Origin of the sequence: Streptomyces sp. NPDC127114, assembly GCF_042677525.1 — a bacterium.
In the GTDB taxonomy this organism is placed as follows: Bacteria; Actinomycetota; Actinomycetes; order Streptomycetales; family Streptomycetaceae; genus Streptomyces.
Genome location: NZ_JBHXTJ010000001.1, coordinates 1 through 57129 on the forward strand (window position 1 = coordinate 1; position 57129 = coordinate 57129).

Annotated in this window: 49 protein-coding genes (1 of these 49 only partly in view); 24 read left to right on the top strand and 25 right to left on the bottom strand. The window is 71.4% G+C overall.

The genetic code is table 11. The features are described from left to right. Nucleotides 1–63: 63 nt before the first annotated feature. From ACFVGS_RS00005 to ACFVGS_RS00045, 9 genes are read right to left on the bottom strand one after another with little or no spacing between them, the layout of a single operon-like run. Entirely contained in the window at nucleotides 64–1539 is a 1476-nt protein-coding gene (locus ACFVGS_RS00005) for a non-reducing end alpha-L-arabinofuranosidase family hydrolase (protein WP_385688735.1), read from the bottom strand. Further along, nucleotides 1539–2282, bottom strand: a complete 744-nt coding sequence (locus ACFVGS_RS00010; protein WP_385689476.1) for a cupin domain-containing protein — start codon at nucleotides 2280–2282, stop codon at nucleotides 1539–1541. The genes ACFVGS_RS00005 and ACFVGS_RS00010 overlap by 1 nt, the downstream gene beginning before the upstream one ends. Then, entirely contained in the window at nucleotides 2279–3139 is an 861-nt protein-coding gene (locus ACFVGS_RS00015) for a PmoA family protein (protein WP_385688737.1), read from the bottom strand. Before ACFVGS_RS00015 ends, ACFVGS_RS00010 begins: the two co-directional genes overlap by 4 nt. Then, nucleotides 3136–4182: a Gfo/Idh/MocA family protein gene (locus ACFVGS_RS00020; protein WP_385688740.1), complete on the bottom strand. Its 1047-nt coding sequence runs from the start codon at nucleotides 4180–4182 to the stop codon at nucleotides 3136–3138. Before ACFVGS_RS00020 ends, ACFVGS_RS00015 begins: the two co-directional genes overlap by 4 nt. Continuing rightward, complete coding sequence (locus ACFVGS_RS00025; RefSeq protein ID WP_385688742.1) at nucleotides 4179–5219, bottom strand: endo-1,4-beta-xylanase; 1041 nt, start codon at nucleotides 5217–5219, stop codon at nucleotides 4179–4181. The genes ACFVGS_RS00020 and ACFVGS_RS00025 overlap by 4 nt, the downstream gene beginning before the upstream one ends. Nucleotides 5220–5245: 26 nt before the next feature. Next, nucleotides 5246–6682, bottom strand: a complete 1437-nt coding sequence (locus tag ACFVGS_RS00030) for a glycoside hydrolase (RefSeq protein ID WP_385688745.1) — start codon at nucleotides 6680–6682, stop codon at nucleotides 5246–5248. Between the two features lie 37 nt (nucleotides 6683–6719). Then, on the bottom strand, nucleotides 6720–7550 hold the full coding sequence (locus ACFVGS_RS00035; protein WP_384406990.1) for a carbohydrate ABC transporter permease: 831 nt from the start codon (nucleotides 7548–7550) through the stop codon (nucleotides 6720–6722). After that, nucleotides 7547–8572, bottom strand: a complete 1026-nt coding sequence (locus ACFVGS_RS00040) for a carbohydrate ABC transporter permease (protein ID WP_384406992.1) — start codon at nucleotides 8570–8572, stop codon at nucleotides 7547–7549. Before ACFVGS_RS00040 ends, ACFVGS_RS00035 begins: the two co-directional genes overlap by 4 nt. A gap of 4 nt (nucleotides 8573–8576) precedes the next feature. Further along, complete coding sequence (locus ACFVGS_RS00045) at nucleotides 8577–9869, bottom strand: extracellular solute-binding protein (RefSeq protein ID WP_384406994.1); 1293 nt, start codon at nucleotides 9867–9869, stop codon at nucleotides 8577–8579. Nucleotides 9870–10112: 243 nt separating this feature from the next. Here ACFVGS_RS00045 and ACFVGS_RS00050 point away from each other — a divergent pair, with 243 nt between their 5' ends. From ACFVGS_RS00050 to ACFVGS_RS00060, 3 genes are all read left to right on the top strand, one after another. Next, a complete protein-coding gene (locus ACFVGS_RS00050) occupies nucleotides 10113–11126 on the top strand; it encodes a LacI family DNA-binding transcriptional regulator (RefSeq protein WP_384406996.1) in 1014 nt (337 codons plus the stop codon). A 383-nt stretch (nucleotides 11127–11509) separates the two neighbouring features. After that, nucleotides 11510–12952: an endo-1,4-beta-xylanase gene (locus ACFVGS_RS00055; RefSeq protein ID WP_385688749.1), complete on the top strand. Its 1443-nt coding sequence runs from the start codon at nucleotides 11510–11512 to the stop codon at nucleotides 12950–12952. A gap of 190 nt (nucleotides 12953–13142) precedes the next feature. Next, the gene (locus ACFVGS_RS00060) at nucleotides 13143–15521 is read left to right on the top strand and encodes a beta-glucosidase (protein WP_385688751.1); all 2379 of its coding nucleotides are present in this window, start codon (nucleotides 13143–13145) and stop codon (nucleotides 15519–15521) included. Here ACFVGS_RS00060 and ACFVGS_RS00065 read toward each other — a convergent pair. From ACFVGS_RS00065 to ACFVGS_RS00085, 5 genes are all read right to left on the bottom strand, one after another. Further along, nucleotides 15518–16963: a GH1 family beta-glucosidase gene (locus ACFVGS_RS00065; RefSeq protein ID WP_385688754.1), complete on the bottom strand. Its 1446-nt coding sequence runs from the start codon at nucleotides 16961–16963 to the stop codon at nucleotides 15518–15520. The genes ACFVGS_RS00060 and ACFVGS_RS00065 overlap by 4 nt on opposite strands. Nucleotides 16964–17016: 53 nt before the next feature. Then, nucleotides 17017–17928, bottom strand: a complete 912-nt coding sequence (locus ACFVGS_RS00070; RefSeq protein ID WP_385688757.1) for a carbohydrate ABC transporter permease — start codon at nucleotides 17926–17928, stop codon at nucleotides 17017–17019. Between the two features lie 13 nt (nucleotides 17929–17941). Then, complete coding sequence (locus tag ACFVGS_RS00075; protein ID WP_385688760.1) at nucleotides 17942–18946, bottom strand: carbohydrate ABC transporter permease; 1005 nt, start codon at nucleotides 18944–18946, stop codon at nucleotides 17942–17944. Between the two features lie 131 nt (nucleotides 18947–19077). Then, nucleotides 19078–20394, bottom strand: coding sequence for an extracellular solute-binding protein (locus tag ACFVGS_RS00080; RefSeq protein WP_385688763.1), 1317 nt, complete (start codon nucleotides 20392–20394; stop codon nucleotides 19078–19080). 191 nt (nucleotides 20395–20585) lie between these two features. Continuing rightward, entirely contained in the window at nucleotides 20586–21599 is a 1014-nt protein-coding gene (locus tag ACFVGS_RS00085; protein WP_385688765.1) for a LacI family DNA-binding transcriptional regulator, read from the bottom strand. A 299-nt stretch (nucleotides 21600–21898) separates the two neighbouring features. On the opposite strand from ACFVGS_RS00085, the gene ACFVGS_RS00090 reads away from it, so the two are divergent. From ACFVGS_RS00090 to ACFVGS_RS00125, 8 genes are all read left to right on the top strand, one after another. Beyond that, nucleotides 21899–22864, top strand: a complete 966-nt coding sequence (locus ACFVGS_RS00090) for a glycoside hydrolase family 6 protein (protein WP_385688768.1) — start codon at nucleotides 21899–21901, stop codon at nucleotides 22862–22864. Nucleotides 22865–22962: 98 nt separating this feature from the next. Beyond that, a complete protein-coding gene (locus tag ACFVGS_RS00095) occupies nucleotides 22963–24243 on the top strand; it encodes a glycoside hydrolase family 6 protein (protein ID WP_385688771.1) in 1281 nt (426 codons plus the stop codon). A gap of 184 nt (nucleotides 24244–24427) precedes the next feature. Beyond that, entirely contained in the window at nucleotides 24428–25774 is a 1347-nt protein-coding gene (locus ACFVGS_RS00100; protein ID WP_385688774.1) for a jacalin-like lectin, read from the top strand. Nucleotides 25775–25964: 190 nt separating this feature from the next. Further along, nucleotides 25965–27653 carry a GMC oxidoreductase gene (locus tag ACFVGS_RS00105; RefSeq protein ID WP_385688776.1) on the top strand — a complete coding sequence of 563 codons (1689 nt, stop codon included), beginning with the start codon at nucleotides 25965–25967 and terminating at the stop codon, nucleotides 27651–27653. Beyond that, a complete protein-coding gene (locus ACFVGS_RS00110) occupies nucleotides 27650–29197 on the top strand; it encodes a patatin-like phospholipase family protein (RefSeq protein ID WP_384407019.1) in 1548 nt (515 codons plus the stop codon). The genes ACFVGS_RS00105 and ACFVGS_RS00110 overlap by 4 nt, the downstream gene beginning before the upstream one ends. A 16-nt stretch (nucleotides 29198–29213) precedes the next feature. Next, nucleotides 29214–31052, top strand: a complete 1839-nt coding sequence (locus ACFVGS_RS00115; RefSeq protein WP_385688779.1) for a hypothetical protein — start codon at nucleotides 29214–29216, stop codon at nucleotides 31050–31052. 179 nt (nucleotides 31053–31231) lie between these two features. After that, nucleotides 31232–32386: a mechanosensitive ion channel family protein gene (locus ACFVGS_RS00120; RefSeq protein WP_385688782.1), complete on the top strand. Its 1155-nt coding sequence runs from the start codon at nucleotides 31232–31234 to the stop codon at nucleotides 32384–32386. Nucleotides 32387–32485: 99 nt separating this feature from the next. Further along, entirely contained in the window at nucleotides 32486–32911 is a 426-nt protein-coding gene (locus ACFVGS_RS00125) for a VOC family protein (protein ID WP_384407026.1), read from the top strand. 27 nt (nucleotides 32912–32938) lie between these two features. Here the strand turns inward: ACFVGS_RS00125 and ACFVGS_RS00130 are convergent, their stop codons facing one another. Next, on the bottom strand, nucleotides 32939–33457 hold the full coding sequence (locus tag ACFVGS_RS00130; protein WP_385688785.1) for a hypothetical protein: 519 nt from the start codon (nucleotides 33455–33457) through the stop codon (nucleotides 32939–32941). Between the two features lie 191 nt (nucleotides 33458–33648). On the opposite strand from ACFVGS_RS00130, the gene ACFVGS_RS00135 reads away from it, so the two are divergent. Beyond that, entirely contained in the window at nucleotides 33649–34209 is a 561-nt protein-coding gene (locus ACFVGS_RS00135; protein WP_384407030.1) for a hemerythrin domain-containing protein, read from the top strand. Between the two features lie 83 nt (nucleotides 34210–34292). On the opposite strand, the gene ACFVGS_RS00140 is transcribed toward ACFVGS_RS00135, so the two are convergent. Then, on the bottom strand, nucleotides 34293–35204 hold the full coding sequence (locus tag ACFVGS_RS00140) for a UbiA family prenyltransferase (protein ID WP_385688788.1): 912 nt from the start codon (nucleotides 35202–35204) through the stop codon (nucleotides 34293–34295). A 78-nt stretch (nucleotides 35205–35282) separates the two neighbouring features. On the opposite strand from ACFVGS_RS00140, the gene ACFVGS_RS00145 reads away from it, so the two are divergent. From ACFVGS_RS00145 to ACFVGS_RS00155, 3 genes are read left to right on the top strand one after another with little or no spacing between them, the layout of a single operon-like run. Beyond that, complete coding sequence (locus tag ACFVGS_RS00145; RefSeq protein ID WP_385688790.1) at nucleotides 35283–36365, top strand: type III polyketide synthase; 1083 nt, start codon at nucleotides 35283–35285, stop codon at nucleotides 36363–36365. 13 nt (nucleotides 36366–36378) lie between these two features. Then, a complete protein-coding gene (locus tag ACFVGS_RS00150) occupies nucleotides 36379–36915 on the top strand; it encodes an isoprenylcysteine carboxyl methyltransferase family protein (RefSeq protein ID WP_384407284.1) in 537 nt (178 codons plus the stop codon). Next, nucleotides 36912–37943, top strand: a complete 1032-nt coding sequence (locus tag ACFVGS_RS00155) for an NAD(P)/FAD-dependent oxidoreductase (protein ID WP_385688793.1) — start codon at nucleotides 36912–36914, stop codon at nucleotides 37941–37943. Before ACFVGS_RS00150 ends, ACFVGS_RS00155 begins: the two co-directional genes overlap by 4 nt. Before the next feature lie 8 nt (nucleotides 37944–37951). Here the strand turns inward: ACFVGS_RS00155 and ACFVGS_RS00160 are convergent, their stop codons facing one another. Next, entirely contained in the window at nucleotides 37952–38710 is a 759-nt protein-coding gene (locus ACFVGS_RS00160; protein WP_384407038.1) for a YqjF family protein, read from the bottom strand. A gap of 95 nt (nucleotides 38711–38805) precedes the next feature. Beyond that, on the bottom strand, nucleotides 38806–39447 hold the full coding sequence (locus ACFVGS_RS00165) for a TetR/AcrR family transcriptional regulator (RefSeq protein ID WP_385688796.1): 642 nt from the start codon (nucleotides 39445–39447) through the stop codon (nucleotides 38806–38808). 81 nt (nucleotides 39448–39528) lie between these two features. Between ACFVGS_RS00165 and ACFVGS_RS00170 the strand changes: the two genes are divergently transcribed. Continuing rightward, nucleotides 39529–41124 (top strand): serine hydrolase domain-containing protein, encoded by a 1596-nt coding sequence (locus ACFVGS_RS00170; protein WP_384407041.1) that lies wholly within the window; start codon nucleotides 39529–39531, stop codon nucleotides 41122–41124. Here the strand turns inward: ACFVGS_RS00170 and ACFVGS_RS00175 are convergent. Beyond that, nucleotides 41027–41923 (bottom strand): AraC family transcriptional regulator N-terminal domain-containing protein, encoded by an 897-nt coding sequence (locus ACFVGS_RS00175; RefSeq protein ID WP_384407043.1) that lies wholly within the window; start codon nucleotides 41921–41923, stop codon nucleotides 41027–41029. The two genes, ACFVGS_RS00170 and ACFVGS_RS00175, sit on opposite strands and share 98 nt — an antisense overlap. Before the next feature lie 111 nt (nucleotides 41924–42034). After that, nucleotides 42035–42574 carry a YbhB/YbcL family Raf kinase inhibitor-like protein gene (locus tag ACFVGS_RS00180; RefSeq protein ID WP_384407045.1) on the bottom strand — a complete coding sequence of 180 codons (540 nt, stop codon included), beginning with the start codon at nucleotides 42572–42574 and terminating at the stop codon, nucleotides 42035–42037. Between the two features lie 216 nt (nucleotides 42575–42790). On the opposite strand from ACFVGS_RS00180, the gene ACFVGS_RS00185 reads away from it, so the two are divergent. From ACFVGS_RS00185 to ACFVGS_RS00205, 5 genes are all read left to right on the top strand, one after another. Beyond that, the gene (locus tag ACFVGS_RS00185; RefSeq protein WP_384407047.1) at nucleotides 42791–43195 is read left to right on the top strand and encodes an FKBP-type peptidyl-prolyl cis-trans isomerase; all 405 of its coding nucleotides are present in this window, start codon (nucleotides 42791–42793) and stop codon (nucleotides 43193–43195) included. A 154-nt stretch (nucleotides 43196–43349) separates the two neighbouring features. Further along, entirely contained in the window at nucleotides 43350–43739 is a 390-nt protein-coding gene (locus ACFVGS_RS00190; protein ID WP_384407050.1) for a VOC family protein, read from the top strand. A gap of 147 nt (nucleotides 43740–43886) precedes the next feature. After that, nucleotides 43887–44561, top strand: coding sequence for a hypothetical protein (locus ACFVGS_RS00195; RefSeq protein ID WP_385688801.1), 675 nt, complete (start codon nucleotides 43887–43889; stop codon nucleotides 44559–44561). Nucleotides 44562–44695: 134 nt separating this feature from the next. Continuing rightward, a complete protein-coding gene (locus ACFVGS_RS00200) occupies nucleotides 44696–46204 on the top strand; it encodes a DUF4246 domain-containing protein (RefSeq protein ID WP_385688804.1) in 1509 nt (502 codons plus the stop codon). 173 nt (nucleotides 46205–46377) lie between these two features. Continuing rightward, a complete protein-coding gene (locus ACFVGS_RS00205; RefSeq protein ID WP_385689479.1) occupies nucleotides 46378–47145 on the top strand; it encodes an alpha/beta hydrolase family protein in 768 nt (255 codons plus the stop codon). A 92-nt stretch (nucleotides 47146–47237) separates the two neighbouring features. On the opposite strand, the gene ACFVGS_RS00210 is transcribed toward ACFVGS_RS00205, so the two are convergent. Both ACFVGS_RS00210 and ACFVGS_RS00215 read right to left on the bottom strand, forming a co-directional pair. Next, nucleotides 47238–49160 (bottom strand): FHA domain-containing protein, encoded by a 1923-nt coding sequence (locus ACFVGS_RS00210; protein ID WP_384407056.1) that lies wholly within the window; start codon nucleotides 49158–49160, stop codon nucleotides 47238–47240. Nucleotides 49161–49438: 278 nt separating this feature from the next. Then, a complete protein-coding gene (locus tag ACFVGS_RS00215; RefSeq protein ID WP_385689482.1) occupies nucleotides 49439–51250 on the bottom strand; it encodes an FAD-dependent oxidoreductase in 1812 nt (603 codons plus the stop codon). A 265-nt stretch (nucleotides 51251–51515) separates the two neighbouring features. Between ACFVGS_RS00215 and ACFVGS_RS00220 the strand changes: the two genes are divergently transcribed. Both ACFVGS_RS00220 and ACFVGS_RS00225 read left to right on the top strand, forming a co-directional pair. Next, nucleotides 51516–51911: a hypothetical protein gene (locus tag ACFVGS_RS00220; RefSeq protein WP_384407060.1), complete on the top strand. Its 396-nt coding sequence runs from the start codon at nucleotides 51516–51518 to the stop codon at nucleotides 51909–51911. Between the two features lie 93 nt (nucleotides 51912–52004). Further along, nucleotides 52005–52439 carry a VOC family protein gene (locus ACFVGS_RS00225; protein WP_384407061.1) on the top strand — a complete coding sequence of 145 codons (435 nt, stop codon included), beginning with the start codon at nucleotides 52005–52007 and terminating at the stop codon, nucleotides 52437–52439. A gap of 43 nt (nucleotides 52440–52482) precedes the next feature. Here ACFVGS_RS00225 and ACFVGS_RS00230 read toward each other — a convergent pair whose 3' ends face one another. Continuing rightward, nucleotides 52483–53247 (bottom strand): maleylpyruvate isomerase family mycothiol-dependent enzyme, encoded by a 765-nt coding sequence (locus ACFVGS_RS00230; RefSeq protein ID WP_384407063.1) that lies wholly within the window; start codon nucleotides 53245–53247, stop codon nucleotides 52483–52485. A 301-nt stretch (nucleotides 53248–53548) separates the two neighbouring features. On the opposite strand from ACFVGS_RS00230, the gene ACFVGS_RS00235 reads away from it, so the two are divergent. Continuing rightward, complete coding sequence (locus tag ACFVGS_RS00235; RefSeq protein WP_385688809.1) at nucleotides 53549–54454, top strand: DUF4436 family protein; 906 nt, start codon at nucleotides 53549–53551, stop codon at nucleotides 54452–54454. A 100-nt stretch (nucleotides 54455–54554) separates the two neighbouring features. Here the strand turns inward: ACFVGS_RS00235 and ACFVGS_RS00240 are convergent, their stop codons facing one another. Both ACFVGS_RS00240 and ACFVGS_RS00245 read right to left on the bottom strand, forming a co-directional pair. Beyond that, the gene (locus tag ACFVGS_RS00240; RefSeq protein ID WP_385688811.1) at nucleotides 54555–56249 is read right to left on the bottom strand and encodes an alpha/beta fold hydrolase; all 1695 of its coding nucleotides are present in this window, start codon (nucleotides 56247–56249) and stop codon (nucleotides 54555–54557) included. Beyond that, nucleotides 56246–57129 carry the 3' portion of an alpha/beta fold hydrolase gene (locus ACFVGS_RS00245; protein ID WP_385688814.1) on the bottom strand. 475 nt of this gene lie beyond the right edge of the window, so the window shows 884 of its 1359 coding nt (coding positions 476–1359); the start codon falls outside the window, past its right edge; the stop codon is at nucleotides 56246–56248. The genes ACFVGS_RS00240 and ACFVGS_RS00245 overlap by 4 nt, the downstream gene beginning before the upstream one ends.

The window sequence follows — 57129 nt, forward strand, 5'->3', positions numbered from 1 at the left end:
GGGCCCGGCTGTCTTGGGCGGGCCCGCCACGCCGGCTCCGTACCGGAGCCGGTCCTTGCGTTCTCAGCGCTGCAGCGTCAGCAGACCCGGCCGGTAGGGCCACAGGCCGTAGTCGCCGCCGGAGTTGGGATCGCGTCCCTGGTAGAGGAAGCGGAGGTTGCAGGGATCGACGGTCATGGTCTGGTCGGCGCTGGTGCGGAGGAGTTCGCCGTGGCTGATGTCGTTGGTCCAGGTGGCGCCGCTGTTGGCCTTGCCGGCGAACGGGTTGGTCTCGGTCGCGGCCTGGGGCGTCCACGAGCCGTTCAGGCTGGTGGCCGTGAACGAGCGGAAGTACCGGCCCTGCGAGCCGATCGCCTCGACGATCATGAGGTAGCGGTCCTGGCCCTGGAGCTTGTAGACCTGCGGGGCCTCGAACAGGTTGTTCGTCGTGTCGCTCATGACGACGGTCGAGGTCGCGCCGAAGCTGCCCGGGAAGTTCCCGATCGGCATACCGGCCCGGTAGATCTTGCCGTTGTCGCCGGCGAAGAACAGGTACATGTTCGTGCCGTCGGCGATGAGCGTCTGGTCGATGGGCCCCGTTCCGGATCCGGAGATCGTGCCGGAGAACAGTTCCTGCTCCGCCGACCAGCCGTTCGGGTTCGTGGGATCGCTCGACGTCCGGTAGGAGAAGGCGGTCCTGCCCCACTGGTAGGCGAGCACCCAGGTGTTCTTCGGCGCGAAGTAGAAGAGCGAGGGCGCGACCGTGGAGGTCGACATTGTGTTCTGGCCGGCCGAGGCCATCTCCGACCAGTTGGTGAACGGGGTGAAGTTCATCGAACCCCAGCCCGCTCCGGTGCCCGCGGCGCCGTGCGTCGTCGCGTAGACGAGCTGCCTGCCGTTGTGGGGAGCGACGGTGAAGTCCTTGAGCGAGGCCCATCCCGCCTTGGGCTGCGCCAGCGCGCCCGTCGACGACCAGCGGTACGTCGAGGGCAGGGCGCACGTGCCGGGGGTGCCGGCGCCCACCTTGACGAGCTGCCACTGCTGGTTGGCGCCGCCCCAGTCGTCGTACTGGACGATGTTCGCGCCGTCGGCGGTGGAGGCGCCCTGCACTTCGAGGGCCTTGCCGCTGTGGCGCGCGATGAGCCTCACGTGGCCGTCCGAGCTGTCGGCCAGCCGCCACTGCTGGTTGGTGGCGTTCAGGTCCGACCACTGGACGATCGGGCCGCCGTTGGCGGTGGACGCGTCGCGGACGTCGAGCACCTTGCCGGAGTGGCGGGACTTGATCCGGAAGTAGCCGCCGCCGGAGTCGACGAACTGCCATTGCTGCTGGTTCTGGTCGTTCCTGGTCCACTGGGTGATGCGGGCGCCGTCGCCGGTCGCCAGGTTGTAGACGTCCAGGGCCTTGCCGCTGTTGCGGTTGACCAGCACGTACCAGGCGTTGGTGTCGACGGTCGCCGCGGCGGCCGGCTGCGCACCGAAGAAGGTGGCCAGGAGCAGCAGCGGGGCGAGGACGGCGAGCGGGCGTTTCCATGGGATCGGTGAGCGATGATGCAACCGCATCAGGCGTGCTCCTTCGAGGTGTGAGGGTGGGGTGAACCCGAGGGGCCGCGGGGCGGCCGCGTCGGAGAGTCGGGGACGGGATAGGTGTGCAGCCGGCCGCACATGCCGAAGAGCGGGTGCTCCGGGCATTCCCTTCGTGACACTTCGCCGTGGCCGAGGTAGGAGAGGTCTCCGGCCTTCAGCCGTTCCAGTTGACGGCCGGTCTCGAGGGCGGCGGCCAGGGCGCCGTCACGCCAGCGGGTCCGCCAGTCGTCCAGGAGCCCGCTCTTCAGCCGCTGGGCCGCGGCGTGGAACTCCGCGAGCCCGCCTTCGCGCAAGGCCAGGAATCCTTCGAGCGCCAGGTCGCGGCGGCGGCGCGCCGCGGTGGCGTGGTCGCCGGTCAGGGCGGCGGCCGCCTGGTAGGCGTGGGGATCGGCCAGCACGGGAGCGGGGAAGGTGAAGACCGCGTCGCCGGCCTCGGGGAGACCGCTGTTCTGCATGAGGACCAGGAGGCGCAGGCCGCCGGCGTTGACGAGGCGGTGGATCGTGCCGGGGGTGAACCAGACGACGTCGCCGGGGTGCAGCGGGGTGTCGGCGAAGCCGGTGGTGGTGAGGGTCTGGACGCTGCCCGTGCCGCTGACGACGACGTACGCCTCGGAGCAGACGAGGTGCATGTGGGGCGTGCCTCCGCACAGCCCGTCGGCGGCCTCCCAGTCGTAGACGGTCAGGCCGGAGATGCCCACGCCGCCGGGGAGCCGGGTCACCACGGGTGTTCCGCGACGTGCCGGGACAGGCGTGCGGGCGTCCACGCTCCGTCGGCCACGACGATCCGGTAGCGACGCGACAGGGTGTCGCCGGGGGCCAGCGGCAGTTCCTCGTCGAACGCCAGGGACGGGTTGACGGCGGGGATGGGTTCACTGCGGACGAACCAGTGGCAGGGGGCGTCCGGGTCGTCCAGGAACAGGAGCGTGGAGGAGCGGTCGACCTCGTCGTGGCTGCCGACGAAGGCCAGCCAGTCGCCCTTCTCGCCCATTCCGGGGCCGATCACATGACCGCCCGTGAAGGCGCGCGGGCCGCGCCAGAACAGGCCGGTGTATCCGGCGAGCTCTCTGCCCTGCGTGCCGGGGCTGCCGAAGACCAGGGCGGTGTCGTGGACGTTCGTGAGTGCGGTTCTGATCTCCAGGGTCCAGGAGTCGGCCTCGACGTCACGTGCGGTGAGCGTGCGGCGCTCGTCGATCCAGTGCTCCCCCGCCATGGTGTGCCAGGCCAGGTCCTCGGTGATCACGGCGCGGCCGTGGCCCGTCCAGGCGAACAGGGTGAGGCTGCGCATGGTGCCGAGGTTCGGCAGGTCGACATAGCCCTGCCCGCGCAGGTAGGTGCCGCCGCCCCAGAAGTTCTGCCCCGACACCCACGACGCCGTCATCTGGACGCCCTTGTGCCAGCGGTGGTCGTGCGGCCGGTACCCGGTGACCACGTCGCCGGCGAGCGTGCGCACCGGATGCAGGTACGGCTTCGGCGCCTCGAAGGGGTCCATGACCGGCCGGTGCACGTAGCGGAAGAGGTCGGTGCCGCGGGCGCGGACGGTCAACGCGTCCTCGTTCTCCAGGAGTTCGAACGTCATCGGAACACCTCCGGGCGTCCCCCGTGGAGCGAGCCGTAGAACGGGTCGGCCGCGTCGATCTCCCCGCGCCTGACCGGCAGGCCGGTGATCGCGGCCTTGTACAGGGCGGTGACCAGCTCCATGGTGGTCCTGCCGAGGTCGGGCCGGGTCCCCGCCTCGTAGCCGTCCAGGAAGGCGGCGAGCTGGGCGGTGTGCGAGCTGGGCAGGTCGTCCGCCGGCTCCCACGTCGCGCGGGGCGACCTGGCGGTGAACGTCCAGTCCGCGTTGGAGTAGCCGTACAGGTGCCGCAGTTCGACGGTGGCGTCGGTGAGGTCGAAGCGCAGGTAGCTCTCCTCGCGTGGGGACAGGACGCTGTTGACGACCGTCGCGATGGCTCCGTTCTCGAACCGGACCAGTGCAGCGGACACGTCCTCGGTCTGGATGTCGCGTGCGAGGCGGCCGGCCATCGCGCGCACCTCGGCCCAGGGGCCGAGCACGTCGAGCATCAGATCCATCTGGTGGATGCCGTGGCCCAGCGTCGGGCCGCCGCCCTCGCTCCGCCAGGTGCCGCGCCAGGGCACCTCGTAGTAGGCGTCGTCGCGGTACCAGGCCGTGACGCACTGCGCGACCAGCGGTCGTCCCAGCGTCCCGGCCGCGATCCTTTCGCGCAGGTGGCGGGCTCCGGAGCCGTACCGGTGCTGGAACACGGCGCCCGCGGCGGCGGGGCCCTCGGCGTCGTGGATGCGGTCGAGCTCGGCCAGCGACAGGGCCACGGGCTTCTCGCACCACACCCACGCCCCGGCCTCCAGGCAGGCCACGGCCTGTTCGGCGTGCAGGTACGGCGGCGTGCACAGGTGCACGACGTCCGGGTTCTGCTCCTTCAGCATCGTGCGCAGGTCGGTGTGGACGGCGGGGATGCCGTGTTCGGCCGCGAAGGCCTCGGCGCGCGCGGCGTCCACGTCGACGGCTGCCACGATCTCGGCCCGGTGTGCCTGGGCCCGGAGGGCGGGGACGTGGCAGATGCCGGCGATCCCGCCCGTTCCGACGATCGCGGTCCTGATCATCCGCCCAGCACCTCCCTGATGGCGTGGTAGGCGGGCTTGGGCCGCAGGTTCTCGTCGTAGGGCAGCGCGGCGCCCTCGCCGGGGAAGACGGAGGGGATCCACGAGTACTTGTCCGTGTAGTCCCAGATGGTGACGCCGACGCATCGCGTCACCGCCAGGCAGGCCTTGACGTAGTCGGCGTACCAGGTGGCCTGGGTGGCGAGCTTGTCCGGGGTCGCCGGGAGGTTCATCCGGATGTCGAGCTCGGTGACGGCGACGTCGACGCCGAGGTCGGCGAAGCGCTGCATGTTCTGCCGGACGTCGGCGGGGAAGCCGTACTGGAGCGCCAGATGACCCTGGAGGCCGAAGCCCTCCACCGGGACGCCGTCGGCCTTCAGCTGCTTGATCAGGGTGTGGTAGGCGTCGCTCTTGGGATTGATCCCGTCGACGTTGTAGTCGTTGAGGTACAGCTTGGCGTGCGGGTCGGTCTCGTGGGCCCAGCGCAGGGCGTCGGCGATGTAGCCGGGGCCGAGCGTCTTGTAGAAGAGCGTCTCGCGATAGGTGCCGTCCTCGTTGAAGGCCTCGTTCACGACGTCCCAGTGGATCACCCGGCCCTTGAAGTGCCGGACGACGGTCTGGATGTGGTTCTTGAGGACGGCGCGCAGTTCGTCGGCGGTCCAGCTGCGCTCGGTGAGCCAGGCGGGGAGCTGGTTGTGCCAGATGAGGGTGTGGCCGCGGACCTTCTGGTGGTGGGCCCTGGCGAAGGCCACGACCTCGTCGGCTGCGGTGAAGTCGAAGACGCCGCGCTCGGGTTCGGTGGCGTACCACTTCATGGCGTTGCCGGGGGTGGTCTGTCCGAACTCGCTGCCGAGGAGCTTCAGGTAGGGGGCGTCGGTGAACTCCGGGTTGTCGGTGGCGGAGCCGAAGTACTTGTGGTGTGTCCTGGCCAGTTCGCCGAGCGTCCTGGGACGGGACTCGGCGGTGGCGGGCGCGGCGGCGAGGCCGGCCGCGAGGCATGCGGCGGCGGACAGGGCGATGAGACTCCGGGGCATGAACATGGCGGACTCCTCGGGTGCAGGACGGTTCAGTCGAGGACGATGGTGGTCAGCGCGCGGGGGGCGAGCTTCGCCGTGAGGGTCGTGCCGTGCGTGGAGACGATGTCGGCCGGGGTGATCGAGCGGGTCTCGTCGGTGACGTAGCCCTGGGGGTGCCGGTCGTGGCCGCCGCGGAGGGAGAAGGCGGCGGAGCGCTCGGTGGCCGCGGTGTTGAGGATCTCGATGACGCGGCTGCCGTCGCCGTTGCGGAAGGCCGTGACCTGGAGGGCCGGGTCGGCGTTCGTGACCGGCACGCGTACGGCGCCGGGGCGGATGAACCGGCTGAAGGCGGCCAGTGCCCAGTACCGCTTGGACACGCGGTAGTCGTCGCCGGGGTTGGCGAGCTGGATGAGCCCCCGGGTCGTGCCGAGGGACGCGCCGGTCCAGTAGACGTAGGCGTTGGCGTTGCCGGCGGTCAGGGTGTTCTGGATGTCGGCCGCGACGGTGAGGCCGTCGTAGCCGCTGCCGTCGTCCCAGTTCTCGTTCCAGGTGGTGCCGTCCGGCGACCATTCCGACATCCAGACGTGCTTGTCGGTGGGCTGCGGCACCGACGTCGGACCGCTGTAGCGGTGGCCGCTGATGGTCCGCACGGCCTTGTCGGCCGCGGGGTCCGCCTCGATGGCCTCGGTGTAGGCGACCTGCCGGTCCCAGCCGGCGGCGTCGCAGCAGACCAGCTGCGTCTTCAGACCGGACGCGCGGACGGTGGGCCCGAGCACCTTGAGGAGGTCGACGGCCTGCTGTGGGGTGAACCGCATCGAGGCGTAGGTCGCCGTCCAGTCGGGTTCGTTGGTGAATCCGAGGTCGGTGATCCCGATGCCTTCGCGCTGGTAGAACTTCGCGTACTGGACGAGGTAGTTCGCGTAGGCCTGCCGCCATTCGGGGCGGAGCTCGCCGCCGTCGTTCTCGCTGCCGTTGGTCTTCATGAAGGCCGGGGCGCTCCAGGCGTCGGCGAAGAACCGTTGGACGCCGTACGCCTTGGCCTCCTTGGCGAGCCACACCTGGCCGCCGTCCCAGCCGTCCCACACGTACGTCGGCGTCGCGTCCGGCCCGCCGGGATCGGTCGGCAGGATCGTCGGCATGTGGTCGTAGACCCGGTCGGTCGACGACCCGATGCCCAGGCGCAGGATCGACAGTCCCGCGCCCTTGTCCTTGCTGAACAGCAGGTCGAGCACCTCGCGCCGCTTGGCCGGGCCGAGGCCGCGCGCGCCGTGCAGCAGGTCGGCCCGCTGGAAGGCCATCGAGAAGCCGAATCCGTCGATGGGCTGGAGTGCGGCGCGGAAGTCGATGACGGACCACCCGGGCGCGACGGCGGAGAGGGCGGTGCCGGCGGGGCGGGCGGGGTCGGCGGCGGGTCGGGCGAGGTCGGCCGCGGCCTGTGACGGTAACGCGGATGTCAGCGCGAGTATCAGTGCGGTCAGTCGTTTCACAACGTCTCCTCGGGGGGTGGAGGTGGCGCGGAACGGGTCAGCCCTTGGTGGCGCCCGCGGTGAGGCCGCCGATCAGCTGCCGTTCGGCGACGGCGTAGAAGGCGAGGGCGGGGACCATGGCGAGCACGATGTAGGCCAGGACGAGTGCGTAGTCGGTCGAGTACTGGCCCTGGAACTGCTGGACGCCGACCGGGATCGTCTGCCATTTCGGGTCGTTGAACACCAGCAGCGGCAGGAAGAAGTTGTTCCAGCTGGCGACGATCGCCAGCACCGAGACGGTGCCGAGCGCCGGGCGCGCCATCGGCAGCAGGATCTGCCAGAAGAAGCGGAACTTGCCGCAGCCGTCCATGACGGCCGCCTCCTCGATCTCCGCCGGGATGGTGCGGAAGAAGCCGCGCAGGATGATGATCGTCATGGGGAGCCCGAAGGCCGCCTGCGGGAGGATCACCCCGAGCGGGTTGTCGAGCAGGCCGAAGGTGCGCAGCATGAGGAACAGCGGCAGGACGGCCACCGCGAACGGGAACATCAGCCCGATCGTGAACAGCGTGTAGAACAACTCCCTGCCCCGGAAGGCGTACCGGGCCAGCACGAACGCCGCCATCGCGGAGGCCGCCACCGTGCAGAGCGCCGTACCGACCGCGATGCCGGCGCTGTTGGCGATCTGCCGCCAGAACATGGCGTCGCCGAGGATGCCCGTGTAGTTGGCGGCCCTCCACCGCTCCGGCAGCCCGAACGGGTTGCTCGTCAGCTCGCCGGTGCTCTTGAACCCGGAGATCACCGCGTAGATCAGCGGGACGACGACGAACGCGCCGATCAGCCAGATCACGGCGTGCAGCGAGATTCCCCGTGCGGTCCTTCGGGCGTTCATCGGCCACCGCCCGGGGTGACGGCGCCGCTCAGGTCACGGCGGAGCACGTAGCGCTGGTAGAAGAGGGAGAAGACCAGGCTGATCATGAACAGCACCACGCTGATCGCGCTGGCGTAGCCGACCTGGTACCGCTTGAACCCGAACTGGAACATCGAGATCGCCATCGTCTCGGAGGAGTGGTTGGGCCCGCCCGCGGTCATGACCCAGACGAGGTCGAAGAGCTGGATGGACCCGATGATCGACAGGAAGACACTGATCCGGATCGTCGGGCCGAGCAGCGGCAGCGTCACGTGCCGGAAGCGCTGCCAGGCGCCGGCACCGTCGAGGGACGCGGCCTCGAGGACCTCGGCCGGGATGCCCTGCAGGCCGGCGAGGAAGAGCATCATGTGGAAGCCGAAGTACTTCCAGATCATGACGACGAACAGGGTCGGCATGACCGTCGTGGGGTCGGCGAGCCACCTGCCCTGCAGCCCCTCCAGGCCCAGGGCGCCGGCGAGGTGGTCGGCCATGCCGTCGCCGGGCAGGAAGACCATCGCGAAGAGGACCGCCGTGACCACCTCGGACAGGATGTACGGCGCGAAGAACAGCATCCGGTAGACGGCCCGGCCGCGCAGCCGCTGGTTGAGCAGGATCGCGGTGAACAGCGCGAACGGCAGCTGCACCGTGATCGACAGGACGATCAGGTACAGCCCCCGTCCCAGATCTCCGAGGAAGACCTGGTCGTCGAAGAGCCGGGTGTAGTTCGCGAGACCGACGAAGTCGTCCATGGGGCCGACCCCGCCCCACTTGAAGAAGCCGGTGTAGACGGCGACGACTATCGGGGCGAGGACGAAGACGAGGAAGAGGACGAGGGCCGGGACGAGGAACCAGGCGACCGACGCCCAGCGTCCCCATCTCGCCAGGAGCGTCCGGGACCGGACGGGCGGACGCACCGGTGCGGCGTCCTCCGTCCGCTCCTCGATCGGGTCCTCGGCCGGGCCCCCGGCCGGGCCCTCGGACGGGTCCTTGGTGAGGGTGGACACGGAGCTAGGCACCCTTCGCAGCCTCGGTGATCGACGTGGTGACCTGCTCGGGTGTCTTCTTGCCCGCGATGAGGTCGGCGACGCTGTCGTTGACCTCCTGGCCGACCGCCGGCGGGTAGGCCTGGTCGAGGAACAGCTGGAAGCCCGTCGCCTTGGAGAGGCTTTCGGCCACCACCTTCTTGTTGGCGTCGGTGAGCCCGCTCTCCGCGCCCTTGACCACCGGCAGGTAGCCGTTGGAGGCCAGCAGCTTGGACTCGTTCTCCAGAACGAAGAACTTCAGGAAGTCCAGCGCCTCCTTCGGAGCGCCCTTGCGCAGGGCGAAGCCGCCGCCACCGCCGAACACCTCGGTGACCCGGCCGACGCCGCCGTCGACCGTCGGGAACGGGAAGAAGCCCAGGTCCGCTCCGAGGTCGGCGCCCGCGTCCTTCTGCACCGACGGCCCCCACTGCCCCATCAGCTCCATGGCGGCCTTGCCGTTGCCCATGGTCGCCGCCTGGCCGCCGGGGGTGGCGTAGCCGGCGCCGAGGAAGGCCGTCTGGAACGGCTGGAGGTCGACCAGCTCCTTGAGGTGGGTGCCTGCCCGGACGAAGCCGGCTCCGGTGAAGTCCTTGGTGGAGGCGGCCTGTTGCAGGGCGGGCAGACCGGCGACGCGCATCGCGAGGTAGGCCCAGTAGTAGTGGCCCGGCCATTTCTCCTTGCCCGCGAGGGCGATCGGGGTGATGCCCGCCGCCTTGAGCTTGCGGACGTCTTCGAGGAACTCGGCCCAGGTGGCCGGCGGCGCGGTGATCCCGGCCCTGGCGAAGAGCTTCTTGTTGTACCAGAAGCCGACCATGCCGATGTCGTAGGGCACCGCGTAGGTCCGGCCGCCGAACTGGTAGGCCTGCAGCGAGACCGGGGTGAGGTCGGACGACCAGTCCAGCGCGTCGGTGAGGTCCTCGACCAGCCCGGCGTCGACCTGCTGCTGGAGCACGCCGCCACCCCAGGTCTGGAAGATGTCGGGGAGTTTGCCGGAGGAAGTGGTGGCGGTCAGCTTGGACTTGAACGCCTCGTTCTCCAACGAGGTGGTGTCGATCCTGATGTTCGGGTGAGCGGACGTGAACGCCGAGGAGATCTGCGGGAAGAGGGACTTGCCCGGTTCCGTCGTGGCGATGTTCCACCACTCCAGGGCGACCTTGCCGTCGGCCGTCCGCCCGGCGCCGGATCCACCGGATCCGCAGGCCGCGGCCATGGAGACGGACAGTGCGGTCAGGCCCGAGAGTGCCAGGAAGTTCCGTCGGCTCGGGAGGGTGCTGGTCATGGGACCTCCGGGGTGGGGATGCCGGTCATGCGCCCGAAAACATTTCGAAATACTCTCGAATTCTGTGCCGCCATAAGCTAGGAACGTGGGGCCGCCGGGTCAAGAGTTGTCGCCGATTTACCTGAAAATACGCGGCTGTTGACGGGCTTGACACGCAGGTCGGGCCGCCCGGAGACTCTTCGAAAGTTTGCGATACCTGTCGCCGGCCGAGGCCTTCGCGCACAGGGGAGCAGAGGAGGGAAGTTGAGCGAGCAGCGTCCGACCCTGGCCCTCATCGCCGCCGAGGCAGGGGTCTCCCAGGCCACCGTCTCCAAGGTGATCAACGGCCGCTCCGATGTCGCACCCTCGACGCGCAAACGGATCGAGGGCCTGTTGCGCTCCCACCACTACCTCCCGCCCGGCCGGCAGGGCAGGGCCCGCAGATCGGGCCTCGTCGACCTGATCATCGGCGGTCTGGACAGCGCGTGGGCGGTGGAGATCCTGCGTGGCGTCGAGGCCGAGTGCGCCCTGCGGAGCGTCGGCACCGTCGTGTCGCTCGTCCCGCCGGGCGAGGCCACGCCGTCCAGCTGGGCCGCACTGCCGGTCCTGCACCACAGCGACGGGGTCATCCTCGTGACCGCCTCCGTCACGAAGGCCCAGCGCGAGCAGGTCGAACGGGCCGGGGTGGCCCTGGTCGTCATCGACCCCATCGACCTGCCCGGCAACGGCGTGCCCAGCGTCGGCGCGACCAACTGGGCGGGCGGCCTCGCCGCCACCGAGCACCTGCTGGAGCTCGGGCACCGCCGCATCGCCACGATCGGCGGACGCAAGGAGATGCTCTGCAGCCAGGCCCGCATCGACGGGTACCGGACCGCCCTGGAACGGGCCGGGATCGAGATCGACCGCGACCTGATCCGGTTCGGCGACTTCCAGCACGAGGGCGGGTTCCGGTGCGCGCAGGAGCTGCTCGCCCTCCCCGAGCCGCCGACCGCCGTCTTCGCGGGCAGCGACCAGCAGGCGATGGGCGTCTACGAAGCCGCCCGGCAGCTCGGGCTGAGCATCCCTCAGGACCTCAGCGTGGTCGGCTTCGACGACCTGCCGATGTGCGAGTGGCTGTCGCCGCCGCTGACGACGGTGCGTCAGCCGCTGGAGGAGATGGGCCGGGTCGCGGCCCGCACCCTGTTCCAGGTCATGGAGGACCAGCCTCTGGTCACACCACGAATGGAGCTGTCGACCGAGCTCAAGGTCCGGCTGTCCACGGCCCCGCCCCGCAGCTAGGAGCACCGGCGGGCGGGGGCCGCACAGGAGTCTCACCACCGGTGGGGACGAGGCTCACCGAAAGACTTTCGGTGCCTTTCGGCGTCTTGCGATGGCGATCGTGCCCTGAGCCCGGCACTTCTGAGGCTCCCTGAGCAAAGAACTCGGGTCGCGGCCCATCGAAAGATTTCGAAAGTCTTGACTTGTTTCTCCGAGGTTTCCACACTGAGTCCCGAGTCGGCGGCGCCCCTCCATCCGAGCTCCGGGTGCCGGCCTTGAAACGTGCCACTCGCCCTTGAACGGGGATCGCCCCTGCGGACGTTCCCCATGCGGGACGTCGCCGACGCGGATCCCACTCCGCCGCGCTCAACTCCTTCCGTGATGTCCGTCCTGGAGGTTCAGTCATGCGCTCACCTGCCGTTCCCCCCTCCACAGTCCGCCGGAAGATCGGCGGGCTGTGTGCGGCGCTGATCGTCGGCGTCCTCGGTTCGACCGCCGCCCTGGTGGCGCCGCCCGCCTCCCACGCCGCCGAGAGCACGCTCGGCAGCGCGGCGGCCCAGACCGGGCGCTACTTCGGCACCGCCATCGCCTCGGGCAGGCTGGGCGACTCGGCGTACACGACGATCGCGAGCCGCGAGTTCAACTCGGTGACCCCCGAGAACGAGATGAAGATCGACGCCACCGAACCCCAGCAGGGCCGGTTCGACTTCACCGCCGGAGACCGCGTCTACAACTGGGCGGTGCAGAACGGCAAGCAGGTACGCGGGCACACGCTGGCCTGGCACTCCCAGCAGCCCGGCTGGATGCAGAACCTCAGCGGCAGCACGCTGCGCCAGGCCATGGTCAACCACATCAACGGCGTGATGGCCCACTACAAGGGCAAGATCGCCCAGTGGGACGTGGTGAACGAAGCGTTCGCCGACGGCAGTTCGGGAGCGCGGCGCGACTCCAACCTGCAGCGCACCGGCAACGACTGGATCGAGGTCGCGTTCCGCACCGCACGCGCCGCCGACCCGGCCGCCAAGCTCTGCTACAACGACTACAACGTCGAGAACTGGACCTGGGCCAAGACCCAGGCCATGTACGCCATGGTCCGGGACTTCAAGCAGCGCGGCGTGCCCATCGACTGCGTCGGCTTCCAGTCGCACTTCAACAACGACAGCCCGTACAACAGCAACTTCCGCACCACGCTGCAGAACTTCGCCGCCCTCGGCGTCGACGTGGCCGTCACCGAGCTCGACATCCAGGGCGCCTCGGCCACGACCTACGCCAACGTGACCAACGACTGTCTGGCCGTCCCGCGCTGCCTCGGCATCACCGTCTGGGGCGTGCGCGACACCGACTCCTGGCGGGCGGAGCAGACGCCGCTGCTGTTCAACGGCGACGGCAGCAAGAAGCCCGCCTACTCCTCCGTCCTCAACGCGCTCAACGGCGCCTCCCCCACGCCCACTCCGACCCCTTCGCCCGGTTCCGGACAGATCAAGGGCGTCGCTTCGGGCCGCTGCCTGGACGTGCCCGGCGCCGGCACCACCGACGGCACCCAGGTCCAGCTGTGGGACTGCCACAGCGGCACCAACCAGCAGTGGACCTACACCGCCGCCGGCGAGCTCAGGGTCTACGGCAGCAAGTGCCTGGACGCCGCCGGCACCGGCAACGGCGCCAAGGTGCAGATCTACAGCTGCTGGGGCGGCGACAACCAGAAGTGGCGCCTCAACTCCGACGGATCCGTCGTCGGCGTCCAGTCCGGCCTCTGCCTCGACGCCGTCGCCGCCGGCACCGCCAACGGCACCCTGATCCAGCTCTACTCCTGCTCGAACGGCAGCAACCAGCGCTGGACCCGCACCTGACACCCTGCGGCTTCCCTCACGCCGCGCCGAACACCTCACCGGTCGTCGCCGCCGCGCCCGTCGCGGCGGCGGCGACCCTCGAGACCGGCCCGCTCGTCGTGGCGGGCCGTCATCCTCTCCACGCTCCCCGTCCCGTCCGCCCGTCTTTCGCCCGTCGCCCTGTCCAGGGCCCGACGGGAGTCGGAGGAAAATGACCGACACCGTGGTCACCCAGCCCCGAGCCCCGTACCGCGCCTGGCGCGACCCCTCGCTGAGCGCGGAGGTCCGCGTCGACGCGCTGATGCGCGAGATGACCCTGGAGGAGAAGACCGCCCAGCTGTACGGCGTGTGGGTCGGGGCCTCCGACGAGGGCGCCGAGGTCGCCCCGTACCAGCACGACATGGAGGAGCCGGTCGACCTCGACGACCTGCTGCCCGCCGGTCTCGGCCAGCTCACCCGGCCCTTCGGCAGCGCCCCCGTCGACCCCGCCCTCGGCGCCCTCTCCCTGATGCGGACGCAGGAGCGGATCACGGCCGCGAACCGCTTCGGCATCCCGGCCGTCGCCCACGAGGAGTGCCTCGCGGGCTTCGCGGCCTGGGGCGCCACCGCCTATCCCGTGCCCCTCTCGTGGGGCGCCACCTTCGACCCCGCGCTCGTACGGGAGATGGCCGCCGCCATCGGCCGGGACCTGCGCGCGGTCGGCGTCCACCAGGGCCTCGCGCCCGTCCTCGACGTCGTCCGTGACGCCCGCTGGGGGCGCGTCGAGGAGACCATCGGCGAGGACCCGTACCTCGTCGGGACCATCGCCACCGCGTACGTCCAGGGCCTCGAGTCCTCCGGGGTCGTCGCCACGCTCAAGCACTTCGCCGGCTACTCCGCCTCCCGGGCCGGGCGCAATCTCGCCCCCGTCGGCGTGGGCGCGAGGGAGCTGGCCGACGTGATCCTGCCGCCCTTCGAGATGGCGGTCCGCGAGAGCGGCGTCCGCTCGGTGATGCACGCCTACACCGACACCGACGGCCTTCCCTCGGCCGCCGACAACGGCCTGCTCACCGGGCTGCTCCGGGACACCTGGGGCTTCACCGGCACCGTCGTGGCCGACTACTTCGGCATCGCGTTCCTGAAGACCCTGCACGGCGTGGCCGGCACGTTCGGCGAGGCGGCCGGGGCGGCCCTCGCCGCCGGTGTCGACGTGGAACTGCCCACCGTCAAGACCTTCGGCGCGCCGCTCCTCGACGCGGTCCGGCGGGGTCACGTGTCCGAAGAGCTGGTGGACCGGGCGGTCCGGCGGGTCCTGCTGCAGAAGGTGCGGCTCGGGCTGCTCGACCCCGACTGGAGCCCGGTCCCTCCGGCGCTGCGCGGCGCCGACTCCACGGCCGACCCGGACCGCCTCCGCGGCACGGTCGGCCTGGATCCGGCCGCCAACCGCGAGCTGGCCGGCCGCATCGCCGAACGGGCCGTCGTCCTGCTCCGCAACGACGGCATCCTGCCGCTCGACCCGCGCGTCCCGCGCCGGATCGCCCTGATCGGCCCCCACGCCGAGGCGCCCACCGCCGTCCTCGGCTGCTACTCCTTCCCCGTCCACGTGGGCAGCCGGCATCCCGGCACGCCCCTCGGCATCGAGCTGCCCACCCTCCGCGAGGCTCTCGCCGCCGAGTTCCCCGGCGCCGAGATCGTGGTGGCCCCCGGCACGGGCGTCGACGACGACACCACCGAGGGCTTCGCGGTGGCTCTCGAACTCGCCCGCGGCGCGGACGTCGTCGTGGCGGCCCTCGGCGACCGCGCGGGGCTCTTCGGGCGGGGCACCAGCGGCGAGGGCTGCGACGCGGAGTCCCTCGTCCTGCCCGGGGCGCAGCAGCAGCTGCTCGACGCGCTCCTCGACACGGGGACCCCGGTCGTGACCACGCTGCTGGCGGGCCGGCCGTACGCGCTCGGGCGGGCGGCCGACGAGTCCGCCGCCGTCGTCCAGACCTTCTTCCCCGGCGAGGCCGGCACGGCCGCCATCGCCGCCGTCCTCAGCGGGCGGACCGACCCGAGCGGCCGGCTGCCCGTGAGCGTGCCCCGCCACCCCGGCGCCCAGCCGTCCACCTATCTGGCCTCCCGGCTGGGCCACCGCAGCGAGGTCTCCAGCATCGACCCGACGCCGGCCTTCGGCTTCGGACACGGACTCACCTACACCACCTTCGCCTGGAGCGACCTGGACGTCGAGACCTCCGAGACCGCCACGGACGGCGAGCTGCGGCTGGCCCTCACCGTGGCGAACACCGGCGACCGCACCGGTACCGAAGTCGTCCAGCTGTACCTGCACGACCCGGTGGCCTCCGTGGTGCAGCCCGTGCGGAGACTCGTCGGATACGTACGGGTCGACCTGGCCCCCGGTGAGAGCAGGCGGATCCACGTGACCGTACCCGCGGACCTGGCCTCGTTCACGGGCCGGGAGGGAACGCGCGTGGTGGAGCCGGGAGCACTGGAGCTGCTGTTCGGTTCCTCCAGCACGGAACCGCGGCTGACCGCGCGGGTCATCCTGACGGGACCGGTCCGCCGGGTGGACCACCACCGGCGGCTGCACGCCACCTGGAGCATCCGGTCCTAGCGGGGCGGGACCGCGTTCGTGGCGATCGCCCGGGAGTACCAGCGGGCGCTGGCCTTCGGGGTGCGCAGCTGGGTGGTGTAGTCGACGTGGACGGCGCCGAAGCGCTTCTCGTAGCCGTAGGCCCATTCGAAGTTGTCGAGCAGGGACCAGAGGAAGTAGCCGCGCACGTCGGCGCCGTCGGCGATTGCCTGGTGAACGGCCGCGAGGTGCTGGTGGAGGTAGTCGATCCGGTCGTGGTCCCGGATCCGGCCGTCAGCCGTCGGGACGTCGGGGAAGGCGGCGCCGTTCTCGGTGATGGCCAGCGGGAGGCCCGGGTGGGCGCGGGACGTGGCCATGAGGAGGTCGTAGAGGCCGGTGGGGTCGATGGTCCAGCCCATGTCGGTGGTGTCGCCGGGCGGGAGGTGGAAGTCGACGTGCTCGGAGCCGGGCCACGGGGAGTGGTCGCTGTCGCCGTGGGCGTGGTTGGCCGCGGCGGCTCCGGGCGTCGGCGCGGAGACGACGGCCGGGGTGTAGTAGTTGATGCCCAGGAGGTCGATGGGGGCGCCGATGGCGGCCTCGTCGCCGGGCCTGACGAGGGTGTCCCAGTCGACGACGTGGGCGGTGTCGGCGAGGAGGTCGGCCGGATATCCGCCGGAGAGCATCGGGCCGGTGAAGACGCGGTTGGCGACGGCGTCGATGCGGCGGGCCGCGTCGAGGTCGGCCGCGTCGGTGGTGAGCGGGCGGACGTGGTGCAGGTTGAGGGAGACCGCGATCTGGGCGTGGGCGGGAAGGGCCGCGCGCAGGGCGGCGGTGGCGCGGCCGTGGCCGAGATTGAGGTGGTGGGCGGCGCGCAGGGCGAGGGCGGGGTCGGTGCGGCCGGGCGCGTGGACGCCGGAGCCGTAGCCGAGGAAGGCCGAGCACCAGGGTTCGTTGAGGGTGGTCCACAGCGCGATCCGGTCGCCGAGGGCGTCGGCGGCCAGGGCGGCGTACTCGCCGAAGCGCTCGGCGGCCTCGCGCTCGGTCCAGCCTCCCCTGTCTTCCAGCGCCTGGGGCAGGTCCCAGTGGTACAGGGTGGCGACGGGCTGGACGCCGGCGTCGAGGAGTTCGTCGACGAGCCGGCTGTAGAAGTCGAGGCCCTTGGCGTTGACGGGTCCCCGGCCTCCGGGCTGGATGCGGGGCCACGCCAGCGAGAAGCGGTAGGCCTGCAGCCCGAGGTGGGACATCAGGGTGACGTCGGTGCGGTAGCGGTGGTAGTGGTCACAGGCGATGTCGCCGGTGTCGCCGCCCGCGACCTTGCCGGGAGTGTGGGAGAAGGTGTCCCAGATCGAGGGGGTGCGGCCGTCCTCGGCGACGGCTCCCTCGATCTGGTAGGCGGCCGTGGCCGCGCCCCACAGGAAGCCGGGCGGGAAGTGCAGTCGGTCGACGGCCGCGGAAGCGGGGGCGGTGGCGGGGGTTGCGGACATGGCGGAGCCTCCCTGTGACAGAGGGTGTGGGACGAGAGGAGAGAGGGCGGAGGTCAGCCCTTGACGGCGCCCTGGGTGATGCCGCCGACGATGTGACGGCCGAAGAGGACGAAGACGAGGAGGAGGGGCAGGGTGCCCATCAGGGCGCCGGCCGTGATGACGGACCAGTCGGTCGACCAGCCGGTGCCCAGTCCGGCGAGGGCGACCTGGACGGTCGGGTTGGTGGAGCCGTTCATGACGATGATCGGCCAGAGGAAGTCGTTCCAGGACTGGACGAAGGTCAGCATGCCCAGGACCGCCATCGCCGGGCGGGCGATCGGGAAGACGACGTGCCAGATGACGCGCAGCGAGTTGGCGCCGTCGACGCGGGCGGCCTCCAGGAGTTCCGTGGGCAGTGCCTGCGAGAGGAACTGACGCATGAAGAAGACGCCGAAGGCGGTGACCAGTACGGGCAGGATCAGCGCCCCGAGGTGATTGCTCAGCCCCAGGTTCCTGGTCAGGATGAACAGGGGTACGACGCTGAGCTGCGCGGGCACGGCGAGGGTGGACAGCACCAGGCCGAGCATGACCTTCTTCCCCCGGAATCGGAGCTTGGCGAAGGCGAAGCCCGCGAGGACGGAGAAGGTCACCGTGCTGACGGTGACGGCCCCGGCCACGAGCGTGGAGTTGAGCAGGGCCACGCCCATGCCGCGCCCGCCGGCGTTGTGCCACACGTAGGAGAGGTTCTCGATCAGGTTGCCGCCGGGCAGCATCGGCGGCGGGCTGGAGACGACCGCGTGGCTGTCGGTGGACGCCGCGACCAGCGTCCAGTACAGCGGGAACAGCGAGGCCAGGGCCGCGAGTCCGAGGACGACGCGCGCGAGCGGCCCGGCCTTGTGCTGGCCGCCGGCCCTGCCGGCGCGGGCAGGGGTTCGCACGGGCGCCCGGTGGGCGCGGCCGGGGGCGGACGGGGTGGTGGTGGTCATGTCGTACTCCACGTCACTGGGAGGCGCGCAGGCGGCGGGTGATCAGCGCGTTGACGAGCCCGATGAGCAGCAGCAGGCCGAACATGATCCAGGCGACCGCGCTGGCGCGCCCGAGCATGCTGGAGTGGAAGCCCTGGTCGTACATGAGGATGCCGAGCGTCTCGTACTGGTGGTCGGTGCCGCCCTGGTGGCCGCTCTGGCCGCCGAACAGGTAGGGCTCGCCGAAGAGTTGGGTGGCGCCGATGGTCGAGACGACCACCGTGAAGAGGATCGTGGGGCGCAGGGCGGGGATCGTGACGTGCAGGAACTGCTGCCAGCGGTTCGCGCCGTCCAGCGCGGCGGCCTCGTACAGCTCGCGCGGCACGGCCTGCATGGCCGCGAGGTAGATCAGGGCGTTGTAGCCGGTCCAGCGCCAGGTGACGATCACGGAGATGGCGAACTGCGAGCTCCAGCGACCGGCCTCCCAGTGCACGGGCCCGGCGCCGAACAGGCCGAGGAGCCAGTTGGCCATGCCGCCCTCGGGGCTGAAGATCAGGGCGAAGACGAGGGTGGCGGCGGCGACGGAGGTCGCGTAGGGGGCGAGGAGCGCCGTGCGCAGGAATCCGCGGGCGCGCAGCCGGTAGTTGAGCAGGTGGGCGAGGCCCAGCGCCATCAGCAGCTGTGGGACGGTGGACAGGACGCCGAGGGTGAAGGTGTTGAGGAGGGCGTTCCAGAAGTAGTGGCTGACCTGGCCGGTGAACAGGTCCGTGTAGTTGCGCAGGCCGACCCATTCGGCGCGGTCGACGTTGTAGAGGCTCACCCGGTGGAAGGAGAGCCATCCCGTGTAGAGCAGCGGGAAGAGCCCGAAGGCGGCGAAGACGAGGAAGAAGGGCGCGACGAGGGCGTACGGCGTGCCTTTGGTGTCCCAGCGGTGGAGGCGGCTGCGCCAGGCCGAGGGTCCGGAGGCGCGGGCCGGAGGTGGCTGGGTGTCCTGCCGGCCTGCGGGGCCGTTGCGGCTGGGTGCGGTCGTGGAGGCCACGGGCGGGTTCCTTCGGTGGTGGTCGCGGCCGGTCGCGTCGGCGGTACGGGGAGGGGGCGGCCGGTTCCCCGGTGACCGGCCGCCCTGCCCCCTGCGGCGGCGGCCGGGGAGAGTCGGGGAAGCGGGGAGCGTTACTGGATGGTGCTGTCGATCTGGCGGACGGTGGCGCTCCAGGCCTCTTCCGGGCTCTTGCCGTTCTGTTCCATGAGCAGGACGCCGGTGCCGAAGGCCCCGGTCAGGTCACCCGCGCGCGGGCCGTTCTCGGCGGGCTTGATGGCCTTCGCGGCGGCGGAGAAGATCCGGCCGGTGGCGGCGTCGGGCCCGATGTAGGGGTTCTTGTAGTCGACGACGCCGGGCAGGTCGTAGGCGGCCTGGTTGGCGGGGATGTTGCCGACCTTCTGGAAGACCTTCGCCTGCTGCTCGGGCGCGGTGAGCCAGGCGACGAGCTTCTTGGCTTCGTCGACGTGCTTGCCGGAGGCGGGCACGGCCAGGAAGGAGCCGCCCCAGTTGCCGGCGGCCGGGGGCTGGGCGACGTTCCACTTGCCCTTGTTGCCGGGACCCGAGAACTGCTGGATGTTGGCCTGCTGCCAGGAGGGGCAGACGGTGGTGGCGAAGGTGGACTTGGAGAACGCCGTCTGCCAGGGGGTGTCGAACATCTTCAGGCCCTGGCTGGTCCTGCCCTGGACGGCCTTGACGGCCAGGTCCCAGGCGGTCTTCACGCCGGCCGAGTCCTTGTAGGCGAGCTTGCCGTCCTTGTAGTACTGGACGGGGTTGCTGGAGACGACGGCGTTGAACAGGCCGCCGGCACTGTCCATGAAGAAGGTCCCCTTGGGCGCCTTGGCCTGATACCGCTTGCCCGTCTCGACGAACTTCGCCCAGTCGCCCGCCCACAGCCTGCCGACCGACTCGGGGTCGGAGGGCAGGCCCGCGGCCTTGAACAGGTCCTGGCGGTAGCAGATGGCCATGGGGCCGACGTCGGTGCCCAGTCCGATCGTCCGGCCGTCGGCGGTGGTGGCCTGGTCCCACTTCCAGGGCAGGTAGTTCTTCTTCTCGACGCCAGGGGCGTCGGACAGGTCGGCGAAGGCGTCGGCGAGGTCCTCGGAGGTGGCCAGGGATATGCGGCCGACTTCGAGGGCCTGGACGTCGTCGAGGCCGCCGCCGGACAGCCGGGTCTGCAAGGCGGTCCAGTAATTGCCCTCGACGGTCGTCGGGTTCTCCTTGATGACGATCCCGGGGTTCTGCTTCATGTACGCGTCGTACAGGCCGGCCTCCTTGTAGCCGAAGGTCCCGAAGGTGCCGACGGTGAGGGTGATCTTGCCGTCGGCGGAGACGGAACCGTCTCCGGAGGACGAACAGCCGGTGAGGGCGAGCGCGAGGGCCACGGCCGCGGCCGCCGGAGCGAGGACGGCGGAACGGATACGGGCGCGTGGTGCGGACGAGCGGGGCATGGCATCTCCTCGATGCGTCAAGGGGGTTGGAGTGGTACGCCGGGCAGGGCCTCGCCTCGTCGGCGGTCGGCGGTCGGCGCGGGGAACGACATCTCAGCTCTGGGAGCGCTTCCAGAGGCGGGAGATTGGGAGCGCTCCCAAAAACGGGGAGACGGAACCTCGCCGCGGGGACGGGCGGCGAGGGTGGCCCGTCAGGCGCTGGCGCGGGTGACCAGGCGCGTGGGGAGGATGAGCGGGGTGGGGTCCTGTCCGTTGAGGAGCGCGACGAGCATGCGCGCCATCTCCCGGCCGAGACCCTCTATGGGTTGGTGCACCGTGGTCAGCGGCGGGTCGGCGATCCGGGCCACGGCCAGGTCGTCGAAGCCGATCACGGCGACGTCGGAGGGGACCGCACGGCCGGCCTTCCGCAGCGTGCGCAGGGCCCCGGCCCCCATGTTGTCGCTGGCGGCGAACACGCCGTCCAGGTCGGGGTGGTTCGCCAGGAGCGCGGCCATGGCGGCGGCCCCGCTGGGCTCGGTGAAGTCCCCGGCTTCCGGCGGACGCGGTTCGAGACCCGCCGCCAGCATGGCGTCCCGGTAGCCGCGGTACCGGGCGCGCCCGACCTCGGTGTCCAGGCGCCCACAGATCGTGGCCACCCGGGTCCGGCCGGCCGTGATCAGGTACTCGGTCGCCGCGCGCGCTCCGCCGACGTTGTCGACGTCCACGTACCACCGGGGGTCCAGCCCCACCGGCCGGCCGCCGAACACGACGGGCAGCTCCGCCTCCTCGGCCATGCGGGCCAGCGGATCGTCCTCGCGCAGCGCCATCAGCATCACGCCGTCGGCGCCCTTGGACCTCAGGAGCTGCTCCACGCGCCTGCGACCCCGGTCCGAGGCGGCCAGGCAGAGCATGAGGTGCAGATCGGCGTCCTCCAGGGCGGCCGAGGCACCCACGATCACCTGGGCGAAGAAAGGGTCCGCGAAGATCGACGGATCCTCCCCCGAGATGACCAGGGCGGCCGCGCCGGTCTGACGGGTCGCCAGCGCGCGGGCGGTCGGATTGGGTACGTAACCGAGCTGGCGGACGGCCCGTTCGACCGCCTCGCGCTTGGCGCGACTGACGTGCGGGGCGTTATTGAGCGCACGCGAGGCCACCGACCGTGACACACCGGCCAGTTCGGCCACCTCGTCGAGCGTCGACTGCCGGCGTGGCACACCTTCGGCCATGATCCGCCCTTCCTGTCGCGACCGGAACACACGGAAGACTGGGAGCGCTTCCAGTTCCCAGACTGTAAAGCCTCCTCGCCGCCATGTGAAGTGTTGGTTAAACAGGCCTACTTGACAGGCCGAACGGGGCGTCACACGATACGGCCCACACCCCGAGGCAACCGCAGTCCGGGCTGGGATCGCTTCCAGTGGGAGCGCTTCCATGACCAGGGGTGCCGTACCACCGCACTTCCTCAGTGCGCCGCCCGCTCGGGACGAGAGCATGCGGCGCGTCCCCCGTCAGGAATCGAGGTACCGTCATGCGCCGCCGACTCCGCGCCCTCGCGGCAGCCTTCTTCGCGCTGCCGTTGGCGCTCGCCGTCGCGCCGTCCGCCCACGCGGCCGATCCGACCACCATGACCAGCGGGTTCTACGTGGACCCGAACTCCAGCGCGAAGCAGTGGGTCGCCGCCAACCCCGGTGACGGCCGGACGCCCGCGATCAACACATCCCTCGCCAACACCCCCATGGCCCGCTGGTTCGGCGCCTGGAGCGGCACCATCGGCACCGCGACCGGCGCATACGTCGGGGCGGCGGACCAGTCGGACAAGCTGCCCCTCCTGGTCGCGTACAACATCTACCTCCGTGACTCGTGCGGCGGGCACTCCGGAGGCGGAGCCTCGTCGCCGTCCGCCTACGCGACCTGGATCGCGCAGTTCGCCGGCGGGATCGCCAACCGCCCGGCCGTCGTCGTCCTGGAACCCGACTCCCTCGCGGACTACGGCTGCCTGAACCAGACCCAGATCCGCGAACGCCAGGGCATGCTCAGCGGCGCCCTCGCCGAGTTCAGCCGCCAGGCCCCGAACACCTGGGTCTACCTCGACGCCGGCAACCCCGGCTGGGTGAGCGCGGCGACGATGGCCCAACGCCTCCACGGAGCCGGGCTGCGCCAGGCCCACGGCTTCTCCCTCAACATCTCGAACTACTACACCACCGCCCAGAACACCGCCTACGGCAATGCCGTCAACAGCGAACTGGCCGCCCGCTACGGGTACACCAAGCCGTTCGTCGTCGACACCAGCCGCAACGGCAACGGCTCCAACGGAGAGTGGTGCAACGCGGCCGGCCGCCGCATCGGCACGCCCACCCAGCTGGGAGGCGGCGCCGAGATGCTCCTGTGGATCAAGGCCCCGGGCGAGTCCGACGGCAACTGCGGCGTCGGGACCGGTTCCACCGCCGGCCAGTTCCTCCCCGAGGTCGCCTACAAGATGATCTACGGCTACTGACCGCGGATTCCCTGTGGCCCGGTGTCCGCCACCCCGCGACCGGGCCACGGCTGTCACCGGACCCGCCTCACCCCCCACCCCTTCGACCAGGAGCCCTCATGAAGCCACGCAGCCTACGGCGCCGTGCGACCGCCGCCCTCGCGGCGCTCGCGGCCTGCGCCGCCCTCACCGTGACGCAGGGGCAGGCACAGGCCGCACCCGCCGGGGACCCACTCACCCCGGCCACGAAGTTCTACGTGGATCCGCACAGCAAGGCCGCCAGGCAGGCGCTCACCGACCTCAGGAACGGCGACCTCGCGAACGCCGTGAACATGGCCAGGCTCGCGAGCTGGCCGCAGGCGGAGTGGTTCACCGAGGGCACGCCCGACGAGGTCAGGGGCAAGGTGAAGCGCCTGGTCCGTGAGGCCCGGGCGGTCAACCGGACCCCCGTCCTGGTCGCCTACAACGTCCCGGGCCGCGACTGCTCGCAGTACTCCAGCGGCGGCGCGGCGTCCTCGGCCGCGTACCGGCGGTGGATCGACGCCTTCGCCGCCGGCATCGGCGACAGCAAGGCCGTCGTCGTGGTGGAGCCCGACGGCCTGGCGCTCCTCCCGAACGACTGCGGGCCGGACGTGGACCCGACGGGCGAACTCACGGCGACCCGCGTCGCCGACCTCGAATACGCCGTCAGAACCATCAAGTCCCGGGCCCGCACCGCGGTCTACCTCGACGCGGGCAACGTCCTGTGGCGGCCCGTCGGCGACATGGCACGGCGACTGCTCGACGCCGGTGTGCGGTACGGCGACGGCTTCTCCCTCAACGTGTCCAACACCCATCCCACCGATCACAACGCGCGCTACGGCACCTGGATCGCCAAGTGCATGTGGTTCGCCACCGAAGGGCCCGAGTACGCCCGCGGCCACACCGACTGGTGCGCCACCCAGTACTACTCGCCCGCCGCACCCAACGACGGCACCCCCGGCAACGCGGTCGACTCCGCCGACCCCGCCACCTGGCGCTGGACCGACGCATGGTTCGACCAGGCCGTGGGCACCCCGCCGAACGACGCGCTGCACCACTTCGTCATCGACACCAGCCGCAACGGCCTGGGGGCCTGGACCCCCGAGCCCGGCAAGTACACCGGCGACCCGGAGATCTGGTGCAACGCGCCCGGCCGCGGCCTCGGCCCGCGCCCGACCGCCGACACCGGCGTCCCGCTCGTCGACGCCTACCTGTGGGTCAAGATCCCCGGTGAGTCCGACGGCAGCTGCACCCGCAACACGGGCGGCACGATCGATCCCGAGTACGGCATCGTCGATCCGCCCGCCGGCACCTGGTGGCCCGACCAAGCCCACACCCTGGCCCGCAACGCGGCACCGCGGCTGACCTTCCATCGCTGAGCTCCGCCGTCGGCCCCGCCGGTGGCCGACGGCGGTTCGTCGCCCGTCAGGGGATGTGACGCGGAGGCGGCGGCATGGTCGGGACCTCCGGCGGCGGCTCGGGCCGGACCAGCAGCACTCAGGATCCGCACGAGCTGTCCGGTGTCACACTCCCCTTCGACCTCCCAGCCACCAGGAGACACCTGTGCGCAGATTCCTCGCCTGCCTGACGACGGCGGCCGCACTGGCCGGGCTCGCCGCGACGGCGCCGTCGGCGACGGCGACGCCGATCGCCGACTCGGGCACCTTCAGCGTGCTCACCTACAACGTGGCCGGCCTTCCCGAGAGCATCTCCAGCGCCCCGACACCGCGTGAGTCCGGCACGACGGAGATCGGCCGACGGATCGCTCCCTACGACATCGTCCACGTGCAGGAGGACTTCAACTACCACGCCCGCCTGTACGCCGCCGACACCGCCCACCCGTACCGCACGCCCACGAGCGGCGGGGCGGGCATCGGCAGCGGACTCAACACCCTGTCGACGACGCCGTACGACGAGGACGACTTCGAGCGGGTGCGCTGGAGGTCGTGCCAGTACGACTCCGGCGACTGCCTGACCCCCAAGGGCTTCACCTTCGCCCGTCACCGCCTCGCCGAGGGCGTGTACGTGGACTTCTACAACCTCCACACCAACGCCGGTACGAGCGCCGGGGACCTGGCGGCACGGGCCGACAACCTCAACCAGCTCACCGCCTTCATCGCGACCCACTCGGCGGGCAACGCGGTCGTCGTCATGGGCGACACCAACACCCGCTACACCCGCACCGGTGACACCATCGCCGAGTTCGCCGCCGCCAACGGCCTCACCGACCCCTGGGTCGAGCTCATCCGCGGCGGCACCCCGCCCGCCAAAGGCAGCGACCCCCTGCTCTGCGACCAGTCCCGGCCGACCGTGCCCAACACCTGCGAGGTCGTCGACAAGCTCCTCTACCGCGGGAGCAGACTCGTCTCGCTCCACGCCACCTCCTACGACAACGAGCACGCCGCGTTCCTCACCGGCGACGGACGCATGCTGTCCGACCACGACCCGGTCACCGTCGGCTTCTCCTGGTCGCGCAACCCGGACTTCCGGCTGAGCGAGCAGTTCGGCGGACCGCACGGCGACCACTTCAACGACATCGACCGCGTCCCCGCCGGCGCCCGCGCCACCACCGTCACGCTGAGCGCCGGCTCCCGCGTCGACCGGCTGAGCCTCACCCTCGACAACGGCACCACGCTCACCCACGGCGGCACCGGAGGCACCGCGGCCTCGCTCGCGCTCGGCAGCGAGGAGTACGTCACCGGCGCGTACCTCTGCCGGGGCCAGAAGGACGGCCACACGCGGATCTTCCACACCAGGCTCACCACGAACCTCGGCCGCACCCTCGCCGGCGGCACGCCGACCCCCGACTGTGTCACGCACACGGCTCCCCCGGGCTGGCAGATCACCGGTTTCCTCGGCCGCTCGGGCGACGAGATCGACAAGATCGGCTTCGTCCACACCCGCCGCTGACATCCACGTGCTGCGACCGGCGGGGTGCACCCCCGCCGAGCGGCCGGAGCCGGTCCGAACGCTTCGACATGCGTTTCACCACACGCGGGTGAACCATGGGAAGAGGTCGCGCGTGCGGCAGCCGCAGCGAGGGGGACGTCGAGGCAGCTGTTCCGGCTTGTTCCGGCTCCGGTCTTCAGAGGTGGCGAGCGTGGACGTTTTCGATGCCGTCGTCGTGGGTTCGGGTTTCGGCGGATCCGTGACGGCGTATCGCCTGGCCGAGGCAGACCTGAGCGTGTGCGTCCTCGAAAGGGGCAAGCCGTTCCCGCCCGGGTCCTTTCCCCGCAGCCCCCACGAGACGGCCAGGAACTTCTGGGCCCCGGACTCCCGGTTGTACGGGATGTACGACATGTGGAGCTTCTCGACCATGGACGCGCTCGTGTCCAGCGGGCTGGGCGGCGGGTCGTTGATCTACGCGAACGTGCTGATCCGCAAGCCGGAGAGCTGGTTCGTGCACGAGTCGTTCGACGGCGGCTACGAGGACTGGCCCGTCACCCGTGAGGACCTCGATCCGCACTACCAGTCCGTCGAGACCATGCTGGGCGCGCGGAAGTACCCCTTCGACGTGGAGCCCTATCGGAGCACTCCCAAGACCCTCGCCATGCGCCAGGCGGCCGAGCGACTGGGGCTTCCGTGGGAACTCCCGCTGCTGGCCGTCTCCTTCGGGGACCCTCCGGCGCCCGGTGCTCCCCTCGACGGCGGCGAGGACAATCTGCACCACAGCCCGCGCTACGGCTGCAGGCTCGTCGGCGAGTGCGACCTGGGCTGCAACTTCGGCAGCAAGAACAGTCTGGACTTCACCTACCTCAGCGCCGCGCAACGGCTCGGGGCCGACATCCGGACCCTCAGCGAGGTCCGCGCGTTCGAACCGGTCGGCGAGGGCTTCCGGGTCTCGTACGTCGAGCACCGCGCGGCCGGGGACGAGGATCCGTCGGCTCCTCCCGTACGGCGGACGGTGAAGGCCAGGCGGCTCGTCCTGTCCGCCGGCACGCTCGGCACGACCTATCTGCTGCTGCGGAACCGCAGCGCCTTCCCCGCGCTCAGCCCGGCGCTGGGTACGCGCTTCTCCGGGAACGGGGACTTCCTCGGGCTGGTGTTCAAGGCCAGGGAGAGGCGTCGGGACCGGCCGGGGGAGACGGTGCCGCGGCTGATGGAGCCGAGTTTCGGGCCGGTCATCACGAGTGCGATGCGGGTGGACCGCAAGGCGGGCGACGCGAGGGACCGGGGCTTCTACATCGAGGACGCCGGATACCCGGAATTCCTGAACTGGCTCGTCGAGCACAACGTCCTGACGATGTCCAACCGGGTCGAGAGGTTCCTGCTGCGCCGAGGGTGGTCACAGCTGACCGGCACCGCCCGCAGCCGTGTGGGCCGACAGCTCGGTGAGGCCATGGGCAAGGGGCTGTTCACCGCGACGTCCCTGCCGCTGCTCGGCATGGGACGGGACGTTCCGGACGGCCGGATGTTCCTCCGCGACGGGCATCTGGACCTCGACTGGAAACGGGCCGCTTCCGACGCGTACTTCGACCGGATGAACGAGACCATGCAGCGCGCGGCCCGCAGTCTCGGCGGACGCTACGCGGCGAATCCGCTGTCGCTGCTCAACCGCCTCATCACCGTCCACCCCTTGGGCGGCGCTCCCATGGGGCGCAGCGTGCGGGACGGCGTGGTGGATTCCTTCGGCCGGGTGTACGGCTATCCGGGACTGTCGGTCGCCGACGGCTCGGTGCTGCCGGGCCCCGTCGGCCCGAACCCCTCGCTGACCATCGCGGCGCTGGCCGACCGGTCGGCGACGCGCATCCTCGAGGACCACCGGCAGAACTCCGAGGACTCCTCATGACGACCGGACAGGGCATCACGCCCGGCAGCGGATCCCCGCGCCGATCCCTCCTTCTCGCCGGCGGCGGGCTGAAGGTGGCCTACCAGGCCGGCGTCCTCCAGGTACTGCTCGACGAGGCGGAGCTGACGTTCGACCACGTCGACGGCGCCAGTGGTGGAGTGTTCAACCTCGCCATGTACTGCCAGGGGATGTCCGGCCGTCAGATCGCGGACAACTGGCGAGGGCTCTCACCGCTGAAGGGCGTCACCCCGAACTGGCGCGAGCTGCCGAAGGGGCCGTACGCCCGTTCCCTGTTCACCCTGGACGGGTACCGGCGCCGTGTGTTCCCCGAGTGGGGGCTGGACTGGGAGCGGATCCGGGCCACCGATGTCGAGGCCACCTTCAACCTCTACAACTTCAGCGCCAACGAACTGGAGCCGGTGACCGCCGACCGCATGGACGAGGACCGGTTCTGCGCCGGGGTGGCGCTGCCCATGTGGTTCCCTCCGGTCGTCATCGACGGGCAGACGTACATCGACCCGGTCTATCTGACCGACGCGAACGTCGAGGAGGCGATCCGGCGGGGCTGCGACGAACTGTGGATCATCTGGACGGTGAGCCGGAGGCACCGCTGGCGCGACGGCTTCGTGGCCAACTACTTCCACATCATCGAGACGACGGCCAACGGCCGGCTGCAGGACTGGCTGCGCCGGATCGAGGCCAGCAACGCCGCCATCCGCGACGGGCGGGAGGGAGAGTTCGGGCGCCCGATCGAGGTCCGGATGCTGAGCGGCGAGGTCCCGTTGAACTACCTGGTCAACTTCAGCCGGGACCGTTTCGCCCAGGCCGTGGAACTGGGAGTCCGGCATGCGCGCCGCTGGTGCACGGACCAGGGCATCGCCTGGAAGCCCGGTGAACCTCCCGGCCGCCCCGACGACCGGACCGGCCTGCGCTTCACCGAGCGCATGGTCGGCCGTGTCGTCTTCGGGGAGGACGACGCCCGGGAGGCGGACTCGTCGGCGGACGGAGCCGCCGCCGACATCGCCCTGCACGTGACCGTCGACATCAGGGGAATGGACCGCTTCCTCTTCGGTCCCGAGCACGAGGCCGAGCTGCGCGGGGAGATCCTCTGCCAGGAGCTGGGCGGCCGCCTTCCGGTCGAGCGGGGCACCTTCCAGCTGTTCGTGGAGCACTCCGGCCCGCAGCACCTGCGGATGCGCTACCGCCTGTTCTTCAGCGACCGGGCCGGTCACCCGCTCACCCTCAGCGGGTACAAGGAGGTCAGCGAGGACTCCCGCCGGGGCGTCTGGAAGGACACGTCCGTCCTCTACACGCGCGTCCTCCGTGGCCACGTCGACGCCGACGAGGAGTCCGGGGCCGAGTCGGTGGCGGCCGGAAGCGTGCGCATCCGCCCCGCCGACTTCCTGAAGCAGCTCACCACCTTCCGGGTCGAGGCGCCGACGCTGCCCGCCAGGGTGACCACCCTGGGGCGGTTCGGGCGGTTCTTCCTCGGCAAGCTGTGGGACGTGTACGCGCAGCACGTCCTGCCCTGGTCCCCGCTGTGACCGAGGAGGAGCCGAAGTGGACTTCCGTGAGCTGCGCAGACACGCGGACGAGCTCAGATTCACTCCGCAGGAACCGGTGCGCTGGCTCGCGCCGAAGGAGCTGGCGCGCACGGCGGTCAAGGTCTGCCTGGCCGCCGTCTTCGCCGGCTACTCGGACAAGCGGGAGATCCAGGGCGCGCTGGAGGCCGGTCTCCTGCGGGCGCCTCTGGCGGATCCCGACGCCGAGGAGATCTGGATCGACTTCGTCGCGGACCTCGGCGACGGATTCGAGGCGACGGCGTCGGTGGCAGCCGCCCTGGGGGCGGACCGGCTCGCCGTGGACGGGCCCGGCCCGCTCCCCCGTGGCTCGCTGCTGGTCCTCGGCGGGGACCAGGTGTACCCGGTGGCGTCGGCGACCGCGTACGAGGACCGGATGAAGGGGCCCTACCGCGCGGCGCTCCCGTCGGCGCCGGACGAGCCGCTCATGGTCGCGCTGCCGGGCAACCACGACTGGTACGACGGACTCACCGCGTTCCTGCGGCTGTTCACCCAGGAAAGCGAGATCGGCGGCTGGCGGACCCGGCAGAGCCGGAGCTACTTCGCCGTGGAACTCCCCCAGCGCTGGTGGCTCGTCGGTCTTGACAGCCAGCTCGGCACGTACGTCGACGATCCGCAGCGGCGCTACTTCGAGACGTACTTCTCGCCGCGGCTGCGTCCGGGTGACAGCGTCATCGTCTGCTCGGCCGAGCCCACCTGGGTGAGGAGCGACGAGCGCCCCGACGCGTTCAACTCCCTGCACTGGTTCGACCGCACCATCGTGCGGTCCCGCTTCGACCGGACGACCCGCAAGCACGAGGAGACGGGCGCGTCGATCCGGTTGTGGCTGACCGGCGACAAACACCACTACGCCCGCTACGCGGAGCGGCTGCCCGACGACGCGGCCGGGGACGGCGACGTCCTGCCCCCGGACCCCCGGCGGCGCCAGATGGTGACGTGCGGTCTGGGCGGCGCGTTCCTCGCGTCCACTCACCGGCTCCCGAAGGCCCTGCCCCTTCCGCCGGCCGCCTCGCGCATGCGGAAGAAGGACCACCCGCCGACGGCGTTCGCCCTCGCCCAGCACACGTACCCGGACGCGGCGGAGTCCCGCTCGCTCGCCCGCGCGATCGCCAAGCCCTGGTCGCGGTTCTGGCTGCCGCGGCGCAACCCCGGGTTCGCCGTCCTGGCCGGGGCGGTGCAGATGGTGCTCGTGCTGATCGCGAGCGGCGCGTTCGCGCTGGCCGAAGGCCGGCAGAATCCCGCCGGGGCCCTGCGGAGCGCCGGCTCCGACGACCTGCTCGGCCTGCTCTGCGCGAGTGCCGCCCTGTTCGTCCTGCCCTTTGTCATCGGCTGGTTGACGGGCCTGATGCGGGAACGTCGGCCCCGGGCGCCGTCCGGTCCGGTCGTGGCCGTGCTGTTCCAGGCGGCGGTCGCCGCCGCGGCCCTGACCGTCACCGTCGCCATCGCGCGGGCGGTCCCGTCGTCCTGGAACGGCCTCGTGTTCCTGGCGATCCTGCTGGCGGTCGCCGCCGTGACGGGCGCCTCCCTCGGATCCCAGCTCTTCGCCCTGTGGGTGCTGTGGACGGACCGGGGCGCGGTCGCCGACTGGCAGATGTCCGGGCAGTCCCTCGACGACCACAAGGGCTTCCTCCGGATGCACCTCGCCCGTGACGGCACGCTCACCCTCTACCCGCTGGCACTGGAAGCGACCTGCCGGAACTGGGAGCTCGACGAGGTCGCGGACGCGGAGGGCGCGTGGAAGCGTCCGGTGCCGAAGCCGGCCCCGACCGTGCGGCTCATCGAGGACCCCGTCGTGATCGCGCGGCACGGCCGGGGATGACCGCGAGAAGGCACCGGACCGGCGCTTCCCCACGGCGGGGGCATGGCGACGGGCGCGCCGCCCCGGATCGGGCCGGGGCGTTGACGTCGCGGCCGGTGCCGACGGCGGCTGAGGTTTTGCGTGCTCGACGGCGGTGAGGCGTAGGGACGAGCCTGTTCGACTCATCGACTGGGGAGCACATGGAGAGCCTCATCCGGCTGGCGATCTCCGTCGGCGGCTCGGCGCTGGCCGCGTTCGTCGTCTGCCGCGCGGCGGACATGCTGGCGCGGTTCGCCGACGCGCGGCATCCGGAAACCCCGCTGTGGGGGCTGCTGCGCCGCTGCCGTACGCCGCTGTACGTCGTCGTGCTGGCCGCCCTGCTCAGATGGGCCTATTCGGTGGCGGCGCCCGGACAGGAGCCGCTCGAAGAGCACGCGGGGGCGGTGAGCCGCGTCCTGCTGTTGTGCCTGATCGGCGGCGGGGCCTGGCTGGCGGTACGGACGGTCTCGGCCGTCGTCGAGTCCTCGTACGCGCGGTACGCCGGACGTTCACGCGACGCCGCACGGCTCCGCCGCGTCCGTACCCAGGTCACGCTGATCATGCGGGTGGTGTCCGTCGCCGTAGGCGTGCTCGCCGCCGCGGCGGCCCTCGTCACCTTCCCCTCCTTCCGTACGCTCGGCACGTCCTTGCTCGCCTCGGCAGGCATCGTCGGCATCGTGGCCGGCGTGGCGGCCCAGTCGACGCTGAGCAACCTCTTCGCCGGCTTCCAGATCGCGTTCGGTGACATGGTCCGCATCGGTGACACCGTCGTCGTGGACGGCGAGTGGGGCGTCGTGGAGGAGGTGACGCTCACCTTCCTCACGGTCCGGACGTGGGACGAGCGTCGCGTCACGCTCCCCGTCTCGTACTTCACGTCGCGTCCGTTCGAGAACTGGTCGCGGGGCGGCGCGGAGATGACGGGTTCGGTGTTCGTGCACTGCGACCACACGACGCCGGTCGCGCTCGTACGGGAGCACCTGCGGGAGTTCCTCGGCACGTGCGACACCTGGGACGGGCGGGGCTGGGACCTCGCCGTCACCGACACGTCGCCGACCGGCATCACCGTGCGGGCGATCGTGACCGCCAAGGACGCCGACGACCTGTGGACGACCCGTTGCGCGGTACGGGAGGAACTCGTCGGCTGGCTCGTGCGGGAGCACCCGGGTGCCCTCCCCAAGGTGGTCACCGCTCCCGCGGCCGATGCCTCCGACCGGCCGTGGCTTCCCGCCCGGGCGCCCCGGCAGCGGCGTCCCCACCGGCCCTCCCGGAACTCCACCCGGCCGTCGGACACGCCGTCGGACACGCCCCGGGACTGACGCCGTCCCGGCCGCGGGCGTGGGAAGGGCCCGACGGTCCCCGCCACTCGGGCTGCCGAGCCCTGGCTTGGTCCCGGCGGCGCGGGGCACACGGGAGGCATGACTGTTCCCAAGACCAGCGTGCTGGTACTCGACTCCACCGATCCGGATCCCCTGGCGCGGTTCTACGCGACCCTGCTGGGCGCGACCGTCGAGCCCGCCGGGGGCGACCACGACCTGCTGCTCGTCTCCGGCCATTCCGGTGTGGTGCTGGGGATCCGACGTGACCTGGGGCACGCGCCGCCGAGCTGGCCCCGGCCCGAGGACTCGCAGCAGGCCCACCTGCAGATCTTCGTGGCCCCGACCGCCCTCGACGAGGCGGAACGCGAGGCGGTGTCGCTCGGCGCACGGCCCGTGGCGGCGGAGCGCGACGGGACCAGGACCGACCGCCGCACGGACCTTCGCCGCTACATGGACCCGGCCGGCCACTCCTTCGTCCTGACCACGATGTCCCCCGCCCAGGACACGGCCGCCGCCGGCACGTGACGCCCGGTCCTCAGCGCCTTCCGACGGTCACGTCGGCAGGGCGGCCTGGAGGCGGTCGCGGAGTGCCGCGCCGTGGAGGTCGGCTATCGGCGCCAGGACGTCGGGGTGGCGCAGCAGGGCCGCCGACCGGTGGTCCTCCTCGGTCGGATCGGTCAGGCGCCGGAAGGCGACGGGTGCGGTGTCGCCGCCCGCCGCGACGACCGCTTCGGCCGCGAGGGAGGCCAGGGCCGGGGAGGCCAGCAGGCAGGCCGCCCAGCTGGTGACGACCTCGTCGACCCAGGAGCGCCACGCTTCGGTGTCCTCGGCCGCGGCGGCGTCCGCCCCGGTGATCCAGTCGAGACGGGACGCGCCGCCCGGACCCGAGAACGCCACGAGCTCGGCGTCCAGCTCCGTGGGGTAGCGCAGCAGTGCCGCCACCGTCACGGCCTGGCGGGCCTGGGCCTCGGCGAGACCGCGCTGCAAGGCGCCACGGGCAGGCGGATAGGCCTGGACGAGCCACTGCGTCGTCGCCGCCACGATGGGGGCGAGAAAGTCGTCTGCGGGCACGGCTGACCGTCCGTACGGAGAAGAGGCGAGGAAATCCCCAGCACGATAAACCGGCACCTTGCGGACCCGAAATGACGCAGGTCACGCGGGGCGGAACGGCGACACGCTGACGGCCCGGGAATTGCGACCCTTTTCGCCTTCCCTCGCGCTTCATTGGAAGCCCACACCGGACAACGGAAAAGGAGAGAGACATGGGACACGGTGGCGATGTCATCGCCGAGCTCACCGCCGACCACGAAGAAGTGGAACAGCTGTTCGCCAAGATCCAGGGGCTTCCTTCCGGGGACCCGCGCAGGAAGAACCTCGCAGATCAGGTCACCATGGAGCTGGTGCGGCACTCGGTCGCGGAGGAGTCCTACCTCTACCCGGCCGTCCGAAAGCACATGCCCAACGGCGACGCCCTGGCCGACAAGGAACTGCAGGACCACGCCGAAGCCGAGCGCACCATGAAGGAGCTGGAGAGCTGCTCCGCCGATGATCCGCAGTTCGACGAGCTGATGATGCGGCTCATGAACGAAATCCGTTCCCATGTCGCCGACGAGGAGAACAACCTTTTCCCCCGGCTTCGCGAGGCGTGTCCCGCCGACATGCTGAACGAGCTGGGCGACAAGGTCCGCAAGGCGAAGAAGATGGCGCCGACCCGTCCCCACCCCTCCGCTCCCGACACTCCCCCGGCCAACAAGATCCTCGCTCCCGGCATGGGCCTCGTCGACCGGATGCGGGACGCCATGACCGGTCGCGGCAAGGACTGAAACGCCCACGCCCGGCCCGGCGGCCCCCGGCCCGGCGGACGGCCGTCCGCCGGGCCGTCCTCGCCGGCGGCTCGCGGCCCCGTTCACGGCCAGGCCTGGCCGGCGGGCGACCCGCTTCCGGCGACCACCAGGAGCACGGCGTCGAGGCCGGCCATGGCCATGACGGCGGCGAAGGGCAGCCGTCCGCGCAGCAGCGCGGGCGGTCCGGCGACCGCCACGGCGCAGAGTGCGAGGGTCACGCCGATCAGGACCGCTCCGGCCGGGGACACCCGGCCCGTCGGGCCGGCCGTCAGCAGCAGACACGAGGCGAGCGCGAGGACCGCGGCCGACGCCATGGACCCGCGCCGGCCCAGGCGCTGCGGGAGCCCTCGTACCCCGCCCGCGAGGTCCTCCTCGATGTCCGGCAGGACGTTGGCGAAGTGGGCACCCGTCCCCAGGAGCGCCGCCGCGGCGGTCAGCCACAGGGGCGGCCACGGGCGGCCCGGCAGGGCCAGCGTCAGGAACGCGGGCAGCAGTCCGAAGGCGACGGCGTACGGCAGCCAGGACAGGACCGACCGCTTGAGCCACAGGTTGTACGTCCATCCGGCGGCGACGCAGCCGAGGTGCACCGCGCCGGCCAGGAGCCCGCAGCCGAGGGACAGCGGGACGCAGAGCAGCAGGGCCGTGCAGGCCGCCGCGCCCACCGTGCCCGGCCGTGCGGCCCCCGTGGCCAGCGGCTTGTCCCGGCGTCCCGCGGCGCGGTCGCGCCGGAGGTCCAGCCGGTCGTTGCACCAGCCGATCGACAGCTGACCCGCGGCGACGGCGGCCACCGCCGTGGCCGCGGCGGCGAGGTCCAGGCCGAACGCGGCGGCCAGCAGCGCCGCGAGGACCGTCACCGTCGTCGCGGGCACGGGGTGACTCGCCTTCAGCAGGCCCAGGGCGGCCGGGCGTTCCGTCGGGCCGGTGACGGGCGGGGCGGCGAGGCGGCGGGTTCCTTCGTCCGTGGTGGGGCGCACCGCACCACGCTAGGCGACGGCGCGCCCATGACCACCGGGTTGAGGGTGTCGGCGCCTCATCGTCCCTATGTTGGACCAATGACCCGCGTCCTCGCGGTGAGCACGGCCTTCCCGCCGCACCGCTACATGCAGCACGAGATCACCGAAGACCTCGTCTCCGGCCTGCCGCCCGGTCCGGACCGGGAGCTCGTGCGCCGGCTGCACGCGGCGGCCGGTGTGGAGAGCCGTCATCTCGCCCTGCCCCTCGACCGTTACCGTGATCTCGGCACGTTCGGCGAGACCAACCGTCTCTTCGTCGAGCTGGCCGTCGCGCTGGGCGCCGAGGCCGTCGGCCAGGCGCTCCACGAGGCCGGCGTACGGCCGGAGGACGTCGACCTGGTCGTCTCGACGACGGTGACCGGCATCGCGACGCCCTCCCTGGAGGCCCGCCTCGCCGCACGGATCGGTCTGCGGCCGGACGTCAGGCGCACGCCCCTGTTCGGGCTCGGCTGCTCCGCGGGCGCCGCCGGCCTGGCCCGCGTCCACGACTTCCTCGACGGCCGGCCGGACGGTACCGCCCTCCTTCTCTCCACCGAACTGTGCTCGCTCACCTTGCAGCGCGCCGACATGTCGACGGCGAACCTGGTGGCGGGCGGTCTGTTCGGGGACGGTGCCGCCGCTCTCGTGGCCGTCGGCAGCGAACGCTCGCCCGCGTCCTCGCCCACGGCGTCAGGCCCGTCCGGATCGAACGTGCCGAGCGTCGTGGCGGTGCGCAGCCGCCTGTACCCCGGGACCGGTCACCTGCTGGGGTGGGACGTCGGTGACTGGGGCTTTCGCATGGTGCTCGGTCCGGAGCTCCCCGAACTCGTCAGGCTGCACGTGGCCGAGGAGGTCGAGTCCTTCCTCGCCGCGCACGACCTGAAACCCGGGGACGTGGGGGCGTGGATCTGCCATCCCGGCGGCCCGAAGATCCTGGACGCGCTCGCCGACGGGCTCGGCCTGCCGGGCGCGGTCTTCGCGGCGAGCCGCCGTGCCCTGGCCGGCTACGGCAACCTGTCCTCGGCGTCGGTGCTGCACATCCTGAGGGAGACGCAGACCTGCCGGCCGCCGGCCGGAACGACGGGCCTGGTGATCGCTTTCGGGCCCGGCTTCTCGTCCGAGCTCGTCCTCCTGGCGTGGTGAGGCCGTCGTGACGCTGACACCGTACGCCGCGCTGGTCCTGCTGGTCGTCGCGGAACGCTTCGCGGAACTCGCCGTGGCGCGACGCAACGGGGCCTGGAGCCGGGCCCGGGGCGCGCGCGAGCACGGCGCCGGGCACTACCCGGTCATGGTGGTCCTGCACGCCGCGTTCCTCCTCGGCTGCCTCGTCGAGCCCTGGGCGGCCGACCGGCCCTTCCTGCCGTGGCTCGGCTGGCCGGCGCTCGTTCTCACGCTGGCCGCCCAGGCCCTGCGGTGGTGGTGCATCGGCACGCTCGGGCCGCGCTGGCACACCCGGGTGCTGATCGTCCCCGACCTCCCGCTCGTGGCCTCCGGTCCCTACCGCCTCCTGCGGCACCCCAATTACGTCGCGGTCGTCGTCGAGGGCGCGGCCCTGCCTCTGGTGCACACCGCCTGGGTGACGGCCCTGGGCTTCTCGCTCCTGAACGCGGCGCTGCTCACCGTGCGCATCCGCTGCGAGAACACCGCGTTGGCGCCTTCCCGTGCCCTGTCCTCCACCGGAGCCGCGCCGTGATCGACCTGCTCGTCGTCGGGGGCGGCCCGGCGGGTCTGGCCACCGCGATCCACGCGGCGCGACGGGGCTTGGACGTGATGGTGGCGGAGCCGCGGCCGGCGCCGATCGACAAGGCCTGTGGCGAGGGACTGATGCCCTCGGCGGTGCAGGCCCTGGAAGCCCTCGACGTGCCCGTGCCCGGCCGGGACCTCCGGGGCATCCGCTACGTGGACGCCGCCGGTGAGCGCAGCGCCGAGGCCCGGTTCCGCACCGGGCCGGGTCGCGGCGTGCGCCGGACGGTGCTGCACGAGGCCCTCGCCGGCCGGGCCGCCGGGCTCGGCGTTCCGGTCGTCCCGCGCCACATCCGCGAGGTGACCCAGTCCGACGCCTGGGTGACCGCCGACGGGATCACCGCCCGCTATCTCGTGGCGGCCGACGGACTGCACTCGCCCACGCGGCGCGCCCTCGGTCTGGCCGTGCGGCCGGCCGTCGGCCGGCGGCACACGCCCCGCTACGGACTGCGGCGTCACTACGCCGTGGAGCCGTGGACCGACCTGGTCGAGGTGCACTGGTCCGCCGCATGCGAGGCGTACGTCACTCCGCTCGGGCCCCGGCAGGTCGGCATCGCCATCCTCACCTCGTGCCGGCTGCCCTTCGACGAGCAGCTGACCCGCTTCCCCGCGCTGGCCGCCCGTCTGCGCGGGGCCGAGCGGACAGCGGTCAGGGGCGCCGGGCCGCTGCGCCAGCAGGCCCGCACCCGGAGGGCCGGCCGGGTCCTGTTCGTGGGTGATGCCGCCGGGTACGTCGACGCGCTGACCGGCGAGGGCCTCACGCTCGCCCTGACGGCGGCGGACGCCCTCGTACGCTGCCTTCGCGAGGGGCGCCCGGAGGCGTACGAGCAGGAATGGTGCCGCCTGTCCCGCAGCTACCGCCTCCTGACGAGGTCCCTGCTGTGGATCCGGAACCAGCCGCCCCTGGCGCCCCTGATCATGCCGGCGGCCGCCCGGTTCCCCGGCGTGTTCCGGAGCACCGTGAACCTGCTCGCCTGAGCCCGCCGTCAGAACACCGGGCGGGACGGACCCAGGCGGACGGGGCCGACGCCCGGCGACACGTGCACCAGAGGCGAGGGTTCGGGGTCGGGGAGGCCGGCGCTCCGGGTGAGGGTCTGTTCGAGCTCTCCGACCGTCCCGTGCCTGAGCGTCCAGGGCTCGTGGTGCACCGGCGTGAGCCACAGGAGGCCCGCACCGCGCGAGAGGGCGACCCACCGGGAGGTGAGCCAGTCGTCGAGGGGCGACAGCTCCTCGACCGGGGCGCCCGCGCGGATCCGCATCCGGTATCCGACGCCTTCCGCGCCCCGGCGCCGCCCGCCGTAGAACGTGTCGGCGCCCCGCTCACGCACCGTCAGATCCGCCCACCGGTAGCGCACGCCGATCGCCCGTCCGGCCAGGAGGTAGGGCGCGGTGACGTCGAGGGAGAAGAACCACAGCCCGCTGGGTCCGTCGGGCAGCCGTACGTATGTCCGCAGGTTGGTCTCGGGAAAGGCGGCGGGAGGCAGCGCCACGGCTCCCAGGCCGCGGACGGACGCCATCGTGAACGGCGTCAGGCTGACCCAGGCCCGGTCCTCGAACCGGTCCACGAGCAGCCCCCTGGGCAGCAGGCGCTGAACGACGTCGGCGTCGTACCTCCAGTGCACCATGGCGAGCCGTTCCCACCGCATGCTCAGCAGCGGGAAGGCGACGGGCTCGGGGCCTCGTCGGGGTGGCGTCCTGGTGAGCACCTTCTCGTCCAGCTTCGGCTTGCTGCCCTGGGGACTCATTTTAGTCCGGACTCGAACAGGCCCCGTTCTCTTCGGCGCTCCGACGTGGCACGACCGGGCACCCGATCCCGTCGGGTCACGCTGCCCGGGTGCCCTCACGTCGCGTACTGCCGGCACTCGCCGGTGAACACGGTCGCGAGTTCGGCGTCGAGCAGCGGCGCCACGAACCGGGCCACGGGAACGCCCTCGACGGCCTCGGGCTCCCGGTAGACCTGGAGCGCGAGTCCTTCCATCACTGCGGCCAGCCGCACGGCGGCCGGCAGCGGATCCAGCTCCGCTTCGACCTCTCCGCACTCCTTGCCGTTGCGGACGGCCCGCGCGATGTCCTCGCGCAGCTTCCGGGCGGTCTCGGTGTCGACCTCGGCGAGGGCGGGGGCGTCGAGGGCGCGGCCGGCGAAGGCGCGCGCGACGCGGTATTCGGCGCGGCGGGCCTCGTCCAGGGGGATGTACTCGGTCATCACGTCGGCCATGACCCGGGCGATCGGCCGCTTGTGTTCGACCCCGTCCCTGATGCGCTCCTCGGCCCGCGCGCGGATGCGCGCGGAGATCTCACGGAAGGCGTGCAGGAGCATCTCGTCCTTGGTGCGGAAGTAGTGCTGGACGAGTCCGACGGACATCCCCGCGGTGGCGGCCGTGCGGGCGACGGTCACGGCGTCGAGCCCGTGCTCGGAGATCAACCGGCTGACGGCGTCGGCGATCTGACGGCGGCGTTCTTCGTGATCGGCGGTTCTCGGCACTTGATGACCGTACCAGCGTACGGTTATAACCGTATCTCCATACGGTTATCCGTCACGTCCGAAGGAAGGACGCGTGCCTCCATGTCCGGACCGATCCGGCGCACCGCCCCGACCGCGACCACGCTGCTGCTCTGTCTCCTCCTCTGTCTGCTGCCCGTGGGTCAGGTACCGGCGGCAGCCGACGCCAACGCGCCGTCCGGCCGCTTCGCGGCGATCGACACGTACGTGCGCGAGCGCATGAAGGCCACCCGCACACCCGGGCTCGCCTACGCCGTGGTCGGACCCGACGGGCCGGTCCACTCGCGTGCCTGGGGCACGGACGGACAGGGTGAACCGGTCACGGCCGAAACGCCGTTCTTATGGGGCTCGGTCGCCAAGCCGATCGCCGCGAGCTCCGTGATGACGCTCGTCCAGGACGGCCGGATCGGCCTCGACGACCGCGTCGTCGACCACGTGCCGGCCTTCCGCTTCGGCGGCACGGACCACGCCTCCCGCGTCACGGTCCGCCACCTGCTCGAACAGACCGCGGGCCTCCCCGAGTCCGCCACCTTCGAGGTCGCCGACTGCGTCGACCCTGACTGCCCGGGCGCGGCGGAACGCATCGCCGGGCTGGACGGCCTCCGGCCGCTCGGCCCGCCGGGCAGCACGTACGCCTACACCAGCGCCAACTACCTCGTCCTGACCGCCGTCGTCGAGTCCGTGACCGGCCGGCCGTTCGCCGACCACCTCCGGGACAGCGTCCTGCGGCCGTCCGGCATGCGCGGCGCCGTCGCCGACCGCGCGTCCGCCCGTCGCCGCGGCCTCCCGCCAGGACACCAGCTGCTGTGGGGCGTGCCGTCGGCCGTCGCCGACGGCGTGGACGACGACGGTGCCGCGTACGGGTACACCGGCGGGGACCTGCACGACCTCGCCGCGTTCGCCGCCCTTCAACTCCGGTCGGGGAGGACCGCCGACGGGAAGACGCTCCTCACACCCGAGTCCGTACGCCGCATGCGGGAACCGGGCCGCCTCCACCCCTCGGGCGAGGGCACCGGATACGGGCTCGGATGGCGCGTCGGCGGTCTCGAGCCCCCGCTCGACAGCGCGATCTGGCACACCGGCGCCACCCCCGGGTACTCCGCCATGCTGTTCCTCCTGCCGGAGAGCGACGTGGCCCTCGTCCTCCAGCAGAACCTCCACGGGCTCCTCCACGACGCGGCCGTGATGCAGGTCGGCTTCGGCGCCGCCCGGATACTCGCCGGCGGCACCGCCCCCGCCGACGTACCCTCCGCCGTGGCCTACCACGCCACCATCTGGGGACTCACCGTCCTGGCCCTCGGCCTCCTGCTCGCGGTCGTCCGCTCGATCCGGCTGCTGCGCCGCCCCGCACCACTCCGGACCGCCCCGACCGTCCTGTGGTGTCTGGCCGGCACCCTGCCCGCCGTCCTCCTCACCACGGCCCTCGCGCTCATCGGCCCCCGGGCCCTGTGGGCCTGGACGCCCGACGCGTTCGTCACCCTGTGCGCGGCGACCGCCGCCGGCGCCGCCGTCATCACACTGAGGCTCGCGCTCGTGTCGGTCGCACCGAAGGACGGAAAGCTCAGGGCACGGCGACGGCCACGGGATCGACACGCTCGCGCATCCGCGCCGCGTCGACGCTCGGTGGCACACCGAACTGGCGCTTGTACTCCCGACTGAACTGCGAGGCGCTGTCGTATCCCACGCGGCAGCCGACGCCCGTCACGTCCTGCGGGCGGTTGGCCAGCAGCAGCCGAGCCGTCTGCAGGCGGATCTGCTTCTGGAACTGGATCGGGCTCATCGCCGTCACCGACTGGAAGTTCCGGTGGAACGCGGAGACGCTCATTTTGGAGGACCGGGCCAGGTCCTCGACCCGGAAGGACTCCGCGTAGTTGTCCCGGATCCAGTCGACCGCCCACGTGATGTGGCTCAGGCTGCTGTCGGCGAGGCCCAGTTGGCGGACCGCTTCCCCCTGCTCCCCCGTCATCAGCAGCCACAGGATCTCCCGCTTGACCAAGGGGACCAGCACCCGGCGGTCACGCGGCCGGTCCAGCAGACGCACCAGGCGGACGATCGCGTCGATCAGCTCCGCCGGTGCCTCGCTGACCGTGATCCCGGGCCGGGGCGACCCCGTGGAGCGCGGCAGGTCACCCGGCCCGGCCCGCAGCATCAGCTCCGCGATGACGGCCGGCTCCAGCGTCATCCCGAAACCGAGTTCCGGCCCGCCCGGTGCGACACGTCCGGTCACCGGCAGATCGGCCGAGGTGACCAGATACTGACCGACCCCGTACTCGTACACCCGGTCCCCGATCGCAAGCCGCTTGCCTCCCTGGGCGATGACCGCCAGCATCACGCCGGACATCGCGTACTCCGGCTCGGCGCCCGGTTCGGCCCGGCAGATCCGGACGCCGTCGATGGCCGTGGTCAGGTCAGGCCGCGCATGCCGTTCCAGCAGGTCGCGAAGCTCGTCGAGGGACATGCCGTCATCTCACCACGGAGCGATACGTTCATCCCGTCGATGAGAGGATCATGCAAGGCGGTGCGAGAATCGAGCAGACACCCGCACCGCTCGTCCCATGAAGGCGGGCGCCTACTCCCCCGTCTCCTCGTACGTGGCGATCAGCCGGCCGCGGGCGATCGCGTGGAACCGGAGATGGAAACCGACGAGAGCCGGCGACGCGTCCGCGTCGGGCCCCAGCCTCTCCTGATCCACGGCGTACACCGTGAACACATAACGATGCGGACCGTCCCCCGGCGGCGGCGCCGCCCCGCCGAAGTCCCTGCTGCCGTAGTCGTTGCGCGCCTGCACGGCACCCGCCGGCAGCCCCGCGAAGTCCCCGGTCCCGGCCCCGGCCGGCAGCTCGGTGACATCCGCCGGGATGTCGAAGACCGTCCAGTGCCAGAACCCGCTGCCGGTCGGCGCGTCCGGGTCGTAGCAGGTGACCGCGTAGCCACGGGTGCCCTCCGGGCCGGCCGACCAGGTCAGGTGCGGCGAGGAGTTGCCCTTCGCGTACACGTGCGCGTCCGGCAGGGTCCCGCCGTCCACCAGATCCTCGCTGCCGACCGAAAGCTCGGGCACCGGCGGGTGGAAGTCGTGCGGCAGCGGACGTCGATTCGTGGGGTCGGTCATGGCTGATGTCCTTGCATGGTCTCGATGACATCGCCCGGTCGGGCGTGCTCCGCATCCGACCACGCGTCGGAGGGCGCAGGCCGGCCGACGGGAGGATCATGCAAGGAGTCGCGATCTTTGTGCGCGATGCCGGTAGCGTGGCCGTCTGCCGCATGGAGGGTCCATGGGTCCGGCTGGTCCGCGCGCGGGCTTCCGGTGGAGAACGACGAGGCTGCCATGAGTGAACCGACGAAGCCCGAGGTCGACGTTCCGGAGGGTGACGCGCCCGCCGAGCTGACCGTCCGCGACCTGGTCGTCGGGGACGGGCCCGAGGCGAAGCCGGGCATGGTGCTCAGGGTTCACTATGTCGGGGTGACCTTCGAGTCCGGGAAGGAGTTCGACGCCTCCTGGGACCGCGGCGAGCCGTTCAAGTTCGCCCTGGGCGGCGGCAGGGTCATCAAGGGCTGGGACCGGGGGCTGCGGGGGATGAGGGTCGGCGGCCGGCGCGAGATCATCGTCCCGCCGCGTCTCGGGTACGGCAAGCAGTCACCGTCGCCGTTGATCCCGGCGGGCTCGACCCTGGTCTTCGTGGTCGACCTGCTGGACGCGTACTCCGGCACCACCGGCTGGAGCAGGGCGTAGGGACGCCGGCCGCGGCTCTGCCGCCTCCGTGGGGTCCGGAGAATTCCGCTGGATCCCCGGTGACGACAGCGACTAGCATCGGCCGGGACATCGCGTGTCGGTCACCGGCCGGGTGAGGCATGGAGGTGTCAGGAGGTGCCTTCGGAGGCATTCCTTGTCAGTCGAACTGAACCACACGATCGTGCACGCCCGGGACAACCGGGAATCCGCCCGCTTCTTCGCGGACCTGCTGGGACTCGAGATCACCGCCGAGTGGGGCCCGTTCGTCGCGGTCGCCCTGAGCAACGGCGTCACGCTGGACTTCGCCACGATCCCCGCGGACCGCATCGCCATGCAGCACTACGCCTTCCTGGTCTCCGAGGAGGAGTTCGACGCGGCGTACGCGCGGATCACGGAGCGCGGCATCGAGCACTACGCCGATCCGCACCGGCAGCACCCCGGCACGATCAACCACAACGACGGTGGTCGCGGGGTGTACTTCATGGACCCGGCGGGCCACGCGATGGAGCTGATCACCGTGCCGTACGGCGGCCGGCCCTCGTAGGCAGGCACGCACGCCGAGGGCCGCACCCCACAGCCGGGGTGCGGCCCTCGGGCCGTGCCACGGCGGCTGCGGCGAAGGTGTGGCCGGGACCGAACGGCCGCTGCGGCAGCGGGGCAACGAACGCGGGCCCGGCTCGTTGGTCACGCCATGAAGCACCTCACCATGCGGCGCAGGCTGCAGATCCTGTCCGCCGTGGCCGCGCTGATGACGGGTCTCGCGGGAACGGGAAGCGCGCAGGCGAGCCCCTCGGCGGCGGACTGTCCCAACGCGGAGATCTTCGCCACGAACAACACCGACATCATCACGGACCAGTCCGATCCACGGCTGCGGACCCGGCTCGAGCGGTTCGGCCGTGACGTGCGGGCGATCATCCGCGCCCACGGCGCCAGGCCGGAGGCGTCGACCCTGCTCGACGGCGTCTTCTGGTCCGCCGAGCTGAAGCAGGCCACGTACGAGCGCTCGCGCGAGTTCGACGTCGAACGGATCGGCCCGGACGGCCTCCGCCACATCGCGGGCGTCATCGCCAAGACGTACCACCAGGAGTCGGTGCTCACCTTCCGCTGCCTGACGCGAACCTCTCCGGACACCGACGCGGTCCAGATCCAGGCTTCCGGCGTCACGCCGACCCGTCTGCGCGACGCGCTGCTGGCCGACCCCGAGGCCCGGGAGGAACTCGTCGGCGGCTCCGTCACCCTCGACGGGAAGCTGATCCTCATCGCCCCGCTCGCCGAGCTGCCCGTGGCCCGGAGGCTCACGGCGGCGCTCGGCGTGGACTGGAACGAGGCACGGGTCGACTACGGCGACAGGGAGTTCGTGAGCTGAACCGGCCGGCGTGGTCGTCGTCGAACTCCCCGCCGTCGGTTCCCGGGCCGCGGCCGGCCCCGCGCCACGCTGCGATGTCAGTCCGCTGAAGTATCCTTCCCGCCGCCGCACACCGACTGGGAGGACCGAGAAAAGTGACTGGCCTGTCCGCTTTCCCGCTGCCGTTTCAGGCGTCCCGTTCGCTGTCCTACGCAACGCCCCGGACGCTGCGGGAACTTGAGATCATGCAGTGCAGCGCTCACATACGGGCGAAGCCGGGGTGGTTCGACAAGACGAACGACGCCGGCATCGTCGCCAGGTGGACTCGGGAGGCGCTCGACCAGGGCCTCTCCGAAGCCCAGGTGCGTTACGTGCTCGACGAACTCGCGCACTACGCCGCGCTGCGGGACGGACGCACCGGTGTCGAGGTGTCCGCCGTCGACGGGGTGTGGCAGTCGGACACGCTGGTCGACGACAAGCTCAGGTCCCGGCTGAGCGAGGCGGTCCGCGTTCTGGAACAGGTCCCCGAGGAAGAGAAGGACTGGCATCCCGGATCCGACGGGCAGGTACTGGATCTGGTCCATCCCTCGCTGTTCTGCCTCGTGAGGGAGGCGAGCGGCGGGCCCGAGGACGCCTGGCGGAATCCGACGGACCGCTATTCGAAGCACGAGTTCTCGGAGAAGTTCCAGTGGCTGCCGACGGACGTCGACGTCAGTGACGACGGCGACGTCACCTTCCGTTCGTACGTCAACAACGTCCACCCCGAGAAGCACCACGAACTGGCCGCGGTGCTGCCGGACCTGTTCGCGCGCTTCCGCCCGCTGCTGGAGAACGTGCTCACCGACCTGCGCCATCCGCGCCCCCTGCGGATCGAGGCCGATCCGTTCGGGTGGTACGACTCGGAGCCGGAGCACCCGGACAGGTCCGCCTACAGCGACGAGGAGGCCTACGCCGAGGCCCGCCGCGCCTGGAGCCAGGAACTGGACGACTGGTGGGAGAACCGCCGTCCGGTCGTCCCGGACGCCCCGGCCTTCACCGCGCCCGAGCTGCCGGAGGCCTCCGCCCGGGTCGACCTGCGCGGCCGCCGGCTCCAGGTCATCGTCAAGCTCGCCACCATTCACCTCACCCCGGAAAAGCCCGAGTACTCCGGCGGTTCCTGGCACGTCGAGGGAATGCTGAACGAGCGGATCGTCTCGACCGGCATCTACTACTGGGACAGCGAGAACATCACCGAGAGCCGGCTGAGTTTCCGTGCGGCGCTCGACGACCCGTACTACGAGCAGAACGACGACAACGGTCTGCGGGAGGTCTACGGCCTGGAGGACGAGGACGCGCTGAATCAGGTACTGGGATCGGCGTCGACCCCGGCGGGCCGCTGCCTGGCGTTCCCGAACGTCCTCCAGCACCGCGTCGGGTCGTTCCGCCTCGAAGACCCGACGCGCCCGGGGCACCGCAAGATTCTCGCGTTCTTCCTGGTCGATCCGTCGGAGAAGATCGTCTCGACCTCCGACGTGCCGCCGCAGCAGCCGTGGTCGGAGACGTCGACCATGACGCTCGCACAGGCCAGGGAGTACCGCGAACAGCTGATGCGGGAGCGCAAGTTCTTCGTCGACGAACACAACGAGCAGCTCTACGAGCGGGAGTTCTCGCTCTGCGAGCACTGAGCCGCTTCCCTCCACACCGCCGGGCGGAAGGATCGGCACTCAGGAACAGGCGACCTCCCTACGATGTCGCCATGATGATCTCTGGACAGGAACAACCACTGATACGTGTCCTGTACGACGAGTCCCGGCGCGACCTTCGGGATCCGACTCGTCCGCGCCCTATCCGTCTCTACCTGTGGGAGCCGAGCCGCCCACAGGGTGAACCCGCTCCGCTTGTCGTCGTCTCTCACGGCACCGGAGGCTCGGGCAGCACCATGGAGTGGCTGGTACGCCCGCTGCACGAGGCGGGGTTCCGGGTCGTCGCCCTCGATCATCACGGCAACAACTACGTCGACGGCTACGAGCCGGAGGGCTTTCTCCACGTATGGGAACGGCCCCGGGACGTGTCCTTCGTGCTCGAAGCACTCGCCCGGGAACAGCTCCTCGGTCCGGTCGGCGTGGCGGGTTTCTCCCTCGGCGGTTACACGGCGGCGGCCCTTGCCGGGGCCCGTGTCGATCCGCAGATCCTGTGGGCCGTACTGACGGGAACGATCCCTCTTCCGGAGATCCCCGAGTTCCCCGGCGCGCTGGATGCGCTGCGGAAGAAGTATCCCCTGGACGAGTCGTCACGACGTGCGCTGGATGCCGCCGCAGCAGACCTCTCGGACCCCCGAGTGCGCGCGGTCTTCCAGGTGGCCCCAGGAGTCGGCGCTCTCGTGACCCCGGAAAGCCTGGCGACCGTGCGGGTGCCCGTGGGCATCCGCTGGGGCGGAGCAGACACGGTCAGCCCGTACGACGTCGACACCAGGCCGTACCTGGAGCACATCCCCACAGCGAGTGGTGCCTGCGCCGGACCGCATGTCCGCCACGACGACTTCTTCGCCCCGGAACCTGCCGACCGGACCGTCCGCGTCCGGGTCGGCAGGGAGGCAGCCGCCTTCTTCCACCAGCACCTTCGCTGACACCCCGGCAAACCCGCGGCCACGCGGCGGGGTGGCCGGAGGGCCGGTCCGGTGGGCGTCCGGGATCACACGCCGTCCGGACCGGCCTCCCCTCACGTCGCGGCGGGAGCCCTGGTGGGGTCGTTCCTCGGATCCGTCGTGGGACCCGTCGTGGCCGGCGGGTCCTGGCGGTAGAAGATGTCGATGTCCACCTCTTCGCCGCCGACGATCAGCGTGTCCCACGCCCCGCTCTCCCACAGGGTGCGCAGGGTGGAGGAGCCGAGCGTCTCCAGGTGGTTCCGGAGGGTCGCGTCGTCGGGCATGCCGGGAACGCGCGGGGCCAGGCGGTCCCGGATTCCCCGCAGCCGGTCCATGAACGCGTCGATGTCCGCCTTCCTGTCCAGCTCCTTCCCTTCCGACTCCTCGATGCTCTGGGCGATCTTCTCCTTGATCGCCCGGCTGACGCCGTTCTCGTCGGTGGTGATCATCGTGTTCCAGGCCCGGCTCTTGTGCCGGTACTGGAGCATCGACATGGCCGCCTCGTGGCGTGCGAAGTCGGCGTCGCGGAACGGCCTGCCGGTCCACGCGCCGTTGAGGGACCGGGCGAGCGAAATGGCGGAGCCGAGACCGCTGTTGAGGCCGCGTCCGGGCCAGAAGTGGATGGCGTTGGCCGCGTCGCCGAGCAGGAACCCGTACGTCCCCGGGGAGGTCGACGTGGCCGGGCGCAGCCGCGTGGTGAACCGGGGCCGCTGCACCATGTCGAGCCGGAAGGCCGTGACGGCGCTGAGGTCCCTCTCGGCGACGCCGAACAGCGTCAGCCCCTCCAGCACCCGCTTCCACAGGGCCGAGCCCCTGACCATGGCGGGCAGGAAGAGGGTGCTGTGCGTCGAGCACTGGAAGTCGCCGTGGTCGTCCCGCCCCATGACGCAGGGGCGTGAGGCGATGCACTCCTCGAAGACGTGCCGGACCGGATCGATGCCGACGACTTCCGCGGCCTCGGCGTCGGTGAGCCGCATGTTGAGGAAGCCCTGACCGCGAAGGGCGTTGAGGAGGAAGCGGTTCTGGGCCACGGTCAGCAGGACCGTCATGGGGTCCGTCAGGGTCGACCTGACCCGCAGGCCGAGGACGACGTCCTGGATGTGCCGGCCCTGGAGCGAGTAGATGGACTTGTCGGCGTTGCCGAACTTGTCGATGAAGTGCTCGCGCGTCCGGGAGCGGCCGCCCTCACAGATGGCGAGGACGTGGTCGCGGCCTTCTCCCTTCTCGTACTCGACCGGGTCGAACGCCTCGGGAACGAGGCGGATCCGCTCCGGCTTCTCGTTGGCCAGTTCGAGGAGGGTGTCCTCGATGTACGCGATCCGGAGGTTCCTCGGCTTGTGGCCGCGGAGCGAGTCGGGGCCGACCGGCCACATCTCGGTGTACGCGTCGCCGCGGAAGAGCCGTGCCTGCACCTCGTCGGGAAGGTTCAGGTACTGACGGCTCTGCACGGTGACGACCTGCTGCCGCCTGACGTTGCCCTGGCCTTCGCTCTTCCAGACGACCCTCGCCCCGTCCCGGACCCACCGGCCGTCGTGGACGGTGATGTTCACGCGCGGCCCCATGAGGTGTTCGAGGAGCAGGGCGAAGCTCAGGCCGACGGGTCCGCCGCCCGACACCGTCACGTTCAGCACGGACCCCTCTGCCAGGGTCGCCGCGGAGGGGGTGAGCGGCGCCAGCACGGAGAGGTCGAGGATGGTCTCCATGGTGTCGACCGCTTCGAAGCGGAACGTCTCGGTGCCGATCTCGATGAGATCTCCGGGCTGCAGTTCGTGTGAGGTCACGCGCGTCCCGTTGACGCGCGTTCCATTACTGCTCCCGCTGTCGTACAGCACGAATCCGTGGCCTTCGCGGCGCACTTCGGCGTGAAAGCGTGAGACGTTTCCCACGGTTATCACCACGCTGTTGTCGCCGTTACGGCCCAGGGTTAGCGGTGTTGCGCCGATCGGGAACTGCTGTCCTGCCAGTGAGCCTTTATGGCCGACGAGCCGAGGAGGCATGGGTCACCCAATTCCATGAGTCACGGATCCGATGACGACATGCGAAACCGGTCACCAGGAAACTGCCCCCCTTGTCTCACGCACTGCGAGTCGACCGGCACGCAGGGCAATCCTATTGCCGCCGCGAGGCCGCTGAAAAGGCATCCGGACTGACCGATCATCACTCGGTGGCCATTCCGTGAAGATGTAACAGCGGAGGTCCGAATGGGGCTGAGGCGGTCGGGTGCGGCAGTTGTGGATCGTGGTCCGGCGCGCCCGCCCTGCCCCCCTGTCCGGGTTCAGCCCACGTCGAGCGCGTTGGGCAGGCCGAGCCGGTGGCGCAGCCGGTCGTGGCGCTTGAACCCCTCCAACTCCGGGGCCCTGAAGAGCTTCTGCACCGTGCAGCGCGCGGCGGTCGAGCCCGTCCGGTCGAGCAGGGCGTTGACGGCCTGGCGGGCGGAGGCGTTGGCACCTTCCATGGTCGCCAGGTCGATGTCGACGGCAACGTAGTCGCCGGCCAGGAACAGGTTGGGGATCCTGGTGGCGGCCTGCGGCCGGTTGTGGAAGGTGCCCACCGGGTGGACGAGCAGCTGGTCCTCGTTCGTCGGGTTCGGGGTGCCGAGGCCGTCGACGCCCGGGTCGAGGAACCAGGAGTGCAGCGCGCTGTCCTTCAGCACCGTACGGCCGGAGTCGTTGAACGCGGCCTTCAGCTGCGCCCACACCTCCCGGGCGACCTCCGTGCGCGTGCACTGCTTGGCCGTCTTGCCGTAGAGGATGCCGGGCCGGTCCCACTCCGAGATGTCCACCGAGAGGCAGTCGACGGCGGCCCCGTCGCCGTAGTGGGCGGCGAAGTCACGGGAAGGCCAGTGGCGCGCCTGCTGGATCGCCGTCAGGGACCATGGCGAGTCGATGCAGTTGGCGTGTCCGGCGAGCAGCGGCGCGCGCTCCGTCAGGTAGAACTGGATGCCCGTCATCCAGTCGGTCTCCAGCCTGTCGCACCGCGCGAGCTGCGGGTCCGCCGCCCGCAACGCCGCGCCCCAGGTCCGCCGGGCGTGTTCCACCGGGATCGCGGAGACGTAGTGGTCGGCGGTCACCGAGCGGCGGACGCCCTGCGGATCCTCGACGACGGCCGCTCCGATCCGGTTGGTCGCGGAGTCGTAGGCCAGTTCCCGAAGCGTCCAGCCGATGCGGAACTCCACGCCGAGGCCGGCGAGATGGGCGACCCACGGATCGATCCACGCCTCGTTGGTGGGCAGGTTCAGGATCCGGTCGAGGGGGCCGTCGGCGCCGCGTCCCAGAGCGTTGAAGGCGAAGGCCTCCAGGAGTGTGGCGACCGTTCGGGTGCTGGCCTCCTCGGCCTTCGTCGCGACGATGTTGCGGGTCAGTCCGACGGCGAGGATGCGCTGGTAGTCGTAGCTCATCCGCGCGGCCCCCAGGAAGTCCCACCAGGGCGTCCGCTCCCATTCCTCGTTGCGTCGCTCGTCGCAGCTGGTCAGGAAGACGAGGAAGCGGTTGACGAAGTACGCGGTCTCGTGGAGCGGGATCGAGTGGACGGTGTCGAGCAGAGCGGTCAGGGCGCGGCGGATCTCGTCGAGGGTGAGCTCGGCGGGCCGGTGGCCCGGCCAGGGAAGCGGGATGCGCAGGTCCTCGCGGCCGGTGCGGGCGAAGGACATCTCGGCCGGGGCGACGAGGTTGTCCCAGACGCCGTTGGCGTTCCCGGGGAAGGGAATGCGCCGCATGGTGTCGGGGAGGTTGTGATAAATGCCGGGGATGAAGCGGAAGCCGTGTTCGGCGGGGAGCGGGCGCCGGCTGCCGCGCGCGCTGTCGGGCACGTCCATGGAGCGGGCCTTGCCGCCCAGTGCCCGGCGCTCGTAGACGGTGACGCGGAAGCCGCGCTCGGCCAGTTCGTGTGCGGCCGTCAGGCCGGCGACTCCCCCGCCGAGTACGGCCACGGTCTGCGCCGCGGAGGACTCGGCGGCCGTCTGCGCGGACGTCTCGGAGGCCGTATCGGCGGCGACGGCCGGTGCGGCACCGAGGACGGCTCCCCCGACGGCGGCCGCTCCGGTCACGGCGGCCGCGCCTGCCACGAAGGTGCGTCGCGAGTTGCCCATGCGGTCCATACCCCACCCCTTTACCGGCGGTAACCCGACGTCTGGCGCAGGAGCATAGGGCCGTCCCCCGTACCCCGGAAGGCACGTGCGGGCCCCCATCACACTTGGCGCGATCCCGCCCCTCCCGCCCCGGACACCGCAGGCGGCGGCCGGATCCGCCGCTGAAGCCCCGCTCACCGCGCGCGCATGCCGGATCCGGATAATGACCCGCGGCAGGGGTGCCGCCGCGCCGGCGGGGCCCGACCGACGGAGAGACGAAGGACCGATGACGCTCGAAGACGGCCGGCGGGTGAGGCTGGCGACGGAACTCAGGCTGACCGGGTCGGTGGAGCCGGTCGGAGGACCGGCGGACACGGCAGGTGTCGTCGCGGGCTTCCTGTCGCTGGCGGCGGGAACCGAGGGCACGGTCGAACGGGCGGAGGAACACGCACGGGAAGAGGGTCCGGACGTCCGCGAGTACGTACGACTGAAGTCCCTCCACGACGACTTCGGCTCCCAGATGCCTCCGGGGAGCAGGAAGCAGCTCGAAGAACAGATCGGCTCCCTGGAGCCCGCGTGGATCGCCTTCCAGCAGGCCCGGCCGCGGGTGACGGTCCGCGTCCGCTTCGACAACGGATTCGTCCTCGACGGAGCGGACGCCGCCCTGTTCACCCCTTGCTGACCTCTCGGGCAGCGGGTGGCAGACGCCTCCTCCCGACGACGTGCGGACGTCCCGACCTGGGGAGATGAGCGGGGTCCCTGTTATCGTGCGCCGATGTCAACGATCAAACAGTTCCAAGTGACCTTCGACTGCGCGGAGCCCGTGCGCCTCGCCGCCTTCTGGTGCGAGGTGCTGGGGTACGTCGTACCGACGACGGTCCCGGAGGGCTTTGCCACGTGGGAGGAGTACCACCGCTCGCTGCCGCCCGAGGACGAGATCTACTTCGCGTGCACTGATCCCTCGGGGGCGGGCCCGCGGTTGCTCTTCCAGCGAGTTCCCGAAGGCAAGGTCGTCAAGAACCGGGTGCATCTCGATGTGCGGACCGGCGCCGGGCTCGTGGGTGAGGAGCGCCTGGCCACACTCGAGGCCGAATGCGCACGGCTGATGGCGCTCGGCGGGAAGCACGTGCTGACGCAGCGCGCCGATGGCGTCAACGAGTCGTGCATCACGATGCAGGACATCGAGGGCAACGAGTTCTGCCTCTGCTGATCCTCCTCCGGGACTGCGGGGTGCGCCGGGGTGCCGGTCGGCCTCAGTCCCAGTCCTGCAGCTGCTGGAGCAGGTCGGCGTCGCCCTCGATCCGCAGCGAGCCGGCCGGGATGCGCATGTACATGAGCAGGGCCATCTCGCTGGCCGTGCCGTAGATGGCGGCGGTGGGCTTGCTCTCGGCGGCCTCCGCCGCGGTGAGGCGGGTGAAGCGGGAACCGACGGCGTCCACCGTCTGGCGCCAGGAGCCGGCCTCGGCCACGTGGTAGTCCATGGTGGCGGGCTCGCCCGGCCACGGGACCGTGCCGGTGCAGACGGTGGCGAGGAACTCCTCGACGGTGTCGACCGCCTCGGTCGTCGGCAGCTCCTGCGGGGTACCGGAGGCCAGCTGGGCGTCGTAGGTGTGGATCAGCGATTCCGGGACGCGGCGGCGGGCCACGGCTGCCGCCGTGTGCGGCGAGGCCAGCGGCTCCCACCAGGCCCAGCAGCCCCGGTCCGGGCCGGCCTCGCGCAGAGCAGTGAGCAGCTGCTCCGTCGAGTCGGCCAGCCAGGTTATGAGGGCCTCGCGCTCCCTGGGCGCCGCCAGCCCGTCCTTGCTCGGCCGTTCGTCGCCCGGCGCGGTGTTCAGCACGATGTAGGCCCAGAAGCGGTCCCCCTCGCTGAGGTGGTTCGCCAGGTCGTACAGCGTCCAGCCCGGGCAGGACGGGACGTCGGCGTCGAGGCTGGGGGCCGCGGCGACGGCGGCGCGGAACGCGGCTGAACGCTCGTCAATTGTCCGCAGCAGGGTGGGGAAGCACAGATGATCGGTCACGCGGACCTTGTACCACCCGGACCGGGACTCTCGCACTCGATAAAGACCGACCGGCAGACGGATCACGTGAGGCGTCGGGCTGACGGTCAGCCCCCGTGGAGGCAGCGCCTCCGGCGGAAGCTCGCCCGCTCCGTTGCGGCCCAGACCCGCGCCCCACCCATAAGCGTCCTCAAGAGCCAACTTTCGCGCTCGGTCAACGTGGCCCCGGGCCGCCACAGGAAACGACGTCTACAGTGACGTCCTGTGATCGACGAGTGATCACACGTCCGGCCGCTGCCCTTCTCATCCCGCCGGAGTCACCATGACCCCGCCCACGCCTTCGCCCCGGCCACGTCGCTCCCGTCGTTTCGGGGCGTCGCTGCTGCCGGTCCTGGTTCCTCTCGCGGTCCTGATCGTGGTGGCGGTGGCCGTGGGCTCGTGGCTGCAGTTCACCGAGCGGCAGGCGAACGACGCGGTCCACGCGGTCGGGTCCCGGGCCGCCGACCGGGTGGACGTGGAGGCCATCGTCCAGAGTGTCGACGCGGCGGCCAGGGAGCTCGTCCTGCGGGTCCATGCCGTCCCGCGCGGGGCCCTCGGCGAGGAGGGAGGGACCGCGCCGGTGGCCGATCTCCGCCTCCAGACCTCCGTGGCGACCCTCGGCGACCTGTCGTTCCCGGCGCACGAGCGGATCGCGCCCGAGGACGTGCAGGTCGCGCTCACCGGTGGATCGATCGGCGACTACCCGTTCGACACCTACGAGACCGACCTGGAGTTCTGGGCGGTGCTCGGGGGCAAGGAGGTGCCGGTGCGGATGCTCTTCTCGAACAACGCCACGCTCTTCTCCGTCTCCACGACACCCCTGAACTCCGGTCAGGAGGCCGCGATGGGACTGGAACTGTCCCGATCCGGCAGCCTCCTCGTCTTCGCGGGGTTCATGATGGTGGTGATGTGGGCGCTGGCGGCATCCGTACTCATCGGAGCCTGGTACCTGACGACCCATGGCGAGGGCATCGTCTGGCCCGCCCTCGCCTGGATGGCCGCCACGCTGTTCGCCCTGGCGGCGTTCCGCAACACCGCTCCCGGCACACCCCCGATCGGCTGTGTGCTGGACTGGTTCGCCTTCCTGTGGGCCGAGACCGTCATCGCCCTGTGCCTGATCACCGTCGTCGTCACCGGCGTCCGCAGCGCTCTCCGCATCGCGCTCCGCGCGGAGGACACCGCCACCTGACCCTCAGTCGTCCCGGGCTGCGCGGTCGGGCGCAAGGGTGCGGCCCGTGCCTCTCGGGTGAGGGGCACGGGCCGGGTCGGTGTCGGGTGGGGGCGGGCGCCTACGGCGCGATCTCGAACCTGGGCGGTTGGAGGCCGGCCAGGCAGGTGGTGTCCGGCGCGGTCGGGGTGGCGAAGAAGGAGCGGGTGATCGCCTGCGCGCACGGCGAGTCGGCGAAGACCACGTGAGCCACGTAGGGAACCGTGACGGCGGTGGAGCGGCTCAGCGTGCGGGCGGCGTACGGCCCGCTGCTCGGCGCGGTCTGGGCGTCGAACCCGCCGGACAGGACGAGCGTCGGGATGTCGCTGCGTGTCACCTCGCGGATCGAGCGCGGCGCCGGAGGGATGTCCCAGGCCCGGCAGTCCGCGTGCATCCAGCTGAGGAGCGGTGCGTTGGCCAGCACCGAGCGGGGGAAGGTCGGGAACAGCCGCCGTCCGGCACGGATCACGTCGGCCTCGCTCTCGAACGGTGTCCACTCGCTGCAGAAGACGCCGAAGACGAGCCCGTGGGAGACCCTGCCGATGGCCTGCGGGCTGAGCTTGCCGCCCGCGTACTGCTCGGCGATCCGCCGCGGGTTGCCGTGGGCCAGTTCGTCGATGGAGCGGGGCACGCCGGCCGCGAGATGGCTGGCGAAGGTCAGCCAGTTCACCAGGAGTCCGCCGTCCAGCACGACCTTCACCGGCTCCGGGTGGCCCGGAACCGTGACCGTGGTCGTGACCGGTCGGGCCTCGAGTTCGACCACGAGGCGTTCGAAGGTGGCCTTGAGGTTCGGGTAGCGGGTGTTGCAGGCGGGCTGTCGCGCGCACGCCGCGAAGATGCCGTCGAAGCCCTCCCGTGCGGCCTTCCAGGTCACGGCCCCGCCGGCCAGGGACGGCGGCAGGACGCCGTCGATGCCGACCGACCGGATGCCCTTCGGGTGCAGGCGCATGTACTGGAGTGCCAGATCGGTGCCGTACGAGATGCCGAACACGTTCCACTGCCTGATGCCGAGCGCCTTGCGCAGGGCGTCGTAGTCGGCGGAGCTCTCGGTGCCGTTGTACGCGCTGAGGTCGACGCCGCGGCTCGCCAGCCGGTCGCGGCACTTGCGCGTCTCCTCGACGTGCAGACGGCCGGTGGACGGCGCGCCGAAGACGAGGCCGAGGGACTCCGCGGCGAACTCGTCGACGTTCCGGCAGGTGAGCTCCGGGTCGGCCGAGTACGTCCCGCGCTGCGACATGAAGATGACGTCGCGGTCGCGGTTCAGGCCGCCGGCGAGCGCCATCGGGATCTCGGAGACCGCGTCGTCGCCGGGCCCGCCGGCGAGCCACACGATCGGGTCGGGTGCCGGTCTGCTGGTGGCCGCGGGGATGATCGCGACCGCGAGGGTGATCCTGCGGCTCGGATGCCCCTTCCGCCCGTGCTGGTCGTCCTGGTTCTGACCGTGGGGACGCTGGTGATCCGCGGGAGCCTGGTGATCGCCGTGGCCCTGGTGATCGCCGTGCCGGGAACGCTTCTCCGGCACGGTGAGCGTGCCGCAGCGGGCGCGTTCCAGAGCGGGGATCGGATCAGCCGTCCTCGGACAGGGGCCGGGCTCGAAGCGGGCGTCGCCCGCCGTGCGGGCGACCGTGCCGAGCGGCGCTCCGCCGTCGGACCCGGCTTGTGCGGGTGTGGCGCCGAGGCCGGCGACGAGGACTCCGGCCGTGGCCCCGGCCAGCGTGGCCGCGAGCCGGCGCGACGCGCGCCGGGGGTGGGGGCGGGGTGGGCGAGGGGACGTCATGTTCTCTCCGGGTCAGGGGTGATGGTGAACGGTGCCGGTGCGAGTCCTGCCACGCAGCCGGTGTCGGGCGCGGTCGGGCGCGCCAGGAAGGAGGCGAGGACGCGTTGCGCGCAGGGCGACTGGGGAACCACGAAGTGGCCGATCCCGGGAATCTGCACGGCCGTCGAGCGGGGCAGGGTGCGGCCCGCGTACGGCCCCCAGCTCGCCCCCGTCTTCGCGTCGAACGTTCCGGTGATGATCAGCGTCGGCACCTTGCTGTGGGTCGGCACCCGCTGGATCGCGGTGCGGTCCGGGACGTTCCAGACGCGGCACAGGTCGTGCTCGAAGGGAAGCTGCGGTGCGTGGGCGAGCACGGTGTCCGGCCATCCGGGGAAGGCCCGGCGTCCCGCCTCCAGGAGGTCCGGCTTGCCGTGTCCCGGCACCCATTCGGCGCAGGCCACCGAGTGCGTCAGACCGTGGGCGAACTCGCCGATGGCGGGGGTGGCGCCGGCGGCCTGGATCCGCGCGAGGCGCTCGGGGTTGCCGCGGGCGAGTTCGTCGAGTGCCGCGGGGACGTCCGCGGCCGGCAGCGCACGGCCGTCGGCGACCAGCAGGTTCACCAGCGTGCCGCCGTCGAGGACGACCTTCACCGGATCGCCGCCCCCGGGCGGCCGCGCGGTCAGACGCAGCGGGTTCGCCTCGAGGCGGCGGACCTGCTCGGTCAGCGTGCGGTGGAGGTCCGGGTAACGGCTCTTGCAGCGGGGCTGGGCCTCGCAGGCCGCGAAGATCGCGTCGATCCCCTCCCGCGCGCTGTCCCAGGCCCAGGGCAGGCTCACGATCTGTGGAGGCACCACCGAGTCGATCGTCAGCGAGCGGATTCCCCGAGGATGCCGGCGCAGGT

What these genes read in the sequence shown, in the direction of transcription:
- ACFVGS_RS00180 (WP_384407045.1), bottom strand. Translation starts at nt 42,574, where the DNA reads ATGACCGACCCCACGAATCGACGTCCGCTGCCGCACGACTTCCACCCG.
- ACFVGS_RS00045 (WP_384406994.1), bottom strand. Translation starts at nt 9,869, where the DNA reads ATGACCAGCACCCTCCCGAGCCGACGGAACTTCCTGGCACTCTCGGGC.
- ACFVGS_RS00055 (WP_385688749.1), top strand. Translation starts at nt 11,510, where the DNA reads ATGCGCTCACCTGCCGTTCCCCCCTCCACAGTCCGCCGGAAGATCGGC.
- ACFVGS_RS00005 (WP_385688735.1), bottom strand. Translation starts at nt 1,539, where the DNA reads ATGCGGTTGCATCATCGCTCACCGATCCCATGGAAACGCCCGCTCGCC.
- ACFVGS_RS00065 (WP_385688754.1), bottom strand. Translation starts at nt 16,963, where the DNA reads ATGTCCGCAACCCCCGCCACCGCCCCCGCTTCCGCGGCCGTCGACCGA.
- ACFVGS_RS00070 (WP_385688757.1), bottom strand. Translation starts at nt 17,928, where the DNA reads ATGACCACCACCACCCCGTCCGCCCCCGGCCGCGCCCACCGGGCGCCC.
- ACFVGS_RS00135 (WP_384407030.1), top strand. Translation starts at nt 33,649, where the DNA reads ATGGGACACGGTGGCGATGTCATCGCCGAGCTCACCGCCGACCACGAA.
- ACFVGS_RS00175 (WP_384407043.1), bottom strand. Translation starts at nt 41,923, where the DNA reads ATGTCCCTCGACGAGCTTCGCGACCTGCTGGAACGGCATGCGCGGCCT.
- ACFVGS_RS00110 (WP_384407019.1), top strand. Translation starts at nt 27,650, where the DNA reads ATGACGACCGGACAGGGCATCACGCCCGGCAGCGGATCCCCGCGCCGA.
- ACFVGS_RS00085 (WP_385688765.1), bottom strand. Translation starts at nt 21,599, where the DNA reads ATGGCCGAAGGTGTGCCACGCCGGCAGTCGACGCTCGACGAGGTGGCC.
- ACFVGS_RS00025 (WP_385688742.1), bottom strand. Translation starts at nt 5,219, where the DNA reads ATGTTCATGCCCCGGAGTCTCATCGCCCTGTCCGCCGCCGCATGCCTC.
- ACFVGS_RS00020 (WP_385688740.1), bottom strand. Translation starts at nt 4,182, where the DNA reads ATGATCAGGACCGCGATCGTCGGAACGGGCGGGATCGCCGGCATCTGC.
- ACFVGS_RS00225 (WP_384407061.1), top strand. Translation starts at nt 52,005, where the DNA reads ATGTCAACGATCAAACAGTTCCAAGTGACCTTCGACTGCGCGGAGCCC.
- ACFVGS_RS00090 (WP_385688768.1), top strand. Translation starts at nt 21,899, where the DNA reads ATGCGCCGCCGACTCCGCGCCCTCGCGGCAGCCTTCTTCGCGCTGCCG.
- ACFVGS_RS00240 (WP_385688811.1), bottom strand. Translation starts at nt 56,249, where the DNA reads ATGACGTCCCCTCGCCCACCCCGCCCCCACCCCCGGCGCGCGTCGCGC.
- ACFVGS_RS00060 (WP_385688751.1), top strand. Translation starts at nt 13,143, where the DNA reads ATGACCGACACCGTGGTCACCCAGCCCCGAGCCCCGTACCGCGCCTGG.
- ACFVGS_RS00120 (WP_385688782.1), top strand. Translation starts at nt 31,232, where the DNA reads ATGGAGAGCCTCATCCGGCTGGCGATCTCCGTCGGCGGCTCGGCGCTG.
- ACFVGS_RS00015 (WP_385688737.1), bottom strand. Translation starts at nt 3,139, where the DNA reads ATGACGTTCGAACTCCTGGAGAACGAGGACGCGTTGACCGTCCGCGCC.
- ACFVGS_RS00235 (WP_385688809.1), top strand. Translation starts at nt 53,549, where the DNA reads ATGACCCCGCCCACGCCTTCGCCCCGGCCACGTCGCTCCCGTCGTTTC.
- ACFVGS_RS00220 (WP_384407060.1), top strand. Translation starts at nt 51,516, where the DNA reads ATGACGCTCGAAGACGGCCGGCGGGTGAGGCTGGCGACGGAACTCAGG.
- ACFVGS_RS00095 (WP_385688771.1), top strand. Translation starts at nt 22,963, where the DNA reads ATGAAGCCACGCAGCCTACGGCGCCGTGCGACCGCCGCCCTCGCGGCG.
- ACFVGS_RS00195 (WP_385688801.1), top strand. Translation starts at nt 43,887, where the DNA reads ATGAAGCACCTCACCATGCGGCGCAGGCTGCAGATCCTGTCCGCCGTG.
- ACFVGS_RS00160 (WP_384407038.1), bottom strand. Translation starts at nt 38,710, where the DNA reads ATGAGTCCCCAGGGCAGCAAGCCGAAGCTGGACGAGAAGGTGCTCACC.
- ACFVGS_RS00215 (WP_385689482.1), bottom strand. Translation starts at nt 51,250, where the DNA reads ATGGGCAACTCGCGACGCACCTTCGTGGCAGGCGCGGCCGCCGTGACC.
- ACFVGS_RS00035 (WP_384406990.1), bottom strand. Translation starts at nt 7,550, where the DNA reads ATGAACGCCCGAAGGACCGCACGGGGAATCTCGCTGCACGCCGTGATC.
- ACFVGS_RS00145 (WP_385688790.1), top strand. Translation starts at nt 35,283, where the DNA reads ATGACCCGCGTCCTCGCGGTGAGCACGGCCTTCCCGCCGCACCGCTAC.
- ACFVGS_RS00170 (WP_384407041.1), top strand. Translation starts at nt 39,529, where the DNA reads ATGTCCGGACCGATCCGGCGCACCGCCCCGACCGCGACCACGCTGCTG.
- ACFVGS_RS00210 (WP_384407056.1), bottom strand. Translation starts at nt 49,160, where the DNA reads ATGCCTCCTCGGCTCGTCGGCCATAAAGGCTCACTGGCAGGACAGCAG.
- ACFVGS_RS00125 (WP_384407026.1), top strand. Translation starts at nt 32,486, where the DNA reads ATGACTGTTCCCAAGACCAGCGTGCTGGTACTCGACTCCACCGATCCG.
- ACFVGS_RS00080 (WP_385688763.1), bottom strand. Translation starts at nt 20,394, where the DNA reads ATGCCCCGCTCGTCCGCACCACGCGCCCGTATCCGTTCCGCCGTCCTC.
- ACFVGS_RS00185 (WP_384407047.1), top strand. Translation starts at nt 42,791, where the DNA reads ATGAGTGAACCGACGAAGCCCGAGGTCGACGTTCCGGAGGGTGACGCG.